This window comes from Xanthomarina sp., assembly GCF_035306605.1.
In the GTDB taxonomy this organism is placed as follows: domain Bacteria; phylum Bacteroidota; class Bacteroidia; order Flavobacteriales; family Flavobacteriaceae; genus Xanthomarina.
Genome location: NZ_DATGNR010000033.1, coordinates 1 through 57,671 on the forward strand (window position 1 = coordinate 1; position 57,671 = coordinate 57,671).

Here is a 57,671-nt window from a genome sequence, read left to right on the forward strand (position 1 = left end):
ATCAATATATTTTATTAAAACAAATTAAGATTACGAAATGAATCTAGATTTTTTAAATAACTAATTGTCAATTTCAATAAAATCTTTACAAATTATCCCAAAACTCTGGGTCTTGTTGATCCATATCCAATTGATCATTATAATAAGGATTTTCAAACCAAGAATTATCTTCTCTCTCATGTGATAAATCAAAATCACTTTTATAACCTCCGAAATCACCATTTTTATCTAGGTAAATATCACCTTCACATAAACCTTTTACACTATATATTAAGCTAATAAAGTTTGAAAAGTCACTATTTGCACTTATTAAATCACTAACTCTCAAACTTATTTCTTTTTTTATTAATTCCTTATATAGGCTTTCAAATTCTTCAGTGTTATCTTCTGATATAAATAGATCAATAAGTTTATTGTTATTATAATAATTTGAATTTGATTTAATTTCATATCGCATAAACTCATCAAAATTCTTATCAATTCTCCAATTATTTTTTAGTTCCCTAGCACAGCATGCGCTACTAGGATTTAACAATAAAGAATCACATAATTTATCAACACAATCAAAATACCGATTAATTTCTAGTGGACTACCCTCAAAAGTCAAAACATCTAACCTTCCTTGTCTATACTTAATTGGTAAAAGGTTCTTAATTTTAATTGCCTTATCAAAGCATTTATATGCTTCAAAATAATATTCTAGTCTATTATAAATCTTTCCTTGAACATATAGTCCGTATTCATCAACCTGAATATCCAAATACTTTTCTATTGCATCTAATGCTAAATAATGAAATTTTTTATCTGTATAGTTAATGAGTAAAAATGCCTTAACAAAATAATAAGCTGATGGATCATTAAAAGAATAATTCATATCATGAAACAATCTATAGTCCCATTGTCCATGAGATATAATCCATTTATCTTTAATACAATCACATGTTAAACTATTCAGTCCTGCTTTGAAATATTCATAAGCTTTATCAAATGATTTTTTCAAAGTATGTTTCATCCCTAGCTTAAAATAATTTTTTCCAATTGCTTCAAGGTTATTGCATTTTTCCAAATCTTCTATCATATTCATTTATATTTGAAATAATGTGATAAATAAAAAATATTCTTCCTTTAAGTAAGCAACCCTGAATACTACTTCACCGATATAGTAACAAGTTCTGACTTTAACTTTTAAATAGTTTGAAAACTTCTCTGAACATTGATCATGGTCTTCTTCTGAGTATCCTGCAATACTAATTTCGTTTATAAAACCATACAATATATTATCATTCATGAGAAGTATTTAATTATAAAGATAAACATTTTGTAGTATTTTAAGGTTACAGTATTTAATCTTTCATATTGGATTTTTACCTAATGGTACAATTGTCTGATGAAAGATTAGAAAAATTAAAAACTTCAGTTCCAAAAAAGATAGGAGAAAGAGTTAAAACTTTAAGAAAACAAAAAGGTCTCACTCAAACCCGTCTATCTGAATTAGTTGGAAAAGACAGGCAATATTTATACAAAATTGAGAAAGGTAAAGTCACACCTAATATTGTAACAATCTCAGCAATCTCAATAGCCTTAGAAATTCCCTTGACTGAATTTTTTGATATTGAAATTTAAAAACAATTGTAATTATAGCTGATAACTTATTTAGTTATTCATCGCTTTATACAATAAGTCTAATTCATATTAAGCCTCTAAAAAACAACTTATTGTATCAAATATACAATACTTTATATAAGGATTATTGAGGGAAACCGTAACGGTTAATTATTTATTATTTACTTGACATATTTCGCCTAAAAAGTTGACAAGTTGGCAAATTGAGAAAACAGGACTAGACAGTAAATTATCCAATCCTGCTATACAAACTCAACCTATGAATTTTTTATTAAGTCTTATCATCTCCTCACTAATCTTCTTCTGTACAATCTTCCCATAACTATCTTGTGTAATCTTCATACTTGAATGTCCTAAAAGCTCACTAACTATCTCCATAGGCACATCATTATATAATAATACGGTAGATGCGAATGTTCTCCTTGCCGTATGAGTTGTTAGTTTCTTATCAATACCAATAATCGTAGATAACTCTTTTAAATAAGAATTATACTTTTGGTTGCTGATAACTGGGAACACTTTACTATCTGCACTTCTGTATTTTTTAATTAACAATAGAGGTTTGGGAAGTAATGGCACAGAAAATGGCTTATTAGTTTTTTCACGTTTCATTTGAATCCATAAATTATCATCAAATCCCTTTAAGATATGACTTTTGTCTAATTTTGATAGCTCATTATAAGCTAATCCAGTATAGCAACTAAACACAAAAAGATCTTGTACTACTTGAAGTCTACGTTGAGTAAATACATGTTTCTCAAATTGCTCTAATTCTTCTGGTGTTAAATAAATAATCTCCTTTTTTACCTGTTTAGATTTATAAAGCATGAACGGATCTTTTTCTAAATAACCTTCTGCCACTGCCATTTTAATAACTTTTCTAAATCTTTGGATCTTTTTATTGATGGTTATTTGCTTTAATTTTTTCTCTACTTTAAAGTAATATTCTAATTCAGTCAGGAAATTAGCCTCAAGATGTTTAAGCTGTATATCATTGGTTTTATATTTCCTTTTTACAAATGTTTTTACATCATCTTTAATATACAGAAACTTGTTCCAAGTTACTAGCTTAATATCAATCCCTACAAGGGTTTTAAGCCTGTTTAAGTAATGTTTGTAGAACTCAATTACATTGTACTCCTTTTGTATTTTTTCGCCTTTAAATGTCTTGTATATATCTTCTGCTGTGAAGGAGTTTTCTTTAACTTGAAGCAATAAAAAAGCCTGAATAAGTTTTGTCTTAATCAGGCTCATTTCATTGTTTATGAAAGTGTTTTGGTCATTAGGAGGGTGGGCTATTTGCCGTTTACTATCCCAGTCATCAGGTTTAATAAATAATCCTGTGGCAAATTGTTTTCTTTTACTCATAAATGTCAATCTACAAAATAATGGAACTAATCCTTTTTTGTTTATTCTGCTTGGTGAAATGACAAATAAAATTTTTAACATATATGTATTCATAATTTTATATTGTATTGATTTATAGTTATTTAATATGCAACCCAAGAAATTTATGTTGCAACCCAAATTGTGTGCCTTTTTTTAATGAATTTCATGAAAGGATATAGAAAAGTGTAAAGTGCAGGTAGTGCAAGGAATGCAGTTATAATGGGGCATAAAACAAAAAAAGCCTCTACATTTCTGTAAAGGCTTTGTTTAACTTGCTCCTCCTCTTGGGCTCGAACCAAGGACCCTCTGATTAACAGTCAGATGCTCTAACCAACTGAGCTAAGGAGGAGTGTTGTTGTCTTTTTAAGTCTTTTTTCTGACTTCCACATTTTCTATTTCATCTGCTTTGGCAGTTTCTTAGTCATGTGTTTTTTGCGTTAGCGAGTGCAAATATATATTAAAATTTAGTTATTGCAAACAAATTTTAAAAAAAATTAATTAAAAATTGCTTTAAAGATATCATTCCCGTTTGCAAACAAAACTAAAGTAATTAATAACACGAATCCTACCAATTGTGCGTACTCTAAAAACTTGTCGCTAGGCTTTCTCCCTGAGACCATTTCATACAATAAAAACATTACATGTCCACCATCTAATGCTGGAATTGGCAATAGGTTTAAAAAACCTAACATAATAGATAAAAAGGCTGTAATGCTCCAAAATACTTGCCAGCTCCAATAGTTTGGAAATATATCGTAAATAGCTTTAAATCCACCTACACCCTTATAAGCACCTGTACTTGGAGTGAAAATAGCCTTAACCTGTTTTATATACGAACTCAATTTATCTTTAGACTTTACAAATCCAATTGGAATAGCTTCTAAGAAACCGTATTTTTGAGTTTCAAATTTATAATAACCCAATCTCTCAAGGTTATCTAATGTAATCCCTCCGTAAACAACACCAATTTTCCCTTCGTTGCTAATACTTAATGGGATTTGTAATTTTTCTTGATCTCTAACAATTGTAGCTTCCACTTCTTGTCCTTTAAAAGTTTCAAGAGCCGGAATTACCTCATCTATATATTTTGTTGGTTGTCCATTAAAGGCTGTAATGATATCGCCTTTCATAATTCCACTTCCTTTATTAAAAGATGAATCTGGAACATCGGCAACTACAAATGGCATTCTTAAATCTATAAATGATTTCTCTTTAGAATCTATTAATTGCGCTAAAAAATCTTCTGGCAAGGTGATGGTTTCTTGTTGTCCACCTCTTTCAATAACAACACTTTTTCCGAATAACACTTTTTCAGAAATCTGTGAAAAACGGTCTATCTTTTCACCATCTACGGAAATAATTTTATCGCCTGTTAAAAGTCCTGCTTTCTGTGCTACCGTACTTTCTATTAAAAGTCCATCCGTAATATTTTCATTTGGAAGAATTTTATCGCCATAATACCAACTCATTCCTATATATATAAGAATGGCTAATACAAAATTTACAGTAACTCCACCTAACATAATAATTAAACGTTGCCAAGCTGGTTTTGAACGGAATTCCCAAGGCTGTGGTGGTAGGGCCATTTGTTCTTTATCCATGCTTTCGTCTATCATTCCTGATATTTTAACATAGCCTCCAAGTGGCAACCAACCTATTCCGTATACTGTATCTCCAATTTTCTTTTTGAATAATGAAAACTTGACATCGAAAAACAAATAAAATTTTTCAACTCTAGTTTTAAAAAGTTTGGCAGGAACAAAATGCCCTAATTCGTGCAAAACAATTAATAAGGAAAGACTCAATAAGAATTGAGATATTTTTATAAAAAACTCCATGTATCTTTTTCTCTAGTATAAATTAATCTGCAAAAGTAGTGTTTTAACAGCATTTAGAAAACATTTACTTAGCTATTACTTAATTTTTTAACACGGATTTATTAATTATTCCTTGATTAGTTTGAAGTTGCACAAAAAACAAACCTGAAGATAAAGTCGATAGATTTAAGTTTTCCGTCCACGGTGTGGATAGCAACAACTGTCCTAAAGTATTATATACATGGATAGCACTAACGTTAATACTATTAGGTTTAGAAATGCGCACACTATGACTGGTAGGATTTGGATAAATTTGGAACTGATTTTCCAATGCCACCTGATCAATATGTAAACTCACTGAATTATATCTTGAAATTAAATCGGATTCTGGATCAAATAACACCGTGTCTACGATAAAGTCTACCGTTCTTAAAAAAGATTCATTATTTGTGGTATTATCTAAAACCAAATCCAACTCTTCCCCATTGGTTCCTATTACTCTTATTGGAACTGGAGCTTCGAAATATGAAACCGAAGGGTGACTTTGTGTTTGAGAAATAGAAATATAAATCTGATTACCAGCTGGCTGATTCCAAGTTAGAGAGTAACTTGGATATCCTTGATTGTATATCCAATCGTTAAAAAATTCGGTAAGATCCTGTCCACTTGCAGTTTCCATCACCTCTTTATAATCTTCTGTCTTAGCATAACCATAAGCTAAATCTGGATGATTTAAATAATTTTGCATGCCTTGAAAGAAATTATCGTCTCCAAGTTTTTTTCTTAACATGTGAGTTACCATGGCACCTTTATTATAACTCAACCTACTACTAAATATCCTGTTTATATTTAATGTATCGGAATCTGTTAAATAAACAGCCCCTCCATTTTGTGAAGTAATGGAGTTGTTAAGAGATTGTTTCCAAGACTTAAACTGACTATTCCCATCAAGGTGCTCCACTACAAGTCCCGATAAATAATTAGAAAAGCCTTCGTTTAACCAAATATCTTTCCAACTTCCACAGGTTACTTTGTTTCCAAACCATTGATGAGCTAATTCGTGAGCTATTAAACTTCTTCCAAAACTTCCCATAAAAGAAACCGTTGTATGTTCCATTCCACCTCCCCAACCAAATTGGGCGTGTCCGTATTTTTCGTTAGCATAAGGATATTCATGAAATAAATCTGAAAATAAATTCATAATATCAACCGTTACTGGCGTATTCGCCTGAGCGTAACTCAAGTTTTCCGGATAGACATAATTTATAATTTCAAACGGATTCCCATTATTTTCCACTGTATCAGAATACACGGTATAGTTGGTAACAGCTATAGCAACCAAATAGGCTGGAATAGGATATTGGTGACTAAAATGCGTGGTTTTATATGCGCCATTTACCGTTTGGCTTTGCTCCAAACCATTGGCAACGGCAATATATTCTTCGTTGGAAGGATTGTTTAACGGACTAGTAATATAGATATCCATGCTATCTATTTTATCTATTAAATCCTGTTTGCAAGGCCACCATCCTTTAGCACCATAAGGCTCGGAAAGTGTCCAGATTATTGGATCGCCATTATGAGTAGTTTGTTCAAAAGAACCAAAACCAGAGCTCACTGGATTTCCAGAATAGCTAATGGTTAAGGAATCTAAAACTCCCATATTTTGCACTTGATTTAAAGTAATGACCACCTCATCGTTTGAATTCTGAATAAATGAAAGTGGATTTCCTCGTTGTACTACTTGAGAAACGACCATATTATCAGAAAGTTCAAATGTAATTTCCGACAGGTTTTCCTTGGCTTCAAAATAGGTCGTTACATCTCCAGAAATAAATGCTTGCGATGGATTGACATTTAATTCCAATCTATGATAAGTTACATCATAATTTCCCGTATTCATATTAACACGGTAAAACATTTTGTTTAGAGCTGTTCTGGCCTCAGCATCTCTAATTTCATTTAGTGTTTTGACATAATCTTGTCCGAAAGTCATTATAGGTAAAAGAACAAGTAGGTAGGGTAAAAATCTATTCACAGTTATATATTTAAGATGTTAAATTTACCGAAAAAACACTTATCTGTCGTATTTTTGCAAATAAATCTCCCAAAAAATTCAAATTAAATAGAAATGCTCTCATTTTTTAAAGATTATAAATACTTCGCTATTGTATTTGCTTGTCTATGTTTGATTATAATTACCATAATCTATAATATATTCGATGTATACAAACCTTTACCTATTTATCAACCAGCCATGGTTAACACTGAAATGGTAGATAGTACGATTCAATACAAAAAGAAATATCACAAAATTGCCGATTTCAGCCTGATTAACCAAAATGGCGAAACCATAACGGCAGACTCATACAAGGATAAAATATATGTTGCCGATTTCTTTTTTACAACCTGCCAAACTATTTGCCCGATTATGACCGATCACATGGTTCTAATTCAAAAAGAAATTAAGGACGATCAGGATGTTATGCTACTCTCGCATACAGTTACTCCAGATATTGACAGTGTAGCACAACTCAAAAAATACGCCCTAGAAAAAGGAGTTATTGATGCTAAATGGAACTTAGTGACTGGAAATAAAAAAGAAATTTACGAATTAGCAAGGAAAAGCTACTTAGCCGTGAAAACAGATGGCCTTGGAGATGCATACGATATGATCCATACCGAAAACTTCATGTTAATTGACAAAAAACGTCAAATTAGAGGGTATTATGACGGTACCAACCCTGAAGATATTTCTAGATTACTTGAGGAGATTGCAATCTTAAAAGAAGAATATAAGTAGTTTTATAGGTTACAATTTTTTTAGAGAAAATTTTTATTCTACTTTTGCTTCTTTAAAATCAATCTAAATAAGCTTGCAAGTTACACTAGCACATCTAAAAAAAGGAGAGAAAGCCATTATAACTGATGTTTCTTCCATTTATATTCCTTTAAAGCTCCTCGAAATGGGTTGTTTACCAGGGAACGAAGTCGAGCTTCTTCAAGTGGCTCCATTTTCAGATCCTCTGTACCTTAATATAAACGGAACACATTTGGCTATAAGAAAAGAAACTGCCATGCATGTTTTAATAGAAATCTGTAATGAGTAAGCAACTAAACGTAGCCCTAATAGGAAACCCAAATACTGGAAAAACTTCAGTTTTTAACGCCCTAACAGGCATGAACCAAAAGGTTGGAAACTATCCAGGAATTACCGTAGAAAAGAAAGAAGGAATCTGCAAACTCCCTCGTGGTGTAAAAGCTCACGTTATAGATTTACCTGGAACTTATAGTCTAAACGCATCTTCATTAGACGAAAATGTGGTTATTGAGTTGTTATTAAACAAAAACGACAAAGATTTCCCAGATGTAGCTGTGGTAATTAGCGACGTTGAGAATTTAAAAAGAAACCTACTTTTATTCACCCAAATAAAAGACTTAGAAATACCTGTTATTCTTGCTATAAACATGGCGGATAGAATGAAATACAAAGGTATTTCGTTAGATATTCCTTATTTAGAAAAGCAGCTTAACACTAAGATTGCTCTAATAAGCACCAGAAAAAATGAGGGTATTGACAAGTTGAAAGAATTGATTTTTAACTACAGAGAGTTATCTGTTTCACCTTGTTTAAATGCTTCCGAAATTGACAAAAAATATTTTGAAGATCTACAAAAAGCATTTCCAAACCAATTATTATACAAACTTTGGTTGGTAATTACACAGGATGTTAACTTTGGAAAAACAGATAGAAATGACTTTGATTTGGTGGCAGATTTTAAAACAAAATCAAAAGCCGATTTAAAACGATTACAGCAAAAAGAAACTGTAAAACGTTACCAATTTATAAACCATGTTCTTAAAAAAGGACAAACCATAGATCTGAGTACAGCTAAGGATTTACGTATAAAATTAGATAGAATATTAACTCACAAAGTTTGGGGTTATGCTATTTTTATCCTTATACTTTTACTTATTTTCCAAGCCATTTACGACTGGTCTGAGATTCCTATGAATTTTATTGATGCTAGCTTTGCCTCTCTAAGCGATTGGACAAAAAATGCGTTACCAGCCGGTACCTTCACCAATTTATTAGCCGAAGGAATTATTCCAGGACTTGGAGGGATAGTTATTTTTATTCCACAAATTGCTTTCCTTTTCTTATTTATTTCTGTCTTGGAGGAGAGCGGTTATATGAGTCGTGTGGTCTTTTTAATGGACCGCGGTATGAGACGTTTTGGACTAAGTGGAAAAAGTGTTGTACCCTTGGTTTCAGGAACAGCATGTGCCATTCCAGCTATTATGGCCACAAGAAACATTGAAAGTTGGAAAGAACGTTTAATCACTATTTTAGTTACTCCATTTACTACCTGTTCCGCACGGCTACCGGTTTACTTAATTATTATCTCGTTGGTTATTCCTGATGGTCGTTTTCTAGGATTAAGTTATCAGGCTTTAACTTTAATGTTACTTTATTTAATTGGTTTTGGAGCTGCTTTAATATCAGCTATGATATTAAATAAAATATTGAAAATTAAAAGCAAATCTTTTTTTGTAGTAGAAATGCCCAACTACAAATTGCCATTAATTAAAAACGTGTTTTTAACTGTAGTTGAAAAAACAAAGTCCTTTGTATTTGGAGCTGGAAAAATAATTCTAGCCATTTCTATAGTACTGTGGTTCCTGGCGTCTTATGGTCCTGGAGAAGAATTTAATAATGCAGAAGAACTTATAACCGAAAGATTCGCAGATCAAAATTTATCAGAAGCAGAACTTGATAACGAAATAGCCTCTCAAAAACTAGAGTATTCCTTTATTGGATTAACAGGTCGTGCCATAGAACCTGTAATTAGACCTTTAGGATACGATTGGAAAATAGGGATAGCTTTAATTAGCTCGTTTGCTGCTAGAGAAGTATTTGTTGGAACTTTAGCCACTATTTACAGTGTTGGCAGCGATGAGGAAGAAACCATTAAAAACAGAATGGCTGGAGAAGTAAACCCTATTCTAGGTGGCCCCTTATTTAATTTTGCCTCAGGAATTTCTTTATTGCTATTCTACGCCTTTGCTATGCAATGTATGAGTACACTCGCTATTGTAAAACGAGAAACTAACAGTTGGAAATGGCCTGTTTTACAATTGGTTTTAATGACCCTTTTCGCCTATATAGTTGCATTAATTGCCTACCAATTATTAATTTAAGGTTTTAATAAACATTACGACTAAAACATTATGAATGAACTTTTCCAAAATATCTTAGCCTTTACAGCCCTTTTTATGGCTCTAGCTTTTTTAGTGAAGAAATTCTTTTGGAAAAAATCGAAGGCAAAAAAAGGAATAAAAGCGCACGATTGCGATAATTGCCATTAAAAAATTCGGTTTAAAATCTATTTTACCTAATTAGAAATTTCTAACTGGAGGTAATACTCTTCTTTTTTAAGGTTTCTGTTTGTATTTAAATTAGGTAAAATACCTAGGGCCATTATTGTAGATTTTTCAGAAGAAAATAAAGTGACTAATTTTTTGTTTATCCTTTTTCCTGGTTGAAATAATAACTTTTTCTGATCTATAACAACATCGTCTTTAATAATATCCACCAATACAGAAGCTTCTCCAGCCCAAACACATGTAACATCCTCTGGACAACGAGAATCAGATAAAACTTCGGAAAATTTTATCTGAACATCTTCCACATGATAGGATTTTCCGAAAAATAATTTCGCTACAATTTTTGGTGCTTCAACCTTTACATTTACCGAATCTTGAGAAAAGCCGAATAAAAAACAAAAAAAACACCCGAGAAAAAGAACTTGCTTCATCATAATATTATGTATAAATTAGTTTCAATATACCTCCTACCAATTATACTTTCTGAAGATATAAATTTTGTGCTACACTGTTAGAAACTGTCATCTCAAGTCCGTTAACTTTAATTTTTATCGAACTATCAAAAACTTCCTTATACAGCACTTCAATTTTTGTTCCAAGTTCTATTTTATTATTATTTAAATACTGCAAAAACTCCGAAGAACTATCGTTCACCCCAACACAACTATAGGTTTCTCCAATTTGGGCTTGAGCCAACATAATTTTATCTACTAGGGTAAAGTCCCCATGTTTATCTGGAATAGGATCTCCATGTGGATCATGGGTTGGGTAGCCTAAAAATGCATCTAGCTTGTCTATTAGTTTTTGAGATTTAATATGCTCTAACTGCTCTGCTAGCTCATGAACCTCATCCCAAGAAAAACACAACTTATCCACTAAAAAAACTTCCCAAAGTCTATGTTTCCTAATTACATTGATTGCTATTTTATTTCCAGCATCCGTAAGAATGGCTCCTTGGTATTTTTTATAGTCCACATAGGATTTATCAGCCAACTTCTTAACCATGTCTGTCGCAGATGACGCTTTTGTACTCATAGCTTCTGCTAAAGCATTGGTGCTAACCATCTCCTTTCCGTGTTTACTTAAGTGGTAAATGGTTTTTATATAATTTTCTTCTGTAAGCGTTATCATCTTAAATTTTATTACACACAAATATAAAACAATTAAATAACAAATATATTTTTAGACTAATCTAAATAGATATTTATATTTACTGAATTTTATTTAAAATAAAACTAATTTACCTGGTTGAGGAGAACTAAATGTAGACGCCGGATTTAAAGCTAATATTGGAAACACGTTTTATGTAGCACAACAACGTATTGCATTTGGGCAATTTATCTGAGACAAAGAACTTAACAACCACGATCTTTTATTTGGTACTGCCTTAGATATAATTATTATAATGACAACACCACAGCAACCCCAATAGCTAACGAACTAACAATTCCCTCTCTTTTTGTTCAAGATGAGATTAAGTTTAATTTAAAACAAAGTTTATTACTTGGTTTGCATTACGATTACGACACCCGCCATGGAAATATATTTACACCACGTATCGCTTATAAGTTTAAACCACCCGACAACGATATTTTTCGTTTAAATGCAGGAACAGGTTTTAGAGTTGTTCATTTATATACTGAAGAGCGCGCAGCCATAATTGGTGCTCAAGATGTAATTATTGAAGAAGAGTTAAAACAAGAAGAGTCTTATAACGTAAATATCAATTATCTAAAAAACTATATACTAGGAGCGGCATGCATTTTACTTTTGATACATCTGCATGGTTAACCTATTTTACTAATGCTATTATTCCTGATTATGATACCCATCCCAACCAAATTATTTATTCAAACCTAGAAGGCTATTCAATTCCAAAGGGATTGGTTTTAATGCAGATGCTATTTTTTAAGCTGGTATTAGAGCCTCTATAGGGGCCACTTTACAAGATGTTTCACAAACAAAGGAAATCCTTTTATCATAGCTAGAGCAGACGATCCGTTTGACGAAAATGTTATTTTCGATACTAGTGGAAATCTAGTTCCAACAGCAGACAATCCGTACACCTTAACCTTTAGTCCAGATTATGCATCTGGCCAAAACCAAGGCATTCGCTTATTCTTTGGACTTAGATACCAACTTCATTAAAAAATAAATAGTTTTTTAGTAACTTCGCAATAAATATTTAGACGGATGAAAAGATTTATTTTTTCCTTTATAATTCTTGGTGTTTTATTTAGTTGTAAAAACACCCAGGAGACCAATGGCAAACTAAACATAGTAACCACCACCACGATGATTACGGATTTAGTAAAAAACATTGGGGGAGAAAAAATCAACCTTCAAGGATTAATGGGAAGTGGTGTAGACCCCCATCTTTATAAAGCCAGTGAAGGTGATGTTTCCAAACTAGCAAACGCCGACCTCATATTTTATGGCGGCTTACATTTAGAAGGAAAATTAGTTGAAGTATTTGAAAAAATGGGACGTCAAAATATTAAAGCCATTGCCATTTCCGATGCCTTAAATCAGAACACGCTAATTTCTTCAAACAATTTTGCTGGCAATTACGATCCACATATCTGGTTTGATATAGATTATTGGATAGAAATCACCCAGTATGTAGCGAAGCAACTATCCAAAGTTGACCCAAAAAACAACGAATTCTATGAAGCTAATGCCTTAACCTATATAGAAAAACTTAAAGTTTTAAAAGAAGAATTGTATACAACTATAGCAGCTCTTCCGGAAGATAAACGTATTTTAGTAACAGCTCACGATGCTTTTAGTTACTTTGGAAAAGCTTTTAATTTTGAAGTCGTTGGCTTGCAAGGGCTATCTACCGCAACTGAGGCTGGGGTTCAAGATGTTCAAAAACTAGCAGTATTTATTATTGATAAAAAAATTAAAGCTATTTTTATTGAAAGCTCCGTTCCTAAACGAACTATTGAAGCTTTACAAGCTGCAGTAGTGTCTACCGGGCATCAAGTAGCTATTGGTGGCACACTGTATTCAGACGCACTTGGAAACGCAGGAACCGCCGAAGGCACTTACATTGGTATGTTTGAATACAACGTAAACACCATAGTAACTGCTTTAAAGTAAACCTTAAAAAGTGTCCGTTAGGACGAAGAAGTGACTTACACTTAATTCTTCAGCATCTATATAAACTAAAAATACCATAGGTGAACGAAATAAAAACAAATAAAGAGACTCCGGCTTTTACAGGTAAAATGGCGGTACAAGTAGATGATTTAACTGTTGCTTACAACTACAAGCCAGTACTTTGGGATATTGATTTAGAAATTCCAGAAGGTATCCTTATGGCAATTGTTGGCCCAAATGGAGCAGGAAAATCCACTTTAATAAAAGCAATTTTAGGGATATTAAAACCCATAGCTGGAAGCGTTAGCATCTACGGAAAACCTTACGACAAGCAACGTAAGTTAGTTGCTTATGTTCCACAGAAAGGAAGTGTTGATTGGGACTTCCCTACTACAGCGCTAGACGTCGTATTAATGGGAACTTATGGTAGCTTAGGATGGATTAAACGTCCTAAATTAAAAGAGAAAAAAGCCGCATTAGAAGCTTTAGAAAAAGTAGGGATGTTAGCCTTTCAATCCAGACAAATCAGTCAGCTTTCAGGAGGTCAACAACAACGGATATTCTTAGCTCGCGCCTTAGTTCAAGATGCATCAATTTATTTTATGGATGAGCCTTTTCAAGGTGTAGACGTCACTACAGAAATTGCCATCATAAATATTCTTAAAGAACTACGAAAAGCAGGAAAAACGGTAATTGTAGTACATCACGACTTACAGACTGTTCCTGAATATTTCGATTGGGTAACCTTTTTAAATGTGAAAAAAATTGCCACAGGACCAGTTAGGGATATTTTTAATGATGACAACTTAACAAAAACCTACGGCATTAATTATAAAGTAAGTATTCAAAAATAATGGACATCCAAGAGTATTTTTCTTTAGTTTTCAGCGACTATACCCTGCGTACTATTACCTTAGGCACAGCCATTCTTGGGGCTGTAACGGGTATGCTTGGAAGTTTTGCTGTACTACGAAAACAGAGTTTGCTAGGAGACGCTATTTCTCATGCCGCACTACCCGGAATTGCAATAACCTTTTTAATTACCGGAGCTAAGGATACCAACACCTTACTTATTGGAGCTTTGGTAAGTGGCCTAATAGGAACCTTTTGGATTAGAGGGATTATAAAAAAAACCCATTTAAAATCTGATACCGCCTTAGGTTTAATTCTTTCTTTATTTTTTGGATTTGGAATGCTGTTACTAACCTTCATTCAAAAACAACCCAACGCAAACCAAGCCGGCTTAGACAAGTATTTGTTTGGGCAAGCTGCAACTTTAGTGGAAAGCGATGTGTGGCTTATGGCTATTATTACCGGACTATGCTTACTAGTTTTACTGCTTTTTTGGAAAGAATTCAAACTCTTTCTTTTTGATTCAGATTATACAAAAACCCTTGGTTTTAACACCAATTTTATAGATGTCCTAATTACAAGTTTTATTGTTCTAGCTATCGTTTTAGGCTTACAAACAGTTGGAGTCGTTTTAATGAGCGCTATGCTTTTAGCCCCTGCTGCGGCTGCAAGACAATGGACAAACAGCTTATCAAAAATGGTGCTTTTGGCAGCTATTATTGGTGCATTTTCAGGAGTATTTGGAACAGCCATCAGTGCCAGCCAAAACAACTTACCTACAGGTCCCGTAATTGTAATTGTAGCTTCTGTGTTTGTGGTTTTTTCATTTATATTTTCGCCAAGTCGAGGTTTGCTATTTCGTCAAATTAGATTTATTGCTAACAGACGTGATTTACAGTTACAAAAAACCTTAGCCTTCATGTATCATATTGCCGAAACTCATGATAATATTTCGCATCCACATACCATTAAAATCTTAAATAATTTTCAAGGTTATACACGCAAAACCCTTCAAAAATTAGTTGATAAAAACTATGTTACTTTAGATGGAACCATGTGGAGTTTAACCGAAAAAGGGTTTGAAACGGCTGCTAATTTATATAACCAACAAGCTATAAAAGATGAGTAACGCACAATTAGAAATACAGATAATTGCTAGCTTGGTAGCTATAGCCTGTGCTATTCCTGGAACCTTTTTGGTATTAAGAAAAATGGCTATGATTAGCGATGCTATTAGCCATTCTATATTACCTGGGCTCGTGATTGGTTTTTTTATTACCCAAGACCTCAACTCTCCATTATTAATTTTACTTGCCACATTAACCGGGGTAATAACAGTTATTTTGGTAGAGCGCATTCAAAAAACAGGGTTAGTAAAAGAAGACACAGCTATTGGATTGGTATTTCCAGCACTTTTTAGTATTGGGGTGATATTAATTTCAAAAAACGCCAACGATATCCATTTAGATGTCGACGCTGTTCTGTTAGGCGAATTGGCTTTTGCGCCCTTTGATAGAATTTTTATAGGAGATGTAGATTTTGGACCAAAATCCTTATGGATTATTGGAATTATTTTATCCATTACTATAGGTTTATTGTTAGCCTTTTTTAAAGAATTAAAAATAAGCACCTTCGATGTTGGTTTAGCTGCATCATTAGGGTTTTCGCCAACTATAATCCACTACGGGTTAATGACAGTAGCTTCCGTAACCACTGTTGGCGCCTTCGATGCTGTAGGAGCCATCCTTGTTGTAGCCTTAATGATTGCTCCCGCCGCTAGTGCTTATTTACTTACCACAGACTTAAAGTACATGCTTGGGTTAGCCATTACATTTGGTGTGTTTGGTGCTATTTCAGGTTATTGGTTAGCCCATTGGTTAGACGCTTCAATTGCTGGTTCGATAACCACCATGTTAGGACTGTTGTTTTTATGTGTTTATTTATTTGCTCCTAGCAAAGGCCTTATTGCTGTCATGTATCGCGAAAAGCAACAACGAACAGAAGTTTCTTTATTGACTTTTTTACTTCATTTAAAAAATCATTCTGAAGTACGAGAGCGCCATGTAAATCATTTACAAGAACATATTAATTGGCAACGGGTAAGAGCCAAAACCGTATTAGAACTCGCATTAAAAAATAATATGATAATAATTGATGATAAGGTGGTATCCTTAACCCAAAAGGGGGACGAGTTTACATCCAAGGCCATCAATTATATTATTACTAATGAAGATGCACAAATAGAAGATATGAAAGATGACTTCTTCTTGTTTAGAGGGTAAAACATCACCCTTTATTAATCTATTCTTTCTAAGAATTCAAAATAACTCATTGCTTCTTTAACTCTCTCCCAACTAGCCAAGATATATCAGACTTAATAATCTTTATAGAGGTAGGAATGTCACGATTGGATTTATCACGAGGTGATTTTGAATTAAACCGTGCTTGCGTATTATTCAAATTTAATGTGAATTTTGAATCGAAATCGCTTTTATGAGCTATAAAGTGAATATTTTTTTTATTCATCTCCCACTTTCCTTTTCCGTAAGCATTTGATTCAGGAGGGTTTGTGCCATCCAGCTTTCTCATGGTGTGAATGTTGAAGCTCCCATCTGGATTTAATATTATTGTTTCGCTAAAACTTCCATTAGAACCCTCAAAATTGAATTGATAGGTTCCATTAATAACTTTTGTTTGCGAAAAGACAGCCGTTTGAAGCATGATTAAACCAAAGAAAAGCATCTGTTTCATAAGGAATTGATTTTGTTTAGATTCATATCAAAAAATATTCCATAGCAACATGCTTTTACTAGAATCCTCGTTCTTTCTGTAAGTGCTCGTAAGCTTCTTGAACCTGACGAAATTTTTCCTCAGCCCCTTTTTGATGTTCTTCACCTAAATGAATAACTTTATCTGGATGGTACTTTTTTGCCATCTTTCTATAAGCTGCTTTAATTTCAGCAACGGTAGCATCTTTAGTTATTTCAAGAATTTTATAAGAATTATCGCTACTACTATAAAACATTGCTTTAATACTTTCAAAATCTTGATGGCTGATTCCTAAATAATTTGCAATGGTTTCAATGGTCTTAACTTCTTGTTCAACTACCACCCCATCGGCTTTCGCTATACCAAATAAAAAATGAAGGAGTTGTAAACGTGATGGATGATCCATCATTTGACGAATTTGTAAGCAAACCTGACGAATCGGAATCTCTTGTTTATTAAGTTCTTTAAACAATTTAAAGGCATGATTTGCTCGGTCCTTTCCATACATACCAACAAATTGTTGGCGTACAAAATCCAATTCTCGCTGATCCTGTTTTCCATCCGCCTTTATTACTATAGACGCTAGAATTAACAGGCTAACTTCAAAATCGCCAGGTTGGGTTTGATTGGTTCTTTGGTAAGTTTGTTGCGTATCTACTTTTATAGTTCCTTTGGAAAAGCCATCCACAACGCTTCCTAAAACCATACCTAAAATAGCGCCAATTGGTCCTCCTAAAGACCATCCTATTGCCGCACCAATCCATTTTGAAAAATTCATGTATTCCTTTTTATTTTTACTGATTCAAATCTTGATTTGATTCGCAGGTTTCAGAAAAAACAATAAATTCTAAAACAGCTTCACAAAATACAAATTACTCGATTTTAAATTTTGGGTAAATATACTATTGTTAGTTGTTTTTTCAGAAGAAATATCCCTTAAAGACCATAAAGTTAATGTTCTGTTTAAATTTAGAGTGACGTTAAAAGTGTGCTAACAACCACATTCATCTGAATACTTTTTCCGTATCTTTACGGTTTAAAATAATAATCTTAAAATTAAAAGATATGTATCCAGCAGAATTAGTAAAACCAATGCGCGAAGATTTAACAAAAGTTGGGTTTGAAGAATTACATACTGCCGAAGCTGTTGAAAATGCTTTAGCAAAAACAGGGACCACTTTAGTTGTAGTTAACTCCGTTTGTGGTTGTGCTGCAGCCAACGCTCGTCCAGGAGCTCGTATGAGTATCCAAAATGAAAAACACCCTGATCATTTAGTTACTGTTTTTGCAGGTGTAGACAAAGAAGCTGTTGATAAGGCTAGAGAGCACATGATTCCGTTTCCTCCAAGCTCACCATGTATTGCTTTATTTAAGGATGGTGAATTGGTTCACATGTTAGAGCGTCATCATATTGAAGGTCGTCCAGCAGAAGTAATTGCTGAAAATTTAGTGGATGCTTTCAATACGCATTGTTAATATTTTCAAAGTAATTTCTCTATAAATATAAGAGATATAAAACCACGGCCATGTCGTGGTTTTTTTTATACTTTTACTCAAGATTTTATTAAAATAACACCCTATGAAACTATCGTTTATAACCAGCTTAATAGTCTCGCAACTTGTATTTTTAAGTATTTCAAACTGTTCGAATGCTGACGACAAACAAAATACCTGTACCGAAAAGCAAGCACTTTTAAATGAAAAAAGAGCACGAATTAGGAGTTTTGCCGAAGCATCCATCTGTAATGAAACTTATGAATGTCGTTTTATTGCCTTCGGAAACAAGCCTTGTGGTGGTCCGTGGGAATATTTAGTTTACACTACTTCAATAGATACTTTAGAGTTTGAAAACCTAGTTTCTAACTTCAATATTCTGGAAGCCAAATACAACCAAGAATGTGGTGCTATTTCAGACTGTATGATGGTCATGCCTCCAAGCGGTTTAGAATGTGAAAACAATAAGTGCATTCCCATATATTAATGCTTATAAGCCTTTAAATTTTCTTAATTTTGTACCATGCAGAAATTATTAGCCTATATTTTAACATCTATTTACGCAGTAATATTTTTACTGACTTTAGTTATATTTCATCCCATTCAATGGTTTTGTTTTAATGTATTTGGATACCAAGCCCATAAAAAAAGTGTGGATATCCTCCAGTTTTTTATTATGCGTTGCACCAATATTTTAGGAACTCGATACAGCTTTCATAATCCTCATAAAATTGCAACCGATCAACCACTTATTATTGTAGCAAATCATCAAAGTATGTACGATATTTCACCCATTATATGGTACATGCGAAAACACCACCCTAAATTTATCAGTAAAAAAGAGTTAGAAAAAGGGATTCCAAGTGTCTCTTACAACCTGCGTCATGGCGGCTCCGTTTTAATAGATAGAAAAAACCCAAGACAAGCCTTACCTGCTATCATGAAATTTGGCGAATATATAGAAACCACCAAGCGTGCTGCTGTTATTTTCCCTGAAGGCACACGAAGTAAAAATGGACAACCAAAACCTTTTCAAATAAAAGGTTTGGAAATGCTATTTAAAAAAATTCCATCGGCCACTATTGTTCCTATAAGCATCAATAATTCCTGGAAAATGTTAAAATATGGTAATTTTCCAATGGGGATTGGAAATCATATACAATTAACCGTTCACGAACCTCTAAAATTATCTAACTTTGAGGATAATCTAGAGCTAATTAAGCAAATTGAAACTACAATCAGCTCAAGTATTAAACCTTAAAACTCTACATTATGTCATTGAAAAATATAAGATTGGAAGTAATGAACCATTTAGAAAAAGATGTAGATTCATTAATTGAAAAATATTTAATTCCTGCCGATAGCATTTGGCAACCAACAGATTTCCTTCCAAATTCTGAAGGTGAAAACTTTTTGGAAGAGGTTAAAGAAATTAGAGAGCTTTCCAAGGAACTTCCCTACGATTTCTGGGTAGTTTTAGTTGGAGACATGATTACTGAAGAAGCTTTACCAACTTATGAATCTTGGTTAATGGACGTAGAAGGTGTCGATCAAGTGGGAAGAAACTCATGGGGAAAATGGGTAAGGCATTGGACTGCTGAAGAAAACCGTCACGGTGATGTATTAAACAAATACCTCTACCTTTCGGGACGTGTTAATATGAAAGAAATTGAAAAAACCACACATCATCTAATTGCTGATGGATTTGATATAGGCACAGATCAAGATCCTTATAAAAACTTTCTATATACTAGTTTTCAAGAGCTAGCCACTTATATTTCTCACAATCGTGTAGCAAAACTTGCTAAAGAGAAGGGAAATAAACAATTAAGCAAAATGTGTAAGATTATTTCTGGAGATGAAATGAGACACCATCATGCATACTGCGAATTTGTAGAACGAATTTTTGCTGTAGATCCAAACCAAATGATGATGGCCTTTCAACACATGATGAAATTAAAAATTACTATGCCTGCCCATTTTTTAAGAGAATCTGGTGGTAAAATCGGATCGGCTTTCGAAGAATTTTCCAACACAGCACAGCGTATTGGCGTATATACATCTAACGATTATGTGGCTATTTTAGAAAAGCTTATTAAGCGTTGGGAAATTGATAAAATTACCAACCTATCTGATGATGCTGAAAGAGCACGCGATTACCTAATGAAACTTCCTGCTCGTTTATCACGATTATCTGAACGTATGAAAATTCCAGAAAACTCCTATCAGTTTAAATGGGTTGAACCTATCAGATAAATTCTAAATGACACAGGAAAAACAGATTGAAAAAACTCAGTTTTTTGTAAAAGAAACACTTAAAAATGCTGAGGGTGGACACGATTGGTTTCACATTCTAAGGGTATTTAATAATGCCAAGCTCATTTCTAAAAATGAAGAAGTAGATGAATTTGTTGTTTCCCTTGGGTCCTTACTACATGATATTGCAGATAGTAAATTCACTGAAGGAGACGAAACCGTTGGTCCTAGAATAGCACGAGAATTTTTAGAAAGCATTCAAGTTGATGAAACCGTTATCCATCATGTAATTCTAATAATTGAAAACATCTCGTTTAAAGGAGGTAACGAGGCTCAAAAGTTTAAATCGCCCGAACTAGATGTCATTCAAGACGCAGATAGATTAGATGCTCTTGGCGCTATTGGTATAGCTAGAACCTTTAATTACGGAGGCTTTAAAAACAGAGCACTTTACAATCCAGAAATTAAGCCCCAGCTTCAAATGAGCAAAGAGGAGTATAAAACCTCAACAGCTCCTACCCTGAATCATTTCTACGAAAAACTGCTCTTGTTAAAAGATCGGATGAACACTAAAACAGGCAAACAAATTGCCGAAAAGCGACATGAGTTCATGGTTCAATATCTGGATCAATTTTATGCCGAATGGGAAGGTTTAAAATAAACGAATCTTCCTTATTGAAACTATTAGTCACTACTAACTTTTAAGTTCAAGAGGTTATTGCTTAGAAATTATAACACCATTTTAACACCCATCAACCAGGCAAACCATAGATATTTTCAATATTTTTGGGCTTTATCACTAAACTTGAGAATATGAAAAAATTTATTTTATCGTTAACCATTCTTTCAATGACATTTTTGTCGCCATTATTGGCAAATGAAGGTATGTGGTTTTTAATGCATATAGAGCGTTTGAATTATCGCGATATGCAAAAAATGGGACTTCAATTAACTCCCGAAGAAATTTACAGCATCAACAACCAAAGCTTAAAAGATGCCATAGTACAATTTAATGGAGGCTGTACTGCAAGTATTATTTCAGATAATGGTTTAGTGCTTACTAACCACCACTGTGGGTACTCTGCTATTGCAGAACTTTCTACAGCAGAACAAAACCATTTAAAAAATGGATATTGGGCTGGTTCTTTAGCTGAAGAATTAAAACCAGAAAGCTTATACGTTCGCTTTTTTGTAAGAATGGACGATGTTTCAAAACGTATCTTATCTCAAGTAAATGATAGCATGAGTGAAAAAGAACGTGAAGCCGCTATTAACAAAGAAGTTGCAAAAATAGAACAAGAAAACAACGAAGGTGGAAAATACACTGTTTCAGTACGTTCTTTCTACCAAGGAAACGAGTTTTACTATTTTGTATATGAAGATTATAAAGATGTTCGTTTAGTAGGAACTCCTCCTGAAAGTGTTGGGAAATATGGTGGAGACACAGATAACTGGGAGTGGCCAAGACACACAGGCGATTTCTCATTATTTAGAGTTTATACAGATGCAGAAGGAAATGCAGCTGATTACGCGACTACAAACGTACCAATGAAAGCTAAATACCATCTACCTGTAAGTATTGATGGTGTTAAAGAAGACGATTTTGCTATGATTTTAGGATATCCTGGAAGAACCAATCGTTGGATGCCAGCTCAAGGTGTAGAGCAAAACGTAAAATATGCATATCCTGCATGGGTTGAAGGCTCTAAATTAAGCATGGATGTAATGAAAAAATACATGAATAAAGACGAAGCTGTAAATTTAATGTACGCTTCATCTTATGCTAGTATCGCTAACTATTGGAAAAATAGAGGTGGTATGATTGATGCTTTAACTGAACATAATACCGTTAAAACAAAAGCTAAAATTGAAAAGAAATTTAACAAATGGGCCAATAAAAAGGCTAACAAAGCTAAATACGGTCAAGTTATTTCTGATATCAACAAATACTACACACTTACCAACGAGAAAGCAAAACACGATAACTACTTAGTTGGCATGTTACGTTCTAGTACTTTTGCTGCTTTACCATACAGATTAGGTAGCGCATTCGAGCAATACGCAGATGCTAACGAAGCTAAACGCGAAGAAATACTTCCAAGATTACAAGGTTTCGCAGAGAACTCTTACAAAGACATTTACCTACCTTTAGAGAAAGAAGTATTGGCTAAACAACTAGGTTTATATGCTTCAAAATCTAATTATCCGCTACCAGAATTAATTACTGAAGTTGGAAGTAAAAACAATAACGATTTTACAGCATACGTAAACTCTCTTTTCGAATCGAGTATATTTTCTTCAAAAGAAAAAGTAGAAGCTTTCTTAAAGTCTCCAGATAAAGCTCTAATCGAAAATGATGAACTTTACAAGTTATCGTCTACTTTACTTACAAAATACCGTGAAAAACCAGAGCATTTGGTTCAACCAGAAAACGATTACCAAAAATCATTTAGATTATTGGTTGAAGGATTACGTGAGTCTGGATTAAGTAGTATTCAGTATCCGGATGCAAACTCTACTTTGCGTTTATCATATGGAAAAGTAAGAGCTCTTCCTGAAAATAAAGACAAACCAAACGATGCTGCAGAAAACAACTACACAACCTTAAAAGGAATGGTAGCTAAGTACAAGGCTAATGACCCGGAGTTCGATTTACCTCAAGACATGTTAGACATCTACGCTAAGAAAGATTACGGACGTTATGCTAACGAAAAAGGCGAACTTCCTGTTAACTTCCTATCCGATAACGACATTACTGGTGGAAACTCTGGTTCTCCTGTAATTAATGGAAAAGGTGAATTAATTGGCTTAGCTTTCGATGGTAATATTGAAGCTATGGCTGGTGATGTTATTTTTGATTCGAACTTACAACGTACCATTAGCGTAGATATTAGATACGTACTATGGTTGATAGACAAGTATTCTAATGCACAATCTATCATTGATGAGTTAACTATTATAGAAAAATAATTTTATCTATATATTCAAACAAAAAAAGCGATCTCAAAATTTGAGATCGCTTTTTTTGTTTTTTAAGTATTTTAAAACAGAGGTTATTTTCCAGGGAAATCTGCTTTACGCTTTTCTAAGAAAGCCGTAGTACCTTCAGTAAAATCTTCGGTACCGAAACAGTTTCCAAATTCTTCAATTTCTACTTCATATCCATTTACACCATCTTTAAAATTGGCGTTAACAGCTTTAATTGCACCTTTAATAGCCACAGATGAATTTCTCATAATCTTAGTAGCTATTTTTTCTGCAAGTGGTAATAATTCCTCTTGAGATGTAACATGATTCACTAAACCATAAGCTAAAGCTTGATTTGCGTCAATCATTCCTGCTGTCATAACCATTTCCATAGCACGACCTTTTCCAACCAATTGTGGTAAACGTTGCGTTCCACCATACCCTGGAATAACTCCTAGAGAGGTTTCCGGAAGTCCCATTTTGGCATTATCGCTAGCCAATCTAAAATGACAAGCCATAGCCAATTCTAATCCCCCACCAAGTGCAAAACCATTAACAGCAGCAATAACCGGCGTCGATAAATTTTCAACAAAATCGAATAATAACTCTTGACCTTTAGCTGCCAATTTTCCTCCATTAGAAACGTCGAAATGGGCAAACTCGCTTATATCTGCTCCAGCAACAAATGCTTTTTCACCACTACCAGTAATAATAATTACTTTAGTATTAGCATCTTTGTCTGCTGCAGATAAAGCATCGTGCAATTCTTGAATAGTTGCTTTGTTTAACGCATTCAATTTACTTAGTCTGTTAATAGTAAGGGTTGAAATTCCATCTTGGAAATCGACTAAAATATTTTCAAAACTCATGGTATATTTTTTTATGTTAATTACTTGATATTATCCTTTAGGGAAAGTTACTTTAAAAGTAGTGCCCACATCTTTTTCCGATGTAAAAGTAATACTTCCATTATAAGTTTCAACTATGTTTTTCACCATAGCAAGTCCAAGTCCCATTCCGCTTGACTTAGTAGTAAATTTAGGTTCGAAAACCTTTTGAGAGTTTACTTCTGAAATTCCTATACCATTATCGGAAATAGTAATATTTATAGAATCCGGATCTTCATAAACCCTAACTATAATTTTTTTATCCTCTCGATCATCGGGAATAGCCTGAATCCCATTTTTAACTAGGTTGTTAATTACACGAATGAGTTGCGCCTTATCAAACCGAGCAGTAATTCTGTCGCTCTCCGAAATAAACTCGATGTAATCTTCACTAAAAATATCTAAAGCCAACCTCGTAATTTCTACCAAATTTAAGGTTTCATTTTGTTGAGCTGGCATTTTGGCAAAATTGGAAAATGCTGAAGCTATCGAGCTCATGGTGTCAATTTGCTGGATAAGTGTTTTAGAATATTCATCTACTTTTTGATAGATATTTTCATCATTTGGATCGAACTTACGCTGAAAACTCTGAACTGTTAAACGCATAGGGGTTAAGGGGTTTTTTATCTCATGCGCCACTTGTTTTGCCATTTCCCTCCAAGCTTGTTCCCTTTCACTTTTTGCTAATTTAACAGCACTTTCTTCAAGTTCGTCTATCATGCTGTTATACGCTCTAACCAAGGTAGCTATTTCTTGGCTGGTTGCTCCAATTTCTATCTTTTTGTTATGCTTTTCAAGTCTGGTTTCATTAATCTTATCGCTAATGGTTTTAAGAGTTTTTGTTATGTATTTGGAAAGAAAATATGCCAAGGTTATGGCTACAATCAACATAAGCATATAAGCATAACCTAAGCGCAATAAAAACTCATTCAATTCCTTATTTAAAAAATCATCATTCTCTAAATATGGAATGTTTAAAATAGCCAAAGGCTTAAACTGATGATCTGTTATGTAGGAATAAGAAGATAAAAACACCTCATTATTTTCAATGTTTTTACTTACATGTCTATGCTCTATGGTATTGGCTAAAATATTTAAAACCTCAGCATTTAAACATTGTGTTAGAGAGTCTGTTTCAAAAGTAGCTTTGGAGGATTTAATTAGACCTCCGTCCAAATCGTATAAATTAATTTGTAGTTTGTGGATGGCTGCAATTTCGTAGATCTCATTCTTAAAAATCAAGGACATCGTTTCGGTTGAAACCGGATAAGTGGTTTTTCTTATGGCGTAATTAATACTTTCCTTAATATTTTCTTCTTTACGTTCTAGTCGTTCGTTGTGGTAATCTCTAGCTTCTTCGTTGTATTGATAAATTGCTACGGAAGCAATTAAAATAGATGCCAACAAAACCAATAGAATCATGGCTATGAATATGCGAATTCGTAATGAAAATCTTCCTAAATACATGGTTAAAATTGAGCTGTGTTAAATATAACAATAATCAAACCAATTAGACTTTAACAGCGCCTAAATTTAATCTAGACTTAAGTATGATGAGTCTAAAATATTAGAGAATAGGTGTCCGGGATTAAACCGTTAGGCATCTGGATTCTTAGCGCGAATATTTTTGTAGATTTTAAATCCTAACATCAATAAAATGCCTAAAACAAAAATTCCTACAACACCGAAAACCCAATGAATTGCATTTTTAAGAATTACCAAAAACACCACTGCAAAAAGGATAAACGTGGCTCCCTCATTCCAAAGCCTCATAAAATTAGATGACTTTTTAACCACATCCTGTTGCAACTGCTTATAATAAATGTGCGTTTTATAATGATAGATATACAATAGCAATACAAAGGTTAGTTTAACGTGCATCCAAGGTTGTTGTAGCCAAATTGGTTGCAAAATCAATAACCAAACAGCAAAAATACTAGCTAATATAGCTGAAGGCCAAGTAATAATATTCCATAACCTTTTTGCCATTAGTTTGAGTTGTTTTCCAAGTATTTCTTTTTCTGGGGAAGGCTTGTGATAAGCTTCTATTTGATAAACAAAAAGTCTTGGAATATAGAACAAACCAGCAAACCAAGTGATGACAAAAATTAAGTGAAGTGACTTTATGTAATTGTAATATTCCACAGTTTAAAAGTGCTTATTGATTTTCTTCCATTGTAACGATTAGGGTGGATTTCACTTCTTTGTTCAAGTAATATGCTGTTACCAAGGTGGACAATAAATCCGAAATTGGAAAAGACATCCACACACCTAATTCACCGTAAAAATAAGGTAAAATTAAAATTAAAGGGATAAAAAAGAACCCTTGTCTAGTTAAAGTTAAGAAAAGTGCAGGAACAGCTTTTCCTATCGCTTGAAAATAAGCTGCTCCAATAAGTTGAAACGCAATAATTGGTGTTGCTGCAAAAACCCATCTCATGGCACTTGGAGTTTCTTTTAACACCTCTGGATCTTGAGTAAATAATCTAGTAATATTCTCAGGGAACACCATGAGTAATACAAATATAATACTGGCTAAAATAACTGCGTATTTTAAGGCTGTGTTTATAACCTCTCTAACTCTTGAAAATTGCGATGCCCCGTAATTATAACCTGCAATTGGCAAGAATCCTTGAGTAATTCCAAAAACCGGAAATAAGGCAAACATGAGCATTCTTCCTACAATTGCATAGGCTGTAACAGAAGTTTCTCCCCCCAAGTCGAAAAGAATATTATTCATAAACAAGTAGGTAATACTAACAATGGCCTGTCTTGCAAGCGTAACAGCACCTAAAGAAGCTATTTCTGCAACCACTTTTTTATGAAGAAAAAGATCTGAAATTTTAATTTTTAACTCTGAATTTTTAGAGACAAAAAACCACAACACGAAACCAAAACACAGTAAATAAGAAATGGTTGTTGCCCACGCTGCTCCGGCCATTCCATGATCCAACAAATTGATAAATACGTAGTCCAGGATTAAATTCCCAACGGATGGAATCATCATGGCGTACATAGCAAATTTAGGCTTCCCTTCTGCTCTAATAACGGTGTTACCCATCATGCAAAGCCCTAGAAAGGGTACGCCATAAAGCACAATAACATAATAGATTTTAGCCGGTTCAAAAAGTGCTCCTTTACCTCCAAATGCCGGAATAATAGAATCTACATAATACAAACCTAAACCAACCATGGTAATGGTAAACAGCAAGGTTAGAGTTATCTGATTCCCAAAAGTTTTAAAGGCCTTTTCTGTTTTAGCCCCTCCAAGCGCTCGTGAAATAATAGAAGAACCTCCAATTCCAATAGCCATCCCCAAGGCAGCAATAAAAAAAGAAACAGGTAAAACGACATTAATAGCAGCAATAGCTGTAGGCCCAATCCAGTTCCCTACAAAAATGGTGTCCACAAGAATATTAAGCGACATGACCAAAATTCCTATAGATGCCGGAACAGCCTGTCTAATTAACAGTTTTCCTATGGGTTGGGTCCCTAAATCGTTTGAAGATATTTTTGCCATTAAACTAAATTATGCAATACTAGGTTCTGCCCAGTTTTTAATCCATTTTGCTAAAAGATTTACCCAAGGTTCATCGACATTTAAACAAGGAACGGTAGTAAATTCCTTTCCACCTATTTCGTGGAAAATTTCCTGTCCCTCCATAGCTATTTCTTCTAGGGTTTCTAAACAGTCACTAACAAAAGCAGGGGTAACAACAGCCATATTTTTAATCCCTTCCTTTCCTAAACGCTCAATAGTTCTATCTGTAGGTGGCTTTAACCATGGGTCGAAGCCTAAACGTGATTGAAAACTAGTAGAATAGGTTCCTGGTTTTAAATCTAGTTTTTCAGCTACTAATCTAGTCACTTCTAAACATTGATGTCTGTAGCAATACTCGTGTGCACTTGATGGAGTAACACAGCAACTTTTATCTATTTTACAATGAGATTTAGTTACATCCCTCTTATAAATATGTCGCTCTGGGACTCCGTGGTATGAAAACAATAAATGTTCGATTGATTTTCCTTCCAAGTTCTTTGAAATACTATCGCTCAAAACTTCAATGTAGTCAGGATCTTTATAGAAAGGTGGGAAATCTGTAATTTTTAAATTTGGGAAATGTTCTTTTCGAAGTTTTTCGGCAAGCACTAAAATAGTTTCCGTGGTTGCCATAGCAAATTGAGGATACAAAGGAACCAACAAAACCTCATCCACACCTTTGTCAACTAGCTCTTGCAAGCCTTTCTTAATGGTCATACTACCATAACGCATGGCTAAGGCAATTGGGTAGTTTTCTACCTTTTGTTGCACTTTTTCTTGTAATCTTTCAGAAATAACAATGAGAGGAGAACCTTCTTCCCACCAAATCTTTTTATAAGCTTCGGCCGATGCCTTTGGTCTTGTATTCAGAATAATTCCTCTAACTATAAGAACTCTAGCCCAATAAGGAACATCTATAACACGCTCGTCCATTAAAAACTCATCTAAATATGGTTTTAAATCTTTAGCCGTTGGACTTTCTGGTGATCCTAGATTTACAAATAATACGCCTTTCATACTTTTTCTTTTGTTTAGCGGTTAAGGGACAGAAAAATGGAATTTCCATTTTTTAAAAACATCATATATTAAGTCTGCGAAGATACCGACATTAAATATTTTTTTGGGGTGGTTCCATATTTCTTTTTAAAAGCCGAAATAAAATGGCTAGAAGTACTATAACCTACTTTTAAACCCACCTCATTAACATTGTGATTTCCAGATTCTAACAATTTTCTTGACACTTCCATTTTATAATCAAACAAGAAACTAAACACAGAATCTCCATAAATCTCTTTAAATCCTTCTTTCAATTTTTTTAAACTTAGTTGAATTTCATCTGCCAATTCTTGTAATGTAGGGGGCTCAGCCATTCTTGCTATAATAATATCTTTAGCTTTTCTAATTTTAATCACATTCGTTTCATCAACCAAAAATGGACATTGCTCAATATTAGCATCTTCATTCCTATTAAAATATAAACTTAATAACTCGTACGCTTTTCCTTTATAGTATAAGCTTTTAATAGAAGCATTTAAGTTAAAATTAATAAGTTGGTTTAACACAATGGCCATAGACGGAGTAATCTTTCCATCCTTATAATATTTTTTATCCTTATTATCCTCGCTTAAAAAGGTTATATAATCGGCTTCTTGTGAAAATAAGCTGTGAAATTTCTTAATGGATATCAGCACAGAAACCAACCAAGAATTTGGCTGTGCTACTAAATGAATAGGCAGGTCGCGTTGTGGATTATATAGCAATAAGGAGTTTTCATCTTGAATATCTAAGGCATATCTTCCTTCGTTGAAAACAAACTTACTTGAACCCTTCACGCAATAGTGAAATTGAATAAAACTACTATCTATCTCACGTTCAAGACTTTCTAAAACACCGCTTTCGTTACGATAGGTTAATACAAAGAAATCCTTTTCAATTTCTAGTTCTTCAAAAGAACCTCGAGCGATATTTTTATCATTATTAAAACTTGTACTCATCTTTATTTATTTAGATTGGTTCTAAACTAAATAGTCTAAAAGCATTGATACGAGTGCAAAAATATGACATTTATCAGGTTTTATATAAAATTAAAGTTAAAAAACCCGTAACGACACTTAAAGTTCTTTTAGCGTTACTTTTTGTCTAAACATAGATATACATTTGTTCCGAAAATTTCCCTATCAGGTATGGAATACATGAACACATCAAAATCTACCTATTTTTACGCCATTGGCTTAAGCTATAAAAAGGCAGACGCTGAAATTAGAGGTCATTTTAGTTTGGACGATCAAGCTAAAATTAATTTATTAAAACAAGCTAAGGAAACCGGATTAGAGAGTTTAATTGTAACATCTACTTGTAACAGAACCGAATTATACGGATTTGCAGAACATCCATATCAACTTATTAAATTACTTTGCGAAAACACTAAAGGAACCATAGAGGAGTTTCAAGATGTAGCCTATGTATACAAGGGCAAAGAAGCTGTTTCGCATATGTTTAAAGTAGGATCAGGGTTAGATAGTCAGATTCTTGGAGACTTTGAAATTATTAGTCAACTACGTTCTAGTGCAAGAGTTTCCAAAAAAGAACAACTTTTAAATGCCTTCTTAGAGCGTTTAATAAATGCCGTAATACAAGCTAGCAAACGCATTAAAACAGAAACCAACATTTCATCTGGTGCCACCTCCGTTTCTTTTGCTTCTGTACAATACATCATGAACCATGTAGCCGATGTAAGTCATAAAAATATTTTGCTTTTTGGTACTGGAAAAATTGGAAGAAACACCTGTGAAAATCTTGTAAAACACACAAAAAACGAGCATATAACCTTAATAAACAGAACAAAAACTAAAGCAGAAGAAGTTGCAGGCAAATTCAATGTTTTGGTTAAGGATTATGCCAATTTACAAGAAGAAATAAATCAGTCGGATGTTTTAATTGTAGCCACTGGAGCTCAAAACCCAACGGTTGACAAGCATCTTATTCAATCTAAAAAACCTTTATTAATTTTAGATTTATCTATTCCGAAAAATGTAAATAGCAACGTAAGGGAATTGGACCACGTAACCTTGATACATTTAGATGATTTGTCTCAAATAACTGACGAAACCCTAGAAAAACGCAAGGAGCAAATTCCTTTGGCACAACAAATTATTTCGGAAGTTGAAACTGAATTTAACGGATGGTTAGAAACTAGAAAATTTGCGCCAACAATTAAAGCATTAAAGCTAAAATTAAACGATTTCAAGATTGCTGAATTAGATACTCAACGTAAAAAACTACCTGATTTTAACGAAGAGCAAGCCGAAATAATCAGCAACAACATCATACAGAAAATTACTAATCACTTTGCGCATCATTTAAGGGATGACGCTAGTACCATAGACGAAAACCTAGAACTTATAAAAAAGGTTTTTCAATTAGAAGCCACTACAAACCATGTCTAAAATAATTAGAATTGGAACACGCGATAGCCAGTTAGCGCTATGGCAAGCCAAAACCGTACAACAACAATTAGAACATTTAGGTCATAAAACAGAACTCGTTCCAGTAAAATCTACTGGCGATTTAGTTTTAGATAGACCGCTATACGAATTAGGAATAACCGGTGTTTTTACTAAAACCCTAGATATAGCCATGCTAAATGGAGATATTGACATTGCGGTTCATTCTTTTAAAGATGTTCCAACTATTTTACCAATTGGTATTGTTCAAGCCGCTGTTCTTAAACGAGGAAATATTAAAGACACGTTAGTATTTAAAAATAACGAAGAGTTTTTAGCACAAAAAGACGCCATAGTAGCTACCGGAAGTTTACGCCGACGTGCCCAATGGCTCAACAGATTCCCTACTCACACGGTTGTAGGTTTAAGAGGAAATGTTCAATTAAGGCTACAAAAACTTCAGGATAACGAAGATTGGAATGGAGCTATTTTTGCAGCAGCAGGTTTAGGCCGACTAAACATTAAACCTGAAAATATTGAAAATTTGGACTGGATGATTCCAGCTCCAGCACAAGGTGCTATTGTAATAACTGCATTAGAAGAAGATGAAGAAGTTCGAGCTATTTGTGCTGAATTAAACCACGAAGAAACCGAAATTTGCACCACTATAGAACGTAAATTCTTAAACATACTTGAAGGAGGTTGCTCAGCACCAATTGGTGCTTTGGCCTATATTAAAGATGAAGAAGTTACCTTTAAAGGTGTTTTATTGAGTCCGAATGGTGAGAAGAAAATTGAAGTTACTAGAACTGAAAAATTAGGCAACCACCAAAACATAGCCCAATACTGTGCAGACTACGTTATAAGTAGAGGAGGAAAAGTTATAATGAATGGTATTAAATCGGGAAATAAAAAGACTAATATCTATTCTACCAAGTCACTAACCGAAGGGCAAATGCAACTTTTAAACACTGATATTGTAGCAACAAGTAACGATGCCATTAAAATTAGTATAAATAGAATTTCTCCGGCAGTTTTAAAAGCTCCTATGAAAAACGTGATCATCACCAGTCAAAATACTGTGGATGCTATTTTAACCAATTGCCCCAAAGAGGATTTGAAATTCGAAAATATTTATTGTGTTGGTCGTAGAACCAAACGCATGGTAGAAAAACGAATTGGAAAAGTCGTGTATTCCGAAAATTACGGAAAAGATTTAGCCGAGTATTTAGCTAAAAACTTAAAAGAAAGAGAGGTAACTTACTTCTGCAGCAATTTAAGACTAGACTATATTCCTAGTATTTTAACTAAAAACAACATCAAAATAAACGAAATAGAAGCTTATCAAACTAAATACGATTCTTTTGAAGTTGAACAAGATATTGAAGGGGTGATGTTTTATAGCCCATCAACTGTTCAAAGTTTTATGCAGAAAAACCACGCCAACGGCATTGCATTCTGTATTGGAGATTCCACAGCTTTAGAAGCTAGCAAACATTTTAAAGATGTTCGAGTAGCAAAAATTCCAACGGTTGAAAGTGTCATTGAATTAGTAAACGAACATTACAACTAAAATTTCAGCCAAGGAATAAAGCACCTTGAAAAAATAAAAAGGTCATAGCAAACACAATTGTTTTTATTGACTAAAAGAATTAAAGTACAATTAAAAAAATTCCTGAATTAAAGGGATGTCAGAAAATATGAGCATAAAAAACGATTTATTTTTAAGAGCATTAAAAGGTGAAACTGTTGAACGCCCACCTGTTTGGATGATGCGTCAAGCCGGACGATATTTACCGGAATTTATGGCAATAAAAGAAAAGTACGATTTCTTTACACGTTGTCAAAAACCTGAATTAGCCAGCGAAATTACAGTTCAACCCATCCGTAGATACGGGATGGATGCCGCCATTTTATTTAGCGATATCCTAGTAATTCCTCAAGCTATGAATATTGAGGTTCAAATGAAACCCAATTTTGGTCCTTATTTACCAAATCCTATTCGCACACAAAAAGATGTTGATAACGTCATAGTTCCAGATGTGAAAGTTGAATTGGATTACGTGTACCAAGCAGTAAAAGCTACAAAAGAACTTCTTAATGACGAGGTTCCTTTAATTGGTTTTGCTGGCTCTCCATGGACTATTTTATGCTATTGCGTACAAGGTCAAGGCAGCAAGAATTTCGACAAAGCTAAAGAGTTTTGTTTTACCAACCCTGTTGCGGCACACCAATTATTACAGAAAATAACAGACACGACCATTGCTTATTTAAAAGAAAAAGTAAAAGCTGGTGTGAATGCCGTTCAAGTTTTCGATTCTTGGGGAGGAATGCTTTCTCCTGTAGATTATCAAGAATTCTCTTGGCAATATATTCAACAAATCATCGATGCATTAAAGGATGAAACTCCAGTAATTGCTTTTGGAAAAGGATGTTGGTTTGCACTAGACACAATGGCTAAATCGGGAGCTTCTGCTTTAGGAATAGATTGGACTTGTTCCGCTAAAAACGCACGATATTTAACTGGTGGAAACATCACATTACAAGGGAATTTCGATCCAACAAGATTATTTTCGCCGCCAGCCGAAATCAAAAAAATGGTTCATCAAATGATTAACGAATTCGGAAAAGATAAATATATCGTGAATTTAGGACATGGAATCCTACCTAACATTCCTTTAGATAATGCCAAAGCATTTATTGATGCTGTAAAAGAATATCGCGTTTAAAAAATGACTTTTTCAACAGAAACATTTACACTTGAAGCGCTTAAACCAAAAGACGCTTCAAGTTTAAGTGCATTAATGATTTCTAATGGAAGAAAGTTTCAGAAGTATTTACCCAATACTCTAGAACAAAATCTGTCTGAAAAAGATTCTAAAATCTATATATCAAAGCAAAATAAAGCTAGAAAGAATAAAACAGAATTCACTTTTGCCGTTAAGGATAAAGAAACAAAAGAGGTAGCTGGGTTAATCATTCTAAAAAACATAAATTATCAGTTAAAACAAGGGGAATTTGCGTACTGCATTGGTGCAGCGTATTCTGGCAAAGGATGGATTACTCAAAGCATTAAAGCTGCAACCAAATTTGCTCATGAAGAACTAGGATTAAAAAACTTACAAATCATTATTCATAAAACAAATACGCGTAGCATTCACGTAGCCCAACGTTGTGGATATACTTGGACTAAAACTCTAAACCAAGAACACACTTCAGGAGAAGTAAATTTAGATATGGAGCTTTATGAATTGCATTATTAAAAACCCTAAATGGTCGTAGAAAGCTTTATGCTCTATTTAATCATACCAAAATGAAAGATAAATTTTACCAATACATACAAGACTTACAAAACAGAATTACTTCAAAACTTGAATCTGTAGATGGCAAAGCCAAATTTCAAGAAGACCTTTGGGAACGCCCGGAAGGTGGTGGAGGAAGAACCCGTGTTATTGAAAATGGGAATGTTTTTGAAAAAGGTGGTGTTAATATTTCTGCAGTCCATGGAGAACTTCCTGAAACCATGCGCAACCATTTTGGAGTAAAAGATGCCGATTTTTTTGCCTGTGGTTTAAGCTTGGTATTACACCCTAAAAACCCAATGGTTCCTACTGTTCATGCAAATTGGCGTTATTTTGAGATGTACGATCAAAACGGAGATATTGTAGATAGTTGGTTTGGTGGCGGACAAGATTTAACCCCTTATTATTTATTTGAAGAAGATGCCCAACATTTTCATCAAACCTGTAAAACGGCTTGCGATAAACACCATCCTGAATTTTACCCAAATTATAAAAAACGTTGCGACGAATATTTCTATAACTCACACAGAAATGAAGGTCGCGGAGTTGGAGGTTTATTTTTCGATTATTGCAAAGCTACAGAAGACATGTCCATGGAAAACTGGTACAATTTCGTAACAGAAGTTGGTAATAGTTTCCTTGAAGCTTATGTTCCTATTGTTGAAAAACGCAAAGAGTTATCATATACTGACGCGCAAAGAACTTGGCAAGAAATCAGACGTGGACGTTATGTAGAATTCAATTTAGTTCATGATAAAGGAACTCTTTTCGGACTTAAAACAAACGGGAGGATTGAAAGTATTTTAATGAGTCTACCTCCACATGTACAATGGGTTTACGATCATCATCCAGTAGCTGGAAGCCCAGAGGAAAAATTAATCAATGTCTTACAAAACCCTATAGATTGGGCATAAGATGAATTGTTACTGCGGAAATAATAAAACCTATAAAGCGTGTTGTGAGGTTTTTCATTTAAATAATGGAAAAACAGAAACTGCGGAACAACTTATGCGCTCTCGATATAGCGCCTTTGTTCTAGCTAATGGCGATTATTTAATGCAAACCCATCATCGTTCTACCAGACCAAATTCAGAGAAAAAAGCTATTGAAAATTGGGCCAAATCTGTTGAGTGGATAAAACTAGAAGTATTAGAAACCACCCATGGTTTAAATAACGACAAAGATGGAACCGTAACGTTTAACGCTTATTTTTATGAAAACGGTCATGTTGATGTAATTCATGAAAAATCAACTTTTATTAAAGAAAATGAAACATGGTATTACTTAGGTTATGCCAAAAATCAATAAAATATGTATCCAATAAAAAGAAATAGAAGATTAAGAACAAACGAAGCTATTAGAAGCTTGGTTCGTGAAACTATTATCTCTCCAAACGATTTTTTAGTGCCACTATTTGTAGTGGAAGGAAAAGGAGTAAAAGAAGAAATTGCTTCCATGCCTAATTATTATCGTTATAGCCTAGACTTGCTAGAAAAAGAAGTAAAAGAGCTTTGGAAACTTGGTTTAAAATCGGTGTTACTTTTTGTAAAAGTTCCTGATAATTTAAAAGACAATGTCGGAAAAGAAGCTGTAAATCCAAAAGGTTTAATGCAACGAGCCATTAAAACGGTAAAAAACGCGTGCCCTGACATGCTGGTAATGACAGATGTAGCCATGGACCCTTATTCTATGTACGGACATGATGGCATTATAGAAAACGGGGTGATTCTAAACGATGAGAGTGTCGATTTATTAACAGAAATGAGTTTATCCCACGCTCGTGCGGGAGCCGACTTTGTAGCTCCAAGCGATATGATGGATGGTAGGATATTAAGCATTCGTGAAGCTTTTGAAGATGAAGGTTTTTTAAACACCGGTATCATGAGCTACTCGGCTAAATACGCTTCGGCTTTTTACGGTCCTTTTCGTGATGCTCTAGACTCAGCACCTGTAGATTTAAAGGATATTCCAAAAGACAAAAAAACCTATCAAATGGATTATGCCAATCGTTTTGAGGCACTTCGTGAAACCGAAATGGATATTGATGAAGGTGCGGATATTGTTATGATAAAACCCGGATTATGCTACCTAGATATTGTTCGTGATATTAAAAACGAAGTAGACGTACCTGTTGCTGTGTATCAAGTTTCAGGAGAATACGCGATGCTGAAAGCAGCAGCTGAAAAAGGATGGTTAGACCATGACGCAGTTATGATGGAACAAATTACAGCCATGAAGCGTGCTGGCGCAGATATTATTGCCTCCTACTTTGCGAAGGATGTTGTGAAATTATTAAATTCATAAAAATTTCAAAAACCATAAGTCCAAGAAGACCTCATGCCTTTAAAAGCAATGAGGTCTTTTGATTTTATTATAAAATGGATTTTGTAAATTAGCCTGAATCAAAAAAACACATTAATGACCACACTCATCCTTTGGGCAACAATTTCTATTTTCTTTTCATTTTTATGTTCCATCTTGGAAGCCGTTTTACTAAGTGTAACGCCAACATTTATTAATGTTAAAAAGCAAGAAGGCAAAGACTATGCTTTTAAATTAGAAGCACTTAAAGCTGATGTAGATGAATCACTAATAGCCATTCTTACCCTAAATACAATTGCGCATACTTTAGGTGCTATGATGGTTGGTATTGAAGCTGAAAAATTACCATTTAAAATAGAAGTCTTCGGAATAAATACAGTTGGAGTTATTTCGGCCATCATGACTTTGCTAATATTAATCGTTTCAGAAATTATTCCAAAAACAATTGGAGCTTCCTATTGGAAATCCTTAGTAAGTTTTACAGCAACTGTCCTTAATATTTTAATATTTCCTCTAAAATATACGGGTATTTTATGGCTTTTGCGCCTTACAACCAAGCTTATTGGCGGCAATGGACACGGCAGTGTTTTAAGTAGAGAAGATTTTCAAGCCATGACGAACATCGCAGAAGAAGAGGGTGTTTTCCAAGAATCTGAAAGTAAAGTCATTAAAAACATGCTGACCCTTAAAGAGGTTCAAGCAAAGGATGTAATGACGCCACGAACCGTAATGACCATTGAGAATGAAAACCAAAGTATTGAGAATTTTTTTAAAAACAATGCCAACATAAAATTTTCTAGAATTCCAGTTTTCACGAATAACCTGGATAATATAACCGGACTCGTTTTAAAAGACGAAGTGTTTAAGGAAATGGCCTTTGGAAATGGTGATAAATTACTGTCTGACATAAAGAGAAACATTATTATAGTTAATAGAAGTGTGCCAATTCCTCGCTTATTTGAGCAATTAATTGAAAGCAAAAACCACATGGCTTTAGTCGTTGATGAATACGGCTCTATAAGCGGACTAGTAACCATGGAAGATCTTATTGAAACCCTATTAGGGCTAGAGATTATGGATGAAAGCGATGATGTTCCAGACTTACAACTTTTAGCTAGACGCAGCTGGGAAGCTAGAGCAAAACGACTTGGAATAATAGACGACTTCAAACCTGAAGATTAATGGAAGAATGTATTATACATACGCCATTAGGTTATACCAAAATTACTGGAGATGAAAATGGTATTTCATCTATTATCATATTAAATTCAGAGGAGAAAATCACGGAGATTCTTCCGACAGAACTAGAAGATTGCGCACAGCAACTAAAGGAGTATTTTGAAGGTAAGCGCACACATTTCGATTTACATTTAAATCCAGAAGGAACGACTTTCCAAAAGCAAGTTTGGAATGAATTAAAAACCATTCCCTATGGCAAAACCATTTCTTATCTTGAGCTTTCAAAACAACTAAACGATGTTAAAGCTATTCGAGCTGTAGCTAATGCCAATGGCAAAAACCCTTTATGGATTGTTATTCCTTGTCATCGTGTTATGGGTAGCGATGGGAGTTTAACTGGATACGCCGGAGGTTTGCATAGAAAAAAATGGTTGTTGGACCACGAAAGCCCTAATAAGCAACAATCCTTATTTTAATTTTAGGTTGTAATTTACTTTGAAACCTAAAATGCGTCCAAAATATTTCTATCTTTATTATTAAAATTTACTTAAATGAAATACTTCAAGTTTCTAGTTTCCTTAGTGGTGCTTATTGGCGTTTTTTTCGGCTTAAACACAAAATTTGGGTCGCTACCTGCCCTTGGTGATTTTTTAAATCCAGCCCAAGGAATTTGGCAAAATGAACAAACCGAATCTACCACTGGAAATATTAAAATAGAAGGACTTTCAGATAAGGTTACCGTGCATTACGATGAAAATCTAGTCCCACATATTTTTGCACAAAACGACACGGATTTATACAAAGCACAAGGCTACATTACAGCCAAACATCGGCTTTGGCAAATGGATTTCCAAACCTTTGCAGCAGCCGGGAGGCTTTCGGAGATTATAGGTAGTAAGGCTCTGGACTACGACAGGGCTCAACGTAGAAAAGGCATGGGCTTTGGAGCAGAAAATGCCCTTGCAAAAATGAAAGCAGATGATCCGGAAATATTAGAATTACTTAAAGCCTATAGTGATGGTGTCAATAGCTACATACAATCTTTAAATCCAAAAGATTATCCAGTAGAATATAAATTACTAGGCTACAAGCCAGAATTCTGGTCGGTGGATAAAACAGCTTATCTACTCATGTACATGACGGATATGCTATGTAGCCGAGAAAACGATCTAGAATTCACGAATGCGTTAAGGTTATTGGGAGCTGAAAGATTTGATCTGTTATATCCCGATTTTTTTGATGTAAACGATCCTATTATTCCAAAAGATACCGATTGGAGTTATATAGATACCTTCATCACCGAAACGCCGCTAAGCGAAATCCCATTGGATACTATTTCAGAAACCATGGACAAACCTCATCCTAACAATGGAAGTAATAACTGGGCTGTGTCTGGAAAGAAATCTTATTCAGGACATGCCATTCTTGCCAACGACCCTCATTTAGGGATTAATTTGCCTTCAATTTGGTTTGTGATGCAATTGGCTACCCCAGAACACAACTCTTATGGAGCAACTCTACCTGGAGCTATGGGAGTAGTTTCAGGCTTTAACACAGATATTGCTTGGGCCGAAACTAATGCTACAAGAGATGTAAAAGATTGGTATAAAATTGAATTTAAAGATAAGAATAGAACCCAGTACAAATACAATAACACTTGGAAAGATGCTAGGTTAAGAGTTGAAGAAATTAAAATTCGTGGGAAAGAAACCTTTTTAGATTCAGTAATTTACACCCATCACGGTCCTGTAAGTTACGATCATACTTTTAAAGGTAATAGTCAAAAAGAAGGTTATGCCATGAAATGGATTGGACACATTGGCGGTAACAATCAAAGAACTTTAATCGACCTAAACTCCTCTAAAAATTACGATGATTATTTAGCTGCGCTTCAACATTGGGTAGCTCCCGCACAAAATTTTGCCTTTGCTTCTACCTCAGGAGATATTGCTATTTGGATTCAAGGTTTATTTCCTAATAAATGGCAAGGTCAAGGTAAATTCTTAATGGATGGAAGTAATCCAAATCACGACTGGCAAAGCTTTATTCCAAAAAAGCACAATGCTTTTTCAAAAAATCCAGAACGAGGATTTATTAGTTCTGCCAATCAACATCCTGTAGATTCATCGTATCCATTTTATGTATTTAACGATGGTTATGAAACATATAGAAACCGCGTGATTAACGATTTTTTCAATTCAAAAGAAACCTTTAGCATCCAAGATTTTAAAGATTTACAGAACAATAATTACAATTTGAAAGCTTCAGAATTATTGCCATATATGCTAGAACACATGGATACTTCTAGCTTAAACCAGGAAGAGCAAAATGTTTTAAAATTAATTAAAGACTGGGATTATAATAGTGATATTGACAAAATAGCACCAAGTATCTGGGATTTATGGTGGAAAAAACTATACCCAATAACTTGGGACGAATTTGAAGATGAAAACGTGGCCTATACCAAACCATTTATTTATCAAACCATATACATGCTTAAAAACCACCCTGAGGATGACTTTATGGATATTCTGGCAACCCCTGAAAAAGAAACTTCTAAAGATTTATTTTTAATAACTTTTAAAGAAACTGTTAAAGAGCTTAGTGCGTGGAAAAAAACCCATGGAGATTATAATTGGCAAGCTTATAAAGGTGCCTATGTTGGGCATTTATTACAAGGATTACCGGCCTTTTCAAGATTTGACTTACCCATTGGTGGCGACAGAAACACCGTAAATGCAGCAGATACAAATCATGGTCCATCTTGGCGAATGATTGTTGAAATGAGCACACCTCCAAAAGCCTATGGTATTTATCCCGGTGGACAATCTGGAAATCCAGGCAGTAAATATTACGATAATTTTATAGATCGTTGGGCCGTTGGCGAGTATTTTGAAGCGCTTTTTATTCAAGACCAAAATACTACGGAAGGTATTATTTCTACCCAAACTTTAACTCCATAATTATGACTAAAAACATCATTAATTTTATAGCCACCATTTTAATTGCACTTGTTCTTTCCCAGTTTTTACCTTGGTGGTCCGTTATGGTAACTGCATTTGCAACAAGTATGTTTTTTAGTTTAAAACGAGCTTCTGTTTTTGTAGTTCCCTTTTTGGCAATCACTCTTTTTTGGATAAGCTATAGCTTTTGGCTCAGTAGTGCCAACGATTTTATTTTAGCTAAAAAGATGGCCATATTATTGCCTTTAAACGGAAATGCCTATTTACTCATATTCATTACCGGAATTATTGGAGGCTTTGCAGCAGGAATTGCTGGAATATTTGGAAAACAATGTGTAGCTTTATTAACAAAGTCTTAAATTCTAATTAGATGATTGATAAATTAAATCTCGAAAACATTCTCTTTTTGGATATAGAAACAGTTCCAGAAACTCAATATTTTTCAGATTTAGATGAAACCAAACAAGGTCTTTGGGAGCATAAAACTCAATACCAAAGAAAAGATGAATTCACTGCTGAAGAATTTTATGACCGAGCAGGTATTTGGGCGGAATTTGGAAAAATAGTTTGTATTTCTGTCGGTTATTTTAAAAATCAAGGAGACCTTAGAAATTTTAGGGTAACATCCTTTTATGGCGAAGAACCTGAAATTCTAAAAAACTTCAAAAACCTTCTAAATTCACATTTCAATCAGACCAAACATTTGTTATGCGCTCATAATGGCAAGGAATTCGACTTTCCTTATATAGCTAGACGCATGATTATTCACAATATTGAATTGCCTTATAAATTAAATCTCTTTGGAAAAAAACCATGGGAAGTTCCACATTTAGACACCTTGGAATTATGGAAATTTGGCGATTACAAGCACTACACTTCCTTAAAATTACTTACCAATATTTTAGGCATTCCTTCACCAAAAGACGATATCGATGGCAGTGAAGTTTATCGTGTGTATTACGAAGAAAAAGAAATAGATAGAATTATAACTTACTGCGAAAAAGACACCATTGCTGTGGCTCAAATATTCTTAAGACTTAGAGGTGATGAGTTACTTCATGACAATGAAATTATTCATATTTAATACTTTATAAAGTCTTCTTTCTTGAGTTTTAATAATTAAAAAAGTCCAGAGTTTTCACTCTGGACTTCTTATTTTCAATAGATTGTTTCAACTATTGTTTAATAAATTTCTTAGTCATAATTTCTTCACCATCATTTACTTCTATAAAGTACATGCCAGTTTTTAAGCTGCTCACGTTTATTTCTTTAATAGAATTTCCGGTAAGTACTACCTGACCAATCATATTAATAATTCTAAAAGTTCCTGCCGTATTTCCTGGTAATTTCACATTCAATACAGTTCCTTTAACTGGGTTTGGGTATAAAAGGAAATCTTCTTCAGAAGTAAAACCATCATTTGTATCTACAGTTTTAATAGCTTCTATGGAATTTCCTAATCCTTTAGATCCAGAACCAATACCTCTAATAATTACTTTATCTATATAAATATAGTCGCTATTATTACTTGCATCGCATTGAAATCTAAATTGAGAATTGCTACCAAAATTATATTGAGAAGCATCTAGCGTGACAGTTGCCGTATAGAAGGTGTTGTTATTAAAATTAACTCCACTTGCATAGCTTGCCACTGTAGACCAACTAGAACCATTATAGAAACGTAACCAGAAATCTTCGTTAGTTTCCATACTGTAAGCATAAAAATAAAACTCAACTTCCACTTGGTTATAAGCTGATAAGTTAAAAGATGGAGAGGTCATTGCTGAAGCTGTTCCAGAATTATCTCTTAATTGAATAGAATAATTTCCTTCATAAGAACGAGAACCTGAGTAACGAGCACAATCGCTTCCTCCATCAGACCATCCATCCCAACCAGACTCAAAGTAACCTTCGTGAAGCACATCCGTACCACCAGTTGAACAAGGTGAACATGACGAACCACCACAATCTATTCCTGTTTCATCTCCATTTTGAATACCATCAGAACATGTTGGTGTTGGCGCACTTCCTACACAGAAATTAGTCGCTTCCGATTTACCAAATGATCCTCCTGAAGCCAGAACTCCAGTTGCTCCTGTTACGGAATAGTTACCATTACCATAAGAACAGCAAATACCATCTCCATAGGTATCGGTAATTGTAAATGTATAGCATCCATCAGCTAAACATAAGGTTTCCGAAATAGTAGACCCACCAGATTGAGAACCATAAGTTCCACCCGAGGCCACTGTGGTACCACTTGCATTTTTAAGAGACCAAGCCGTTTCTGCTGGATAATTATCGAATTTTATAGAAAGAATTACTTCGTTTTCTGAACATGATGTTTGACAAGGTTCGCAAGAAGAACCACCACAGTCAACACCTGTTTCGTCGCCGTTTTGTACGCCATCAGAACAAGTAGGAGTACTACCTCCTCCATCGCATTTTGTTGAAGCTCCCAAACTAGCTCTTGCACCGCCCGGTAGCAAAACTGCGCGCATTCTGTTTTTTTGTCCTACAGTATACAAATTCATACAGGCATCATCACTATAATCCATATAGTTTTGAACCATATCAGTAGTTCCGCAAGATACATGTCCTGTAGCACAACCGTAGTTTGCTGCATCTGATGTTGGTGTATCACTTACAAAATCATCCACTGAGCATCCACCATCACCCCAAATATGACGTAGGTTTAAAAAGTGACCTACCTCATGGGTTGTTGTTCTACCTAAATTGAAAGGTGAGGATAAATAAAATCCTGAGCCACCATTTTTACTTCCAAAATAATTTGGGCCAATAACCACGCCATCAGTTGCTGCACTACCTCCAGGAAATTGAGCATAACCTAAAATTCCACCCCCAATATTACATACCCACATATTTAAATACTGCGACGTATTCCATGGGTCAACTCCACCTTGCGAAGATTTTTTCATGGCATCATTGGTTCCCCAAGATGTTTTAGACGAAGATTTTCTTGTAATTCCATTAGTAGGATTCCCATTAGGATCTACTGTTGCCATACAAAACTGGATTTGCGTATCCGCAGCCTGAGACCAGGTATTATTAGCATCCGAATTCATTCTTCTGAAATCGTCATTCAACACTTGGATTTGAGATAAGATTTGTGCATCACTAATATTCTCATTAGAATTGCTGTAAATAACATGAACAACTACAGGAATTGTAATGATAGAACCATCAATTCTTGATTGCTCCATGTTTTCAATCTTGTTTTGTGTGTAAGACTCAATTTGGGCCATTCGTTGTGCAAGACCTGGGTCTTGTTGCATTCGGTACTCTAGGTTTTCCATGGAGGCACAATTTCGCTCTTGAGCAAAACTGCTTCCAATTACAAGAAAACAAACAATTAATAATAAAATAATGTTTTTCATGAGTTTTGTTTAATTATTTTGGTGTTTATTTATAAAAATCTCATGAATGTAGATTTTTTTTGCGAATCTGTGAATGTTTATTTTTCTTTTTCGATTAAAAACACTTCAAAAGGAATATAATTACGGTAAAACCGTAAATGAAAATAGAAAATAGTTAATTTTACATATGCCGAAATCTCATTTACTTAGCATTAAAAATATTTCTATTTCTTTCCTATCTAATAAGATAGAGAAAGAAATAATCCGTGATATTTCCTTTCATCTAAATTCCAATGAAATACTTGGCATAGTTGGGGAGTCTGGATCAGGAAAATCAGTATCTTCCCTAGCCATACTTGGCTTGCTTCCTAAACGTATTTCAAAAATAACCCAAGGAAGCATTTTGTTTGAAGGCCAGGATTTAACCAAAATAACATCCAAAGAATTTCAGAACATTAGAGGTAACGAGATTGCCATGATATTTCAAGAACCTATGAGTTCTTTAAACCCTTCCATGACTTGTGGCAAACAGGTACAGGAAATTATATTACAACACATAAATCTTTCTAAAAAACAAGCTCAAACAGAAACTTTAGAGCTTTTTGAAAAAGTAAAACTCCCAAACCCTAATCGGGTTTATAAGGCCTATCCGCATGAAATTTCAGGAGGACAAAAGCAACGGGTAATGATTGCCATGGCTATAGCTTGTAAACCTAAAATACTAATTGCAGATGAACCTACCACTGCTTTAGATGTAACTGTTCAAAAAGAAATTATTCTTCTTTTAAAGCAGTTGCAAGCTGAACAGAATATGAGCATTATTTTCATTTCCCATGATTTATCTATCGTATCTGAAATTTCAGATAGAATTTTGGTGATGTACCAAGGAGATATCGTGGAACAGGGGCCCGTGGAACAAATTTTTAAAAATCCGGAACACACGTATACAAAAGCTTTGATCAACTCTAAACCCTCTTTAGACGTAAGATTAAAAAGACTGCCCACTATCAAGGATTTTATGAATAAAACGACGGATAGAAGCATTGTTTCCAATGAAGATAGAAAAGAGTTTCACGATAATATTTATTCTAAAGCACCATTATTAGAAGTTATTAATTTAGAAAAAACCTATATCTCAAAATCTGGTTGGTTTTCTAAAGCAGAAAGCTTTAAAGCTGTAAATCAAGTAAGTTTTAAGTTATATGAAGGAGAAACCCTAGGTTTAGTTGGCGAATCTGGTTGCGGAAAATCGACACTAGCAAATGCCATTCTACTTCTTGACCAAGCTACCTCTGGCTCCATTTTATATGAAGGAAAGGATATCACCAAACTATCTAAAAGCGACACCAGGAAGCTACGTAAAGACATTCAAATTATTTTTCAAGATCCTTACGCTTCTTTAAACCCGCGCATTCCAGTTGGAAGAGCTATTATGGAACCTATGAAAGTTCACGGAATTGGAGCTTCCGATAAAGAAAGAAAAGAATTGGTTTTAGATTTACTAGAAAAAGTTGGCCTAGACAACTCGTTTTTTAACAGGTATCCACATGAGTTTTCTGGGGGTCAAAGACAACGAATTGGAATTGCAAGGGCTATTTCTTTACAGCCTAAATTAATTATTTGCGATGAATCCGTTTCAGCTTTAGATATTTCGGTGCAAGCACAAGTACTTAATCTACTAAATGATTTAAAAGAGAATTTTGAATTTACTTATATTTTTATTTCACACGACTTAGCTGTTGTAAAATATATGTCCGATCAATTGATTGTAATGAATCAAGGACAAATTGAAGAAATGGATGATGCAGATATTATCTATAATAGTCCGAAGAAAGACTATACTAAAAAATTAATTCATGCTATCCCAAAGGGATTATAGCATGAATATCTTTTTAGTTAAATACATTAAACTTTTAATAAAGCGTCCAGTATTTTGCACACTAGAGTAAAGTTTACTCTCGTAATTTGTAGGTTGTTCAGGTAGATTTGGGGCAAAATTCATAATAATTAAATTTTTGGTAGATTTGGGATCTACTCTCTTTTAATCTTGAATTTATAATAGATTTGGGGCAAATTATAAATTCAAGATTTCCAAGAGTTAGGTTAATTAGTTACTTTGATTTGGTTTCGCTAATATCATAAAATTTTTAACATATTTAGTCTAAATGCATAATAAATCGTTGAAATGCACTAAATTTTAACATTTTAAATATAATAATGCGTTTTTACCTACAAAAACTAAAAAGCAGTCTATAACATAAAAACCAAAAAGCCACAATTCTACAAATATTTGAATTTAAATATTTATCGAATTGCGGCTCATTTTTTATGTAAAAAAATCCTGATGCTACACTTGAATCTTTTAAATGCTCATTTCTGGGATCTCTCCTTCAACAATTAAATTTCCCTCTGTCGCTTTTTGAATATCTTCTACAGAAATACCTGGAGCTCGTTCTAATAACTTAAAGCCTTTATCGGTTACTTCAAGAACAGCTAAATTAGTTACAATCTTTTTAACACAACCCACTCCTGTTAATGGCAGACTACATTTTTTGAGTAATTTAGACTCACCTGCTTTATTGGTATGCATCATGGCTACTATAATATTTTCGGCACTAGAAACCAAATCCATAGCACCTCCCATACCTTTTACCATTTTTCCTGGAATTTTCCAGTTAGCAATATCTCCATTCTCTGAAACCTCCATCGCTCCTAGAATGGTTAGGTGGACATGTTGTCCACGAATCATAGAAAAACTCATAGCCGAATCGAAAAAACTAGCTCCTGGTAAAGCGGTAATGGTTTGTTTTCCAGCATTAATAAGATCAGCATCTTCCTCACCTTCAAACGGAAAAGGTCCCATACCTAAAATTCCATTTTCACTTTGAAATTCAACTTCAATATCTTCTCTTACGTAATTCGCTACCAAAGTTGGAATACCAATTCCTAGGTTAACGTAATAGCCATCCTTTACTTCTTTTGCTATGCGTTTAGCAATTCCTATTTTATCTAACATTTTTTTTTGGTTTAAAGTGTCTAGAGTTATGACTGCCTAGAGTATCATTTTAATACATGCAAAAACCTCAACTTTAGTTCAGCTTAAGTATTCATAACTTTTAACTTAGTTTTTAATCTCGAGTTCTTACTGTAAGTTGTTCTATACGTTTTTCATAAGCTTCCCCTTGAAAAATACGTTGCACAAAAATACCTGGAATATGAATTTGATTTGGATCTAAACTTCCAGCTGGAACTAATTCCTCTACCTCAGCAACCGTAATTTTTGCAGAACCACACATAGCAGGGTTAAAATTCCTAGCGGTTCCTTTAAAAATTAAATTTCCTGCGGTATCGCCTTTCCATGCTTTTACAAAAGCAAAATCAGCTTTAAAAGCATGTTCCAAAATGTACATTTTCCCATTAAATTCACGAACTTCTTTGCCCTCAGCTACTTCAGTTCCATAACCTGCTGGTGTATAAAACGCCGGAAAACCGGATTGCGCAGCACGACAACGTTCCACTAAAGTTCCTTGAGGCACAAGCTCTACGTCCAATTCACCACTTAGCATTTGGCGTTCAAACTCTGCGTTTTCGCCTACATAAGACGAGATCATTTTTTTTATTTGTTTTTTATGAAGTAGTAAGCCCAAACCAAAATCGTCTACACCTGCATTATTTGAAATACAGGTCAAGCCTTTTAAGTTTAATTTTACAAGCTCGCTAATGCTATTTTCTGGGATTCCACATAGCCCGAAGCCACCAAGCATAAAGGTCATATTATCTGAAACACCCTTAAGTGCTTCTTGAACATTTGCTACTTTTTTATTAATCATGTTACTGTAATTTTTTGTAGTGGAAAAATACGAAATAAAAAAGCCATTCTAAAAAGAATGGCTAAATTAATATGCTACGGATTTTTGAAAAAATCTAAAAATCCAATTCATCAGGTATTTCATTCTCTGGTGTAGAACCACCTGAATTTCCATCAGGATTATATTTTGAACAATCTACTTCTATTGAAAGGTCTACTGGTCTTTCAAAATCTGAAGTCGACACATCTAAATTTTTATCTTCGATACAGCTTTTCATATAAACTCCCCAAATTGGTAATGCCATAGATGCTCCTTGACCATAAGTTATGCTTCTAAAATGTGCTGCTCTATCTTCGGCTCCAACCCAAACTCCAGTTACTAAATTTGGTACCATTCCCATGAACCAACCATCACTTTGGTTTTGTGTTGTACCGGTTTTACCTGCTATAGGGTTTGTAAAAGCATACGGGTAACCTGTCATTATTTCTTTGTAAACCCCACTACTTGGCATCCAAGTACGTCTTAGTCTAGCTCCAGAACCTCCTTCGGTTACACCTTCCATTAACTTAACAGTAACGAAAGCCGCTTCTGCGCTTAAAACATCTCTAGTTTCTGGGGTGAATTGATATAAAATAGTCCCATTTTTATCTTCTATATGTGTTACCATAACTGGTTTGGTATAAACACCTTGATTAGCAAAGGCAGAATAAGCACCAACCATTTCATACACGCTTAAATCGGCCGATCCTAAAGCAATAGAAGGCACAACAGGAATATCTGCTTCCACACCTAACTTTTTAACTAAATCGACAACAGGTTGTGGGCCAACTTTATCCATTAACCTAGCTGTAATGGTATTTATAGAATTTGCCAATGCGCTTTTTAAAGTTCGTGAACCACCATAAGAACCATCAGAATTTTTAGGAGTCCACGGTTCTGGATTTCCAAATTTTCCAGCCTCTATGGTTATTTGTGTATTTGGAAGCTCATCGCAAGGAGATAAATGCAATTGATCTATAGCTGTTGCGTAAACAAAAGGTTTAAATGTAGATCCAACTTGTCGCCTAGCTTGCTTAACGTGATCGTATTGAAAATGTCTGTAATTCATTCCACCAACCCAAGCTTTTACATGTCCGGTTTGCGGATCCATAGACATCATTCCTGGGTGTAAGAACGACTTGTAGTAACGCATGGAGTCCATAGGTTTCATTATGGTATCTATTTCACCTTTCCATGAAAAAATACTCATTTGCGTTGGTTCGTTAAAAGAGGCGATAATTTCATCGTCACTTTTATCTAAATCGTACTTCATATGTCTCCAACGCTCGCTTTGTCTCATAGAACGATTCATAAGTGCATCAATATCACTTTTGCTCAATTCTAAAAATGGTGCCGTTGGATTTCTATCTGGTGTATTTTGTTTATCAAATTCTGCTTGAAGTCTAGGCATATGTTGAGCTACCGCATCTTCAGCATATTTTTGCATTCTAGAATCAATGGTCGTATAAACCTTCAAGCCATCGCCATATAGGTTGTATTTTTCACCATCTGGTTTTGGATTGTTTCTTATCCAATCCTTCATAAAACCATCAAGATACGCTCTAAAGTAAGTAGCAATTCCATCGCGATGTGATTGTGGTGTATAACGTAAATCCAATTCTGTTTTTTGAAGTGAATCCTTCACAGCTTCAGAAATATAATTATACTTCTCCATTTGACTTAAAACCACATTTCGTCTGTTTCGGGTACCAACTGGATTTCGGTGTTCTCTCGGGTTGTAAAGTGAGGAGTTTTTAAACATTCCTACTAACATAGCCGATTCTTTAATATCTAAATCTTTAGGTTCTTTATCGAAATAAATACTAGCTGCAGAACGGATACCGTCTCCATTATTACCAAAATCGTAGATATTAAAATACATGGCAATAATTTCTTCTTTGGTATATTGACGTTCTAAACGAGTTGCAATAACCCACTCCTTTATTTTTTGGGTATACTTATCCCAACCTTTAGATCTAACTCCAACAAATAATTGACGTGCTAACTGTTGAGAGATGGTACTAGCACCTCCTTTTTTTCCCATGAAAAAGATAGCTCTTAAAGTTCCTCGTGCATCAATACCAGAGTGGTCGTGAAAACGGGCATCTTCTGTTGCTATAAGAGCATCTACCAAGTGTTTTGGTAAATCATCGTAATCTACAGGTGTTCTATTATCGTTAAAATAAAATTTACCTAAAGTCTTTCCGTCGGAAGAAATGATTTCAGTTGCTAAATTTGTTTTAGGGTTTTCTAATTGAGTATAATCTGGAAGCTCACCAAACACGCCCCAAGACGCTAATAAAAATACTAGTACAACAAATAAAATACCTGCAATAAAAAGTTTCCAAAACCAGCGAACATAGCTTGAAAAATCTTGAGTTTTTTCTGATTGTTTCTTTTTTTCTTTAGCCATATATATTAAATAACTTAAGATTAAACGTCCTTAAGTTTAAAAAATTATCTTAATTACTTTTGAATTCTTTCAATACGAAATCCAACATCTGTGATTCCCTCTAAATTAACAACGCCTTTTTCTTTTCCATTTTCTCTCATGGCTTGTTGAATGTTCACAATATAATCTCCAGATTCATTAAAAATCACTTGCTCCTTATACCACAACTTATTTTCTTTTATATCGGCAAATCCTGTACCTAAAAACTCACCACTTGGCTTTGCCATTTTATACTCTAAGGTATCTTTTAAAGTTTTTCCATGTGGGAATTTCATCTCCACAATTAAAAAGAGATTGTTGTATTTATATTCGTTATTGTTTCTAAGGTTTACAAATAGATTATACGGATTTAAAGTGTCTGGCGGATTGATCTTAAAGCTTACTATAGAATCTTTATGCCATTTATTGGGCACCGATTTATAAGTATCGTAAACACTTTTAGAATCGCAAGATGCAATAAGTAAGGCCACAAGAATGAACAAGGCACTATTTCGCATTTTTACTATTATTTTGAGGTTTTCTCCTTTTTTTAGATTTATTTCTATTGTTTCTTTTGTTTTTCTTAGCAGGTCCTTTCGTATCGAAACGAGTTAAACTATCTTGTCCTACTACGTTTTCAAATTCATTTTTAGTTTCTTGAATAAGTTCTGAAGCATATTCCTCCAAACTAGCTACTTTCACTTTCTTCTTATTCAGCTCTAATATTTCTTTGGCTTGATCTTTTGTAATTACATGCCAATTACTCCATTCGCCTTCATAAGCATACCATAAATGGCCTTTAAAAATATCGGATTTTTGATAAACTGCAACACCTTTTTCTGTTATTAGCTTAACATCGGTTCTAGGGAAATCTTTAAGTGCATCTAAATAGGTATCCAATTCGTAATTTAAACAACATTTTAATTTTCCACATTGTCCGGCCAATTTTTGAGGATTCAAAGATAGTTGTTGATAACGCGCGGCAGATGTACTAACCGAACGGAAATCTGTTAACCAAGTGGAACAACATAATTCTCTTCCGCATGATCCAATTCCTCCAAGTCTAGAAGCTTCTTGACGAAAGCCAACTTGCTTCATTTCGATTCGGGTTTTAAATTCTTTAGCAAACATTTTAATAAGCTCTCTAAAATCTACACGATCTTCAGCTGTATAGTAAAATGTGGCTTTACTACCATCACCTTGAAATTCGATATCAGAAATTTTCATTTGCAATTTAATCTCAATTGCAAATTGGCGAGCTTTCACCTTCATTGGTTCTTCTTTGTCTCTATATTCAGACCAAATATCAATGTCTTTTTGTGATGCTTTTCGATATATTTTGAAGACTTCGTCACCTGTTTCAGAAACCTTTTTACGCTTCATTTGGATTCTAACCAATTCTCCCGTAAGGGTTACAACACCAACATCATGACCAAATTGTGCTTGTGTAGCAACTACATCTCCAATGCTTAGAGTTAGTTTTTCTGTATTTTTATAATAATGTTTTCTGCCGTTTTTAAAACGTACTTCTACCCAGTCAAAAGGTTCTTGACCATCTGGAAGTGACATATTGGCCAACCAATCGAATACGGTTAGTTTATTGCAGCTATCTGTGCCACAAGTGCCATTGTTCTTACATCCTTTGGGTTGACCGTCTTTTCCAGTTGAACAACTGTTACAAACCATAAAATTTTTGTATATATTGATTCTGAAAACCAAAAGTTTTTCAGAAGGAGATTAATAATCCTTTTCAAGATGTAAAGATAAGATTATTTATTAAGTTTAAATACATATCGTTTCGCTTGCTTTTGCAAAACAACACTTAGCACAAGTTGTTGCCTTACAGTATTTTAAATAATTTATTTTGAAATTTACTGGTTTTAAATTGAAAATTTTATCATTTCAATGCTCACATTTTTATGTTTTTACGATTATCAATTAAATCACTAAAACAAATAATTATGAGACCCTACTTTACATTAGCTCTTTTTGTTGTTGCAATTATAGCACCCTCAGTGTTTGCTCGAGCTCAAGATTTCAACTCAGTAATGACAAGTGCTGAATACAAATTTAATGAAGAAAAAATACCCTGTTTAACCGAAGAACACAGGGAGAGCATTAAGATTGAAACAACTAATAATATAGAAAAATTAAGGCTTCAAAATAAATTAGCTTTTAACAACAGTCATTGGCGTGACAGTCACCCTGAATTTATTTGGCCAGTACAACAAGCTGCCGGTTTTAACTACAACAATACTTGGTCCATTTCTGGCTATGTCGATCATAATTCAGCCTATCCTAACCAGTTAACAGATTATAATTGCGGCAATAGAACGTACGATTCATCAAGTGGATACAACCATCAAGGTGTTGATATCTATTTATGGCCTTTTATATGGAAACAAATGGACGAGGGTCAAACTGAAATTATTGCGGCTGCTCCTGGCCAAATAATTGCTAAACACGACGGGGAATTTGATAGAAGCTGTAGCTTTAATAATAATATTTGGAATGCTGTTTATATTCAGCACAATGATGGTAGTATAGCTTGGTATGGACATATGAAAAATGGCTCTGTAACCACTAAAAATGTAGGAGACATGGTAACTTTAGGCGAGGTAATAGGAACGGTTGGGAGTTCAGGAAATTCAACAGGACCACATTTACATTTTGAAGTTTACACCGATAACTCCTACACGCAATTAGTAGATCCATTTTCAGGCACTTGTAATAATATGAATACAGTTAGTTGGTGGGAATCCCAAATTCCATATAACGATTCTGGAATTAGCGCCATGTTAACACATCATAGTCCACCAGATATTTTTCCTACCTGTCCAACTACTGAAACTCCAAACACAAGTGATGTTTTTGGTACCGACGATACCATCTATTTTGCTGCTTACTTTAAAGATCAAGTAGCGGGTGATAATATACATTTATCTATTATTAAGCCTGACAATTCTTATCTTTACGATTGGGATATTACTGTTCAAACTACTGCTTCTTCATGGTATTATTACTGGTATTTTTATGGGGTATACGATCAAGAAGGCGAATGGAAATGGCAGGCAACTTATGCTGGTGAAACTGTAACCCACACCTTTCATGTAGGTGCTTTAAGTGTTAATGAAGAGGTGTTAAATACAACAGCCATTTATCCAAATCCTACAACAGATAATGTTTCTATAAGAACTACAACAAATTTAGAGTCCGCTTCTCTTTATGACCTTAGTGGGAAATTGATAAAATTTATACGATTTAACGAAGCGAGCTCCTATAATGTAGATCTTTTCAATATTTCAAAAGGCATGTATTTTCTAAAGATTACATCAGCTGATGGGGAACAAGAGAGTTTTAAACTAGTCAAACAATAACATTTAATTAAATTCAATCTCGTAATTAAGTCTGTTTGCTAAAGAGTTTAGCTCTTTTTCAGATTTAAAAATATTAGACCATAACAACTTGCTCCACCCTATTTTACTAGAGTACGTATTAAAACTTTCGTTTTTCCAATCAAAACCATCGCGCCAGAATTTTTGAGGAGAAATATAACAAAAGGTATAATCAAAAATTAAACTGGAAGCATTGGCGCTTTTATTTTTAGGAATGGCATTAGGAGCCATTAAAATGATATGATTTTCTTTACACTGACTCCTAATCCCTTCTATTAATTGTGGATAATCATCTCGAATACTATCTAAATCAAAATCGTTGTACTCGGTATTTCCAATTTTTTGAATCGGTCGAATTTGAAGAATGTCGAAGCTTTTACCATTAAAATGCTTAAAAAAGTCAGCTAACTCATAGAAGTTATCCTTATTAAAGGTGTAGTTAATCCTTACCTTAAAATGGTATTTCTCTTTTAATTTTTCGAATGCATTAAAAGCATTATGAAATTTTTCATAACTAGCCTTTTGCATAAAACTTTCATAGCTTTCTTTATGTACCCCATGAAGGGAAATGGTAAACTCGTCTAGTCCTGCTTTTAAAAGCGCTTCAATTTTTTCTTCATCCAACAAATTAGCATTGGTTGTAATAGAAATATATGGCACGTCGTAGGCTTTTCCTAATTCTACAACTTTTACTAAATCTTTATATAGAGTTGGCTCGGTTCCACAACCAATTTGAAGTTTTAAAGCACGCTTAAAAATGGTTTTTGCTACCTTCTCTAATTCCTCGTCTTTAAATTGTCCTTTTAAAGTTTTTACATAATCGGCATCGGTAAAATAACACATTTTACAGCGTAAATTACAGGCCATAACAGGATCTAAATTGACTGCTAAATACCGTTGATTAAACTTATGCAACAAATAGAGCCCCAGGAATTTAATCCTATGGCTTTTTATTTTTCTATTTAGTTGCAAAAGTTTATATATGTTCATTTAATCTGCCTTTTTGAAATTCTCGAAAATGTTGCGTAAATCCTTTTTATAAGGCAAATGGTCTGCGCGCCCTTTTTTAAAGATATCGTTGCTATTCCCTTGACCTCTGCGAAGTGCTTTCTGCTCTTCATAAGGCAATTGAATTATTTCTTGACAAGTTGAAGAACAACAGTTTTCCATTTTTTCTTTACAAGCATCGCACTGTATAAACAATAAGTGACAAGCATCATTGGCGCAATTGGTATGTAAATCGGCCGGCTCACCACATTGATGGCATTGCGCAATAACATCATCTGAAATACGCTCAGAACGACGTTCATCAAACACAAAATTTTTACCTATAAATTTATTTTCTAAGCCTTTAGCCTGTACTTGTCTAACATAATTGATAATTCCACCTTCTAGCTGATAAACATTTTTAAATCCTTTATGCTTGTAATATGCACTTGCTTTTTCGCAACGAATTCCACCCGTGCAATACATAACTAATTTTTTATCTTCTTTATAGTCTCTTAAGTCTGCTTCAATAATGTCTAAAGATTCGCGAAACGTATCCACATCAGGAGTCACAGCGTTTTTAAAATGGCCGATTTCACTTTCGTAGTGATTTCTCATATCTACCAAAACTACGTTTGGGTCGTCTATAAGTTTATTGAATTCTTCTGCTTCAACATGAATTCCTTTGTTTGTTACATCAAAGGTTTCATCGTTTAATCCGTCTGCCACAATTTTATCGCGCACCTTCACTTTCAATTTTAAAAATGAGAAGTTGTCGTGTTCAATAGCAATATTCAGTCGGACGTTTTCTAAAAACGAAATAGAATCTAAATGTTCTTTAAACAGATTGAAGTTATCTGCAGGAACTGAAAGTTGGGCATTTATGCCTTCATGAGCCACATAAATTCTACCTAGAACATCAAGTTTGTCCCAAGTTAAAAATAAATGATCTCTAAAAATTACTGGATTTTCAATTTTGGCGTATTTGTAGAAAGAGATAGTCAAGCGTTCTTTTCCAGCTTGCTCAATAAGGTCTGCTCTTTCTTTAGCGCTTAACGTATTGTACAGTTGCATGCTATACTAATTTTTTAAGGTTAAAGTAAATATTTTTCATTTTGGCTTAAGCCTCCATGTATTTTAGGTGCAAATGTAGTGTTTTTTATTTTTTATGGATTTACTTAAACCAAAAAGCACTTTATAAAATTTATAAAGTGCTTTAAGTAGACTAACTCGTTATTAATATTTTTTAATTTATTTTCTAAATCGAAAAAATATTTTACGAGTTAACCCCCGTCGGCTTTACAGTTGCTATTTAAAAAGACAACAACTGTAAAACCTAAGGACAAAATACATTTTTTAAAAAATTTCATTTGCTTAAAATTTTAATAGTTTTTTAAAATTGAATAAAAATTAAAATGCTTTTTAAAATCCTTCATAATTAAATTTAAAACTATGATGTATTGTAAGTGAGCTTGTTTTTTTCTTTTTCACAGTTAAAATTTTCCCACTTTATATAGTAGATGCAGAAAGTATAAAAAGGTTGCGTGATAAAATTGTAAAGTGAAAAAAGAAGTAGTATTTTAGCATTACTTTTACAAGATAAAAACAAGAGAAATGAGCAGCGAAAAAGAAGCAAAATTAAAAGCCCTTAAACTTACTTTAGATAAATTAGATAAAGCTTACGGTAAAGGAACCGTTATGAAGATGAGCGACCAAGCGGTTGTGGATGTAGAGTCTATTTCTTCAGGTTCTTTAGGCTTAGACATTGCCTTGGGAGTTGGAGGATATCCAAGAGGTCGTGTTATTGAAATTTACGGTCCAGAATCTTCTGGTAAAACAACCCTAACCTTGCATGCTATTGCCGAAGCGCAAAAAACTGGAGGTATTGCTGCCTTTATTGATGCGGAACATGCATTTGATAGAACTTACGCAGAAAACCTAGGTATAGATATAGATAACTTAATTATTTCGCAACCAGACAATGGAGAACAAGCTTTAGAGATTGCCGATAACTTAATTCGATCTGGGGCTATAGATATTGTTGTTATTGACTCAGTTGCGGCATTAACACCAAAAAGTGAGATTGAAGGTGAAATGGGAGACTCTAAAATGGGCCTTCACGCACGATTGATGTCTCAAGCACTTAGAAAATTAACAGCCTCGATAAGCAAAACTAATTGTACGGTAATTTTTATTAACCAATTACGTGAGAAAATTGGGGTAATGTTTGGAAACCCAGAAACAACCACTGGTGGAAACGCTTTAAAATTCTATGCTTCTGTAAGATTGGACATTAGACGATCAACACAGATAAAAGAAACAGATGGAAATGTTAC

53 protein-coding genes and 1 tRNA gene (1 of these 54 running past the window's edge) are annotated in these 57,671 nt (G+C 34.1%); 31 read left to right on the forward strand and 23 right to left on the reverse strand.

Annotation, left to right across the window (positions count from 1 at the left end; genetic code table 11):
- Positions 1-85: 85 nt before the first annotated feature.
- Positions 86-1,078, reverse strand: coding sequence for a hypothetical protein (locus VKY41_RS04830; protein WP_500813308.1), 993 nt, complete (start codon positions 1,076-1,078; stop codon positions 86-88).
- A 278-nt stretch (positions 1,079-1,356) separates the two neighbouring features.
- On the opposite strand from VKY41_RS04830, the gene VKY41_RS04835 reads away from it, so the two are divergent.
- Positions 1,357-1,623: a helix-turn-helix domain-containing protein gene (locus VKY41_RS04835; RefSeq protein WP_500813309.1), complete on the forward strand. Its 267-nt coding sequence runs from the start codon at positions 1,357-1,359 to the stop codon at positions 1,621-1,623.
- 252 nt (positions 1,624-1,875) lie between these two features.
- Here VKY41_RS04835 and VKY41_RS04840 read toward each other — a convergent pair whose 3' ends face one another.
- From VKY41_RS04840 to VKY41_RS04855, 4 genes are all read right to left on the reverse strand, one after another.
- Positions 1,876-3,084: a site-specific integrase gene (locus VKY41_RS04840; protein ID WP_500813310.1), complete on the reverse strand. Its 1,209-nt coding sequence runs from the start codon at positions 3,082-3,084 to the stop codon at positions 1,876-1,878.
- A gap of 203 nt (positions 3,085-3,287) precedes the next feature.
- Positions 3,288-3,361 (reverse strand) — tRNA-Asn (locus VKY41_RS04845).
- Between the two features lie 145 nt (positions 3,362-3,506).
- Positions 3,507-4,850: an RIP metalloprotease RseP gene (gene rseP, locus VKY41_RS04850; RefSeq protein ID WP_500813311.1), complete on the reverse strand. Its 1,344-nt coding sequence runs from the start codon at positions 4,848-4,850 to the stop codon at positions 3,507-3,509.
- Between the two features lie 79 nt (positions 4,851-4,929).
- Positions 4,930-6,867 carry a M1 family metallopeptidase gene (locus VKY41_RS04855; RefSeq protein WP_500813312.1) on the reverse strand — a complete coding sequence of 646 codons (1,938 nt, stop codon included), beginning with the start codon at positions 6,865-6,867 and terminating at the stop codon, positions 4,930-4,932.
- A gap of 93 nt (positions 6,868-6,960) precedes the next feature.
- Here VKY41_RS04855 and VKY41_RS04860 point away from each other — a divergent pair, with 93 nt between their 5' ends.
- The 4 genes from VKY41_RS04860 to VKY41_RS04875 all read left to right on the forward strand — a co-directional run bounded on the left by VKY41_RS04860 (position 6,961) and on the right by VKY41_RS04875 (position 10,199).
- Entirely contained in the window at positions 6,961-7,632 is a 672-nt protein-coding gene (locus VKY41_RS04860; RefSeq protein WP_500813313.1) for an SCO family protein, read from the forward strand.
- Positions 7,633-7,705: 73 nt separating this feature from the next.
- On the forward strand, positions 7,706-7,939 hold the full coding sequence (locus VKY41_RS04865; protein ID WP_500813314.1) for a FeoA family protein: 234 nt from the start codon (positions 7,706-7,708) through the stop codon (positions 7,937-7,939).
- Positions 7,932-10,031 carry a ferrous iron transport protein B gene (gene feoB, locus VKY41_RS04870; RefSeq protein ID WP_500813315.1) on the forward strand — a complete coding sequence of 700 codons (2,100 nt, stop codon included), beginning with the start codon at positions 7,932-7,934 and terminating at the stop codon, positions 10,029-10,031. Before VKY41_RS04865 ends, feoB begins: the two co-directional genes overlap by 8 nt.
- Positions 10,032-10,061: 30 nt before the next feature.
- Complete coding sequence (locus tag VKY41_RS04875; protein WP_500813316.1) at positions 10,062-10,199, forward strand: FeoB-associated Cys-rich membrane protein; 138 nt, start codon at positions 10,062-10,064, stop codon at positions 10,197-10,199.
- Between the two features lie 26 nt (positions 10,200-10,225).
- Here the strand turns inward: VKY41_RS04875 and VKY41_RS04880 are convergent, their stop codons facing one another.
- Both VKY41_RS04880 and VKY41_RS04885 read right to left on the reverse strand, forming a co-directional pair.
- Positions 10,226-10,651: a hypothetical protein gene (locus VKY41_RS04880; protein ID WP_500813317.1), complete on the reverse strand. Its 426-nt coding sequence runs from the start codon at positions 10,649-10,651 to the stop codon at positions 10,226-10,228.
- A gap of 40 nt (positions 10,652-10,691) precedes the next feature.
- A complete protein-coding gene (locus tag VKY41_RS04885; RefSeq protein ID WP_500813318.1) occupies positions 10,692-11,348 on the reverse strand; it encodes a metal-dependent transcriptional regulator in 657 nt (218 codons plus the stop codon).
- A gap of 315 nt (positions 11,349-11,663) precedes the next feature.
- On the opposite strand from VKY41_RS04885, the gene VKY41_RS04890 reads away from it, so the two are divergent.
- From VKY41_RS04890 to VKY41_RS04910, 5 genes are all read left to right on the forward strand, one after another.
- The gene (locus VKY41_RS04890; protein WP_500813369.1) at positions 11,664-12,008 is read left to right on the forward strand and encodes a TonB-dependent receptor domain-containing protein; all 345 of its coding nucleotides are present in this window, start codon (positions 11,664-11,666) and stop codon (positions 12,006-12,008) included.
- A 402-nt stretch (positions 12,009-12,410) separates the two neighbouring features.
- Positions 12,411-13,322, forward strand: coding sequence for a metal ABC transporter solute-binding protein, Zn/Mn family (locus VKY41_RS04895; protein ID WP_500813319.1), 912 nt, complete (start codon positions 12,411-12,413; stop codon positions 13,320-13,322).
- Between the two features lie 128 nt (positions 13,323-13,450).
- Entirely contained in the window at positions 13,451-14,176 is a 726-nt protein-coding gene (locus tag VKY41_RS04900) for a metal ABC transporter ATP-binding protein (protein ID WP_500813370.1), read from the forward strand.
- On the forward strand, positions 14,176-15,303 hold the full coding sequence (locus VKY41_RS04905; RefSeq protein ID WP_500813320.1) for a metal ABC transporter permease: 1,128 nt from the start codon (positions 14,176-14,178) through the stop codon (positions 15,301-15,303). Before VKY41_RS04900 ends, VKY41_RS04905 begins: the two co-directional genes overlap by 1 nt.
- Entirely contained in the window at positions 15,296-16,456 is a 1,161-nt protein-coding gene (locus VKY41_RS04910; RefSeq protein ID WP_500813321.1) for a metal ABC transporter permease, read from the forward strand. The genes VKY41_RS04905 and VKY41_RS04910 overlap by 8 nt, the downstream gene beginning before the upstream one ends.
- 46 nt (positions 16,457-16,502) lie before the next feature.
- On the opposite strand, the gene VKY41_RS04915 is transcribed toward VKY41_RS04910, so the two are convergent.
- Both VKY41_RS04915 and VKY41_RS04920 read right to left on the reverse strand, forming a co-directional pair.
- Positions 16,503-16,925, reverse strand: a complete 423-nt coding sequence (locus VKY41_RS04915) for a hypothetical protein (RefSeq protein WP_500813322.1) — start codon at positions 16,923-16,925, stop codon at positions 16,503-16,505.
- Between the two features lie 58 nt (positions 16,926-16,983).
- Entirely contained in the window at positions 16,984-17,721 is a 738-nt protein-coding gene (locus VKY41_RS04920; RefSeq protein ID WP_500813323.1) for a TerB family tellurite resistance protein, read from the reverse strand.
- 287 nt (positions 17,722-18,008) lie between these two features.
- On the opposite strand from VKY41_RS04920, the gene VKY41_RS04925 reads away from it, so the two are divergent.
- The 6 genes from VKY41_RS04925 (at position 18,009) to VKY41_RS04950 (ending at position 23,663) form a co-directional block, all read left to right on the forward strand.
- Entirely contained in the window at positions 18,009-18,419 is a 411-nt protein-coding gene (locus VKY41_RS04925; RefSeq protein ID WP_500813324.1) for a BrxA/BrxB family bacilliredoxin, read from the forward strand.
- Positions 18,420-18,522: 103 nt separating this feature from the next.
- Positions 18,523-18,924 (forward strand): hypothetical protein, encoded by a 402-nt coding sequence (locus VKY41_RS04930; protein ID WP_500813325.1) that lies wholly within the window; start codon positions 18,523-18,525, stop codon positions 18,922-18,924.
- 36 nt (positions 18,925-18,960) lie between these two features.
- Entirely contained in the window at positions 18,961-19,698 is a 738-nt protein-coding gene (locus VKY41_RS04935; RefSeq protein ID WP_500813326.1) for a lysophospholipid acyltransferase family protein, read from the forward strand.
- Between the two features lie 11 nt (positions 19,699-19,709).
- Positions 19,710-20,693, forward strand: a complete 984-nt coding sequence (locus VKY41_RS04940; RefSeq protein WP_500813327.1) for an acyl-ACP desaturase — start codon at positions 19,710-19,712, stop codon at positions 20,691-20,693.
- Positions 20,694-20,700: 7 nt separating this feature from the next.
- Positions 20,701-21,354 carry an HD domain-containing protein gene (locus tag VKY41_RS04945; RefSeq protein ID WP_500813328.1) on the forward strand — a complete coding sequence of 218 codons (654 nt, stop codon included), beginning with the start codon at positions 20,701-20,703 and terminating at the stop codon, positions 21,352-21,354.
- Positions 21,355-21,506: 152 nt separating this feature from the next.
- Positions 21,507-23,663, forward strand: coding sequence for a S46 family peptidase (locus tag VKY41_RS04950; RefSeq protein WP_500813329.1), 2,157 nt, complete (start codon positions 21,507-21,509; stop codon positions 23,661-23,663).
- 83 nt (positions 23,664-23,746) lie between these two features.
- Here the strand turns inward: VKY41_RS04950 and VKY41_RS04955 are convergent, their stop codons facing one another.
- The 6 genes from VKY41_RS04955 to VKY41_RS04980 all read right to left on the reverse strand — a co-directional run bounded on the left by VKY41_RS04955 (position 23,747) and on the right by VKY41_RS04980 (position 30,082).
- Positions 23,747-24,529: an enoyl-CoA hydratase/isomerase family protein gene (locus tag VKY41_RS04955; protein ID WP_500813330.1), complete on the reverse strand. Its 783-nt coding sequence runs from the start codon at positions 24,527-24,529 to the stop codon at positions 23,747-23,749.
- Between the two features lie 30 nt (positions 24,530-24,559).
- Positions 24,560-26,014, reverse strand: coding sequence for a sensor histidine kinase (locus VKY41_RS04960; RefSeq protein WP_500813331.1), 1,455 nt, complete (start codon positions 26,012-26,014; stop codon positions 24,560-24,562).
- Positions 26,015-26,143: 129 nt separating this feature from the next.
- Positions 26,144-26,692, reverse strand: coding sequence for a CopD family protein (locus tag VKY41_RS04965; RefSeq protein WP_500813332.1), 549 nt, complete (start codon positions 26,690-26,692; stop codon positions 26,144-26,146).
- Positions 26,693-26,705: 13 nt separating this feature from the next.
- Positions 26,706-28,067, reverse strand: a complete 1,362-nt coding sequence (locus tag VKY41_RS04970; protein ID WP_500813333.1) for an MATE family efflux transporter — start codon at positions 28,065-28,067, stop codon at positions 26,706-26,708.
- A gap of 9 nt (positions 28,068-28,076) precedes the next feature.
- Positions 28,077-29,105, reverse strand: coding sequence for a ferrochelatase (gene hemH / locus VKY41_RS04975; RefSeq protein ID WP_500813334.1), 1,029 nt, complete (start codon positions 29,103-29,105; stop codon positions 28,077-28,079).
- Positions 29,106-29,173: 68 nt separating this feature from the next.
- Entirely contained in the window at positions 29,174-30,082 is a 909-nt protein-coding gene (locus VKY41_RS04980; protein WP_500813335.1) for a helix-turn-helix transcriptional regulator, read from the reverse strand.
- A 189-nt stretch (positions 30,083-30,271) separates the two neighbouring features.
- Between VKY41_RS04980 and hemA the strand changes: the two genes are divergently transcribed.
- The 12 genes from hemA (at position 30,272) to VKY41_RS05040 (ending at position 42,381) form a co-directional block, all read left to right on the forward strand.
- Entirely contained in the window at positions 30,272-31,534 is a 1,263-nt protein-coding gene (gene hemA / locus VKY41_RS04985; protein ID WP_500813336.1) for a glutamyl-tRNA reductase, read from the forward strand.
- A complete protein-coding gene (hemC, locus tag VKY41_RS04990) occupies positions 31,527-33,104 on the forward strand; it encodes a hydroxymethylbilane synthase (RefSeq protein WP_500813337.1) in 1,578 nt (525 codons plus the stop codon). Before hemA ends, hemC begins: the two co-directional genes overlap by 8 nt.
- 127 nt (positions 33,105-33,231) lie before the next feature.
- The gene (gene hemE / locus VKY41_RS04995) at positions 33,232-34,260 is read left to right on the forward strand and encodes a uroporphyrinogen decarboxylase (protein WP_500813338.1); all 1,029 of its coding nucleotides are present in this window, start codon (positions 33,232-33,234) and stop codon (positions 34,258-34,260) included.
- 3 nt (positions 34,261-34,263) lie between these two features.
- Complete coding sequence (locus tag VKY41_RS05000) at positions 34,264-34,794, forward strand: GNAT family N-acetyltransferase (protein WP_500813339.1); 531 nt, start codon at positions 34,264-34,266, stop codon at positions 34,792-34,794.
- Between the two features lie 50 nt (positions 34,795-34,844).
- A complete protein-coding gene (gene hemF / locus VKY41_RS05005) occupies positions 34,845-35,747 on the forward strand; it encodes an oxygen-dependent coproporphyrinogen oxidase (protein ID WP_500813340.1) in 903 nt (300 codons plus the stop codon).
- A 1-nt stretch (position 35,748) separates the two neighbouring features.
- Positions 35,749-36,141, forward strand: coding sequence for a YchJ family protein (locus VKY41_RS05010; protein ID WP_500813341.1), 393 nt, complete (start codon positions 35,749-35,751; stop codon positions 36,139-36,141).
- Between the two features lie 3 nt (positions 36,142-36,144).
- Positions 36,145-37,137, forward strand: coding sequence for a porphobilinogen synthase (hemB, locus tag VKY41_RS05015; RefSeq protein ID WP_500813342.1), 993 nt, complete (start codon positions 36,145-36,147; stop codon positions 37,135-37,137).
- A gap of 114 nt (positions 37,138-37,251) precedes the next feature.
- A complete protein-coding gene (locus VKY41_RS05020; protein ID WP_500813343.1) occupies positions 37,252-38,337 on the forward strand; it encodes a CNNM domain-containing protein in 1,086 nt (361 codons plus the stop codon).
- Positions 38,337-38,810, forward strand: a complete 474-nt coding sequence (locus tag VKY41_RS05025; protein ID WP_500813344.1) for a methylated-DNA--[protein]-cysteine S-methyltransferase — start codon at positions 38,337-38,339, stop codon at positions 38,808-38,810. The genes VKY41_RS05020 and VKY41_RS05025 overlap by 1 nt, the downstream gene beginning before the upstream one ends.
- 75 nt (positions 38,811-38,885) lie before the next feature.
- On the forward strand, positions 38,886-41,297 hold the full coding sequence (locus tag VKY41_RS05030) for a penicillin acylase family protein (protein ID WP_500813345.1): 2,412 nt from the start codon (positions 38,886-38,888) through the stop codon (positions 41,295-41,297).
- Between the two features lie 2 nt (positions 41,298-41,299).
- A complete protein-coding gene (locus tag VKY41_RS05035) occupies positions 41,300-41,656 on the forward strand; it encodes a hypothetical protein (RefSeq protein WP_500813346.1) in 357 nt (118 codons plus the stop codon).
- Positions 41,657-41,667: 11 nt separating this feature from the next.
- A complete protein-coding gene (locus tag VKY41_RS05040) occupies positions 41,668-42,381 on the forward strand; it encodes a 3'-5' exonuclease (RefSeq protein ID WP_500813347.1) in 714 nt (237 codons plus the stop codon).
- 91 nt (positions 42,382-42,472) lie between these two features.
- Here the strand turns inward: VKY41_RS05040 and VKY41_RS05045 are convergent, their stop codons facing one another.
- Complete coding sequence (locus tag VKY41_RS05045; protein WP_500813348.1) at positions 42,473-44,695, reverse strand: M43 family zinc metalloprotease; 2,223 nt, start codon at positions 44,693-44,695, stop codon at positions 42,473-42,475.
- A gap of 166 nt (positions 44,696-44,861) precedes the next feature.
- Between VKY41_RS05045 and VKY41_RS05050 the strand changes: the two genes are divergently transcribed.
- Entirely contained in the window at positions 44,862-46,553 is a 1,692-nt protein-coding gene (locus VKY41_RS05050) for an ABC transporter ATP-binding protein (protein ID WP_500813349.1), read from the forward strand.
- A gap of 483 nt (positions 46,554-47,036) precedes the next feature.
- Here VKY41_RS05050 and VKY41_RS05055 read toward each other — a convergent pair whose 3' ends face one another.
- The 5 genes from VKY41_RS05055 to VKY41_RS05075 all read right to left on the reverse strand — a co-directional run bounded on the left by VKY41_RS05055 (position 47,037) and on the right by VKY41_RS05075 (position 52,639).
- Entirely contained in the window at positions 47,037-47,690 is a 654-nt protein-coding gene (locus tag VKY41_RS05055) for a CoA transferase subunit B (RefSeq protein WP_500813350.1), read from the reverse strand.
- A 112-nt stretch (positions 47,691-47,802) separates the two neighbouring features.
- On the reverse strand, positions 47,803-48,504 hold the full coding sequence (locus VKY41_RS05060; protein ID WP_500813351.1) for a CoA transferase subunit A: 702 nt from the start codon (positions 48,502-48,504) through the stop codon (positions 47,803-47,805).
- A gap of 94 nt (positions 48,505-48,598) precedes the next feature.
- Positions 48,599-50,935, reverse strand: a complete 2,337-nt coding sequence (locus tag VKY41_RS05065) for a penicillin-binding protein 1A (protein WP_500813352.1) — start codon at positions 50,933-50,935, stop codon at positions 48,599-48,601.
- A gap of 53 nt (positions 50,936-50,988) precedes the next feature.
- Positions 50,989-51,471, reverse strand: a complete 483-nt coding sequence (locus VKY41_RS05070) for a gliding motility lipoprotein GldH (RefSeq protein WP_500813353.1) — start codon at positions 51,469-51,471, stop codon at positions 50,989-50,991.
- Complete coding sequence (locus VKY41_RS05075; protein ID WP_500813354.1) at positions 51,461-52,639, reverse strand: PSP1 domain-containing protein; 1,179 nt, start codon at positions 52,637-52,639, stop codon at positions 51,461-51,463. The genes VKY41_RS05070 and VKY41_RS05075 overlap by 11 nt, the downstream gene beginning before the upstream one ends.
- A gap of 275 nt (positions 52,640-52,914) precedes the next feature.
- On the opposite strand from VKY41_RS05075, the gene VKY41_RS05080 reads away from it, so the two are divergent.
- Entirely contained in the window at positions 52,915-54,330 is a 1,416-nt protein-coding gene (locus VKY41_RS05080; RefSeq protein WP_500813355.1) for a peptidoglycan DD-metalloendopeptidase family protein, read from the forward strand.
- A gap of 3 nt (positions 54,331-54,333) precedes the next feature.
- On the opposite strand, the gene VKY41_RS05085 is transcribed toward VKY41_RS05080, so the two are convergent.
- Both VKY41_RS05085 and trhO read right to left on the reverse strand, forming a co-directional pair.
- Positions 54,334-55,338, reverse strand: coding sequence for a radical SAM protein (locus VKY41_RS05085; protein WP_500813356.1), 1,005 nt, complete (start codon positions 55,336-55,338; stop codon positions 54,334-54,336).
- Complete coding sequence (trhO, locus tag VKY41_RS05090) at positions 55,339-56,409, reverse strand: oxygen-dependent tRNA uridine(34) hydroxylase TrhO (protein WP_500813357.1); 1,071 nt, start codon at positions 56,407-56,409, stop codon at positions 55,339-55,341. It lies immediately after the preceding gene.
- Positions 56,410-56,949: 540 nt separating this feature from the next.
- Here trhO and recA point away from each other — a divergent pair.
- Positions 56,950-57,671 carry the 5' portion of a recombinase RecA gene (recA, locus tag VKY41_RS05095; protein WP_500813358.1) on the forward strand. Its footprint extends 286 nt past the window's final position, so only the first 722 of its 1,008 coding nucleotides appear in the window; its start codon is at positions 56,950-56,952; its stop codon lies beyond the right edge, outside the window.

Coding starts and splice junctions, on each gene's coding strand:
- VKY41_RS04830 (WP_500813308.1), bottom strand. CDS start 1,078: ATGATAGAAGATTTGGAAAAATGCAATAACCTTGAAGCAATTGGAAAA.
- VKY41_RS04840 (WP_500813310.1), bottom strand. CDS start 3,084: ATGAATACATATATGTTAAAAATTTTATTTGTCATTTCACCAAGCAGA.
- rseP (WP_500813311.1), bottom strand. CDS start 4,850: ATGGAGTTTTTTATAAAAATATCTCAATTCTTATTGAGTCTTTCCTTA.
- VKY41_RS04860 (WP_500813313.1), top strand. CDS start 6,961: ATGCTCTCATTTTTTAAAGATTATAAATACTTCGCTATTGTATTTGCT.
- feoB (WP_500813315.1), top strand. CDS start 7,932: ATGAGTAAGCAACTAAACGTAGCCCTAATAGGAAACCCAAATACTGGA.
- VKY41_RS04875 (WP_500813316.1), top strand. CDS start 10,062: ATGAATGAACTTTTCCAAAATATCTTAGCCTTTACAGCCCTTTTTATG.
- VKY41_RS04880 (WP_500813317.1), bottom strand. CDS start 10,651: ATGATGAAGCAAGTTCTTTTTCTCGGGTGTTTTTTTTGTTTTTTATTC.
- VKY41_RS04885 (WP_500813318.1), bottom strand. CDS start 11,348: ATGATAACGCTTACAGAAGAAAATTATATAAAAACCATTTACCACTTA.
- VKY41_RS04895 (WP_500813319.1), top strand. CDS start 12,411: ATGAAAAGATTTATTTTTTCCTTTATAATTCTTGGTGTTTTATTTAGT.
- VKY41_RS04900 (WP_500813370.1), top strand. CDS start 13,451: ATGGCGGTACAAGTAGATGATTTAACTGTTGCTTACAACTACAAGCCA.
- VKY41_RS04905 (WP_500813320.1), top strand. CDS start 14,176: ATGGACATCCAAGAGTATTTTTCTTTAGTTTTCAGCGACTATACCCTG.
- VKY41_RS04910 (WP_500813321.1), top strand. CDS start 15,296: ATGAGTAACGCACAATTAGAAATACAGATAATTGCTAGCTTGGTAGCT.
- VKY41_RS04915 (WP_500813322.1), bottom strand. CDS start 16,925: ATGAAACAGATGCTTTTCTTTGGTTTAATCATGCTTCAAACGGCTGTC.
- VKY41_RS04920 (WP_500813323.1), bottom strand. CDS start 17,721: ATGAATTTTTCAAAATGGATTGGTGCGGCAATAGGATGGTCTTTAGGA.
- VKY41_RS04925 (WP_500813324.1), top strand. CDS start 18,009: ATGTATCCAGCAGAATTAGTAAAACCAATGCGCGAAGATTTAACAAAA.
- VKY41_RS04930 (WP_500813325.1), top strand. CDS start 18,523: ATGAAACTATCGTTTATAACCAGCTTAATAGTCTCGCAACTTGTATTT.
- VKY41_RS04935 (WP_500813326.1), top strand. CDS start 18,961: ATGCAGAAATTATTAGCCTATATTTTAACATCTATTTACGCAGTAATA.
- VKY41_RS04940 (WP_500813327.1), top strand. CDS start 19,710: ATGTCATTGAAAAATATAAGATTGGAAGTAATGAACCATTTAGAAAAA.
- VKY41_RS04945 (WP_500813328.1), top strand. CDS start 20,701: ATGACACAGGAAAAACAGATTGAAAAAACTCAGTTTTTTGTAAAAGAA.
- VKY41_RS04950 (WP_500813329.1), top strand. CDS start 21,507: ATGAAAAAATTTATTTTATCGTTAACCATTCTTTCAATGACATTTTTG.
- VKY41_RS04955 (WP_500813330.1), bottom strand. CDS start 24,529: ATGAGTTTTGAAAATATTTTAGTCGATTTCCAAGATGGAATTTCAACC.
- VKY41_RS04960 (WP_500813331.1), bottom strand. CDS start 26,014: ATGTATTTAGGAAGATTTTCATTACGAATTCGCATATTCATAGCCATG.
- VKY41_RS04970 (WP_500813333.1), bottom strand. CDS start 28,067: ATGGCAAAAATATCTTCAAACGATTTAGGGACCCAACCCATAGGAAAA.
- hemH (WP_500813334.1), bottom strand. CDS start 29,105: ATGAAAGGCGTATTATTTGTAAATCTAGGATCACCAGAAAGTCCAACG.
- VKY41_RS04980 (WP_500813335.1), bottom strand. CDS start 30,082: ATGAGTACAAGTTTTAATAATGATAAAAATATCGCTCGAGGTTCTTTT.
- hemA (WP_500813336.1), top strand. CDS start 30,272: ATGGAATACATGAACACATCAAAATCTACCTATTTTTACGCCATTGGC.
- hemC (WP_500813337.1), top strand. CDS start 31,527: ATGTCTAAAATAATTAGAATTGGAACACGCGATAGCCAGTTAGCGCTA.
- hemE (WP_500813338.1), top strand. CDS start 33,232: ATGAGCATAAAAAACGATTTATTTTTAAGAGCATTAAAAGGTGAAACT.
- VKY41_RS05000 (WP_500813339.1), top strand. CDS start 34,264: ATGACTTTTTCAACAGAAACATTTACACTTGAAGCGCTTAAACCAAAA.
- hemF (WP_500813340.1), top strand. CDS start 34,845: ATGAAAGATAAATTTTACCAATACATACAAGACTTACAAAACAGAATT.
- VKY41_RS05010 (WP_500813341.1), top strand. CDS start 35,749: ATGAATTGTTACTGCGGAAATAATAAAACCTATAAAGCGTGTTGTGAG.
- hemB (WP_500813342.1), top strand. CDS start 36,145: ATGTATCCAATAAAAAGAAATAGAAGATTAAGAACAAACGAAGCTATT.
- VKY41_RS05020 (WP_500813343.1), top strand. CDS start 37,252: ATGACCACACTCATCCTTTGGGCAACAATTTCTATTTTCTTTTCATTT.
- VKY41_RS05025 (WP_500813344.1), top strand. CDS start 38,337: ATGGAAGAATGTATTATACATACGCCATTAGGTTATACCAAAATTACT.
- VKY41_RS05030 (WP_500813345.1), top strand. CDS start 38,886: ATGAAATACTTCAAGTTTCTAGTTTCCTTAGTGGTGCTTATTGGCGTT.
- VKY41_RS05035 (WP_500813346.1), top strand. CDS start 41,300: ATGACTAAAAACATCATTAATTTTATAGCCACCATTTTAATTGCACTT.
- VKY41_RS05040 (WP_500813347.1), top strand. CDS start 41,668: ATGATTGATAAATTAAATCTCGAAAACATTCTCTTTTTGGATATAGAA.
- VKY41_RS05045 (WP_500813348.1), bottom strand. CDS start 44,695: ATGAAAAACATTATTTTATTATTAATTGTTTGTTTTCTTGTAATTGGA.
- VKY41_RS05050 (WP_500813349.1), top strand. CDS start 44,862: ATGCCGAAATCTCATTTACTTAGCATTAAAAATATTTCTATTTCTTTC.
- VKY41_RS05055 (WP_500813350.1), bottom strand. CDS start 47,690: ATGTTAGATAAAATAGGAATTGCTAAACGCATAGCAAAAGAAGTAAAG.
- VKY41_RS05060 (WP_500813351.1), bottom strand. CDS start 48,504: ATGATTAATAAAAAAGTAGCAAATGTTCAAGAAGCACTTAAGGGTGTT.
- VKY41_RS05065 (WP_500813352.1), bottom strand. CDS start 50,935: ATGGCTAAAGAAAAAAAGAAACAATCAGAAAAAACTCAAGATTTTTCA.
- VKY41_RS05070 (WP_500813353.1), bottom strand. CDS start 51,471: ATGCGAAATAGTGCCTTGTTCATTCTTGTGGCCTTACTTATTGCATCT.
- VKY41_RS05075 (WP_500813354.1), bottom strand. CDS start 52,639: ATGGTTTGTAACAGTTGTTCAACTGGAAAAGACGGTCAACCCAAAGGA.
- VKY41_RS05080 (WP_500813355.1), top strand. CDS start 52,915: ATGAGACCCTACTTTACATTAGCTCTTTTTGTTGTTGCAATTATAGCA.
- VKY41_RS05085 (WP_500813356.1), bottom strand. CDS start 55,338: ATGAACATATATAAACTTTTGCAACTAAATAGAAAAATAAAAAGCCAT.
- trhO (WP_500813357.1), bottom strand. CDS start 56,409: ATGCAACTGTACAATACGTTAAGCGCTAAAGAAAGAGCAGACCTTATT.